55 protein-coding genes (2 of these 55 cut by a window edge) are annotated in these 56,247 nt (G+C 60.9%); 19 read left to right on the top strand and 36 right to left on the bottom strand.

Translation table 11 applies throughout. The features are described 5' to 3' along the window. From menD to ACP3TE_RS12720, 3 genes are all read right to left on the bottom strand, one after another. Positions 1–1,345 carry the 5' portion of a 2-succinyl-5-enolpyruvyl-6-hydroxy-3-cyclohexene-1-carboxylic-acid synthase gene (menD, locus tag ACP3TE_RS12730; RefSeq protein WP_426736231.1) on the bottom strand. 347 nt of this gene lie to the left of the window's left edge, so only the first 1,345 of its 1,692 coding nucleotides appear in the window; it begins with the start codon at positions 1,343–1,345; its stop codon lies beyond the left edge, outside the window. A 155-nt stretch (positions 1,346–1,500) separates the two neighbouring features. Next, positions 1,501–3,624, bottom strand: coding sequence for a PhoX family phosphatase (locus tag ACP3TE_RS12725; RefSeq protein WP_332730742.1), 2,124 nt, complete (start codon positions 3,622–3,624; stop codon positions 1,501–1,503). 125 nt (positions 3,625–3,749) lie between these two features. Beyond that, a complete protein-coding gene (locus ACP3TE_RS12720) occupies positions 3,750–4,745 on the bottom strand; it encodes an o-succinylbenzoate synthase (RefSeq protein WP_332503352.1) in 996 nt (331 codons plus the stop codon). A gap of 80 nt (positions 4,746–4,825) precedes the next feature. Here ACP3TE_RS12720 and ACP3TE_RS12715 point away from each other — a divergent pair, with 80 nt between their 5' ends. Continuing rightward, on the top strand, positions 4,826–5,689 hold the full coding sequence (locus ACP3TE_RS12715) for a phosphatase PAP2 family protein (RefSeq protein WP_105656915.1): 864 nt from the start codon (positions 4,826–4,828) through the stop codon (positions 5,687–5,689). A 25-nt stretch (positions 5,690–5,714) separates the two neighbouring features. On the opposite strand, the gene ACP3TE_RS12710 is transcribed toward ACP3TE_RS12715, so the two are convergent. From ACP3TE_RS12710 to pdhA, 4 genes are all read right to left on the bottom strand, one after another. Beyond that, the gene (locus ACP3TE_RS12710; protein WP_402695874.1) at positions 5,715–6,740 is read right to left on the bottom strand and encodes a hypothetical protein; all 1,026 of its coding nucleotides are present in this window, start codon (positions 6,738–6,740) and stop codon (positions 5,715–5,717) included. A gap of 234 nt (positions 6,741–6,974) precedes the next feature. Next, positions 6,975–8,384, bottom strand: a complete 1,410-nt coding sequence (locus ACP3TE_RS12705) for a dihydrolipoamide acetyltransferase family protein (RefSeq protein ID WP_400342014.1) — start codon at positions 8,382–8,384, stop codon at positions 6,975–6,977. Further along, the gene (locus ACP3TE_RS12700; RefSeq protein WP_105656918.1) at positions 8,385–9,467 is read right to left on the bottom strand and encodes an alpha-ketoacid dehydrogenase subunit beta; all 1,083 of its coding nucleotides are present in this window, start codon (positions 9,465–9,467) and stop codon (positions 8,385–8,387) included. Between the two features lies 1 nt (position 9,468). After that, positions 9,469–10,632, bottom strand: coding sequence for a pyruvate dehydrogenase (acetyl-transferring) E1 component subunit alpha (gene pdhA / locus ACP3TE_RS12695; RefSeq protein ID WP_426733793.1), 1,164 nt, complete (start codon positions 10,630–10,632; stop codon positions 9,469–9,471). 226 nt (positions 10,633–10,858) lie between these two features. On the opposite strand from pdhA, the gene ACP3TE_RS12690 reads away from it, so the two are divergent. Beyond that, complete coding sequence (locus ACP3TE_RS12690; RefSeq protein ID WP_013349765.1) at positions 10,859–11,311, top strand: Lrp/AsnC family transcriptional regulator; 453 nt, start codon at positions 10,859–10,861, stop codon at positions 11,309–11,311. Positions 11,312–11,387: 76 nt separating this feature from the next. Here the strand turns inward: ACP3TE_RS12690 and ACP3TE_RS12685 are convergent, their stop codons facing one another. From ACP3TE_RS12685 to ACP3TE_RS12645, 9 genes are all read right to left on the bottom strand, one after another. Continuing rightward, entirely contained in the window at positions 11,388–12,173 is a 786-nt protein-coding gene (locus tag ACP3TE_RS12685; RefSeq protein ID WP_105656921.1) for an enoyl-CoA hydratase/isomerase family protein, read from the bottom strand. 18 nt (positions 12,174–12,191) lie between these two features. Beyond that, positions 12,192–13,352, bottom strand: coding sequence for a 1,2-phenylacetyl-CoA epoxidase subunit PaaE (gene paaE, locus ACP3TE_RS12680; RefSeq protein WP_426733790.1), 1,161 nt, complete (start codon positions 13,350–13,352; stop codon positions 12,192–12,194). Then, positions 13,349–13,846, bottom strand: coding sequence for a 1,2-phenylacetyl-CoA epoxidase subunit PaaD (gene paaD / locus ACP3TE_RS12675; protein ID WP_332489069.1), 498 nt, complete (start codon positions 13,844–13,846; stop codon positions 13,349–13,351). The genes paaE and paaD overlap by 4 nt, the downstream gene beginning before the upstream one ends. Before the next feature lie 37 nt (positions 13,847–13,883). Beyond that, on the bottom strand, positions 13,884–14,744 hold the full coding sequence (gene paaC / locus ACP3TE_RS12670) for a 1,2-phenylacetyl-CoA epoxidase subunit PaaC (protein ID WP_426733788.1): 861 nt from the start codon (positions 14,742–14,744) through the stop codon (positions 13,884–13,886). Next, a complete protein-coding gene (gene paaB / locus ACP3TE_RS12665) occupies positions 14,741–15,031 on the bottom strand; it encodes a 1,2-phenylacetyl-CoA epoxidase subunit PaaB (protein WP_105656924.1) in 291 nt (96 codons plus the stop codon). The genes paaC and paaB overlap by 4 nt, the downstream gene beginning before the upstream one ends. Position 15,032: 1 nt before the next feature. After that, positions 15,033–16,019, bottom strand: coding sequence for a 1,2-phenylacetyl-CoA epoxidase subunit PaaA (paaA, locus tag ACP3TE_RS12660; protein WP_105656925.1), 987 nt, complete (start codon positions 16,017–16,019; stop codon positions 15,033–15,035). A 141-nt stretch (positions 16,020–16,160) separates the two neighbouring features. Further along, on the bottom strand, positions 16,161–16,610 hold the full coding sequence (locus ACP3TE_RS12655) for a DoxX family protein (RefSeq protein WP_426733785.1): 450 nt from the start codon (positions 16,608–16,610) through the stop codon (positions 16,161–16,163). Between the two features lie 195 nt (positions 16,611–16,805). Then, positions 16,806–17,561, bottom strand: a complete 756-nt coding sequence (locus ACP3TE_RS12650; protein ID WP_105656927.1) for an amino acid ABC transporter ATP-binding protein — start codon at positions 17,559–17,561, stop codon at positions 16,806–16,808. After that, positions 17,558–19,024 (bottom strand): amino acid ABC transporter substrate-binding protein/permease, encoded by a 1,467-nt coding sequence (locus ACP3TE_RS12645; protein ID WP_402734699.1) that lies wholly within the window; start codon positions 19,022–19,024, stop codon positions 17,558–17,560. Before ACP3TE_RS12645 ends, ACP3TE_RS12650 begins: the two co-directional genes overlap by 4 nt. A 202-nt stretch (positions 19,025–19,226) precedes the next feature. On the opposite strand from ACP3TE_RS12645, the gene ACP3TE_RS12640 reads away from it, so the two are divergent. The 6 genes from ACP3TE_RS12640 to ACP3TE_RS12615 all read left to right on the top strand — a co-directional run bounded on the left by ACP3TE_RS12640 (position 19,227) and on the right by ACP3TE_RS12615 (position 25,924). Continuing rightward, entirely contained in the window at positions 19,227–21,380 is a 2,154-nt protein-coding gene (locus ACP3TE_RS12640) for a S9 family peptidase (RefSeq protein WP_133833592.1), read from the top strand. Between the two features lie 20 nt (positions 21,381–21,400). Continuing rightward, on the top strand, positions 21,401–22,414 hold the full coding sequence (locus tag ACP3TE_RS12635) for a GNAT family N-acetyltransferase (protein WP_426733782.1): 1,014 nt from the start codon (positions 21,401–21,403) through the stop codon (positions 22,412–22,414). A 116-nt stretch (positions 22,415–22,530) separates the two neighbouring features. Next, on the top strand, positions 22,531–22,977 hold the full coding sequence (locus tag ACP3TE_RS12630; protein ID WP_426733780.1) for a hotdog fold thioesterase: 447 nt from the start codon (positions 22,531–22,533) through the stop codon (positions 22,975–22,977). Between the two features lie 32 nt (positions 22,978–23,009). Next, positions 23,010–24,329 carry a phenylacetate--CoA ligase family protein gene (locus ACP3TE_RS12625; RefSeq protein WP_426733778.1) on the top strand — a complete coding sequence of 440 codons (1,320 nt, stop codon included), beginning with the start codon at positions 23,010–23,012 and terminating at the stop codon, positions 24,327–24,329. A 32-nt stretch (positions 24,330–24,361) separates the two neighbouring features. Further along, positions 24,362–24,979, top strand: a complete 618-nt coding sequence (locus ACP3TE_RS12620; RefSeq protein WP_426733776.1) for a TetR/AcrR family transcriptional regulator — start codon at positions 24,362–24,364, stop codon at positions 24,977–24,979. 216 nt (positions 24,980–25,195) lie between these two features. After that, on the top strand, positions 25,196–25,924 hold the full coding sequence (locus ACP3TE_RS12615; protein ID WP_426733774.1) for a nicotinamide mononucleotide transporter: 729 nt from the start codon (positions 25,196–25,198) through the stop codon (positions 25,922–25,924). Positions 25,925–26,008: 84 nt separating this feature from the next. Here the strand turns inward: ACP3TE_RS12615 and paaZ are convergent, their stop codons facing one another. Continuing rightward, entirely contained in the window at positions 26,009–28,132 is a 2,124-nt protein-coding gene (paaZ, locus tag ACP3TE_RS12610; RefSeq protein ID WP_426733772.1) for a phenylacetic acid degradation bifunctional protein PaaZ, read from the bottom strand. A 110-nt stretch (positions 28,133–28,242) separates the two neighbouring features. Further along, positions 28,243–28,959 carry a tyrosine-protein phosphatase gene (locus ACP3TE_RS12605; protein WP_426733770.1) on the bottom strand — a complete coding sequence of 239 codons (717 nt, stop codon included), beginning with the start codon at positions 28,957–28,959 and terminating at the stop codon, positions 28,243–28,245. Between the two features lie 140 nt (positions 28,960–29,099). Here ACP3TE_RS12605 and ACP3TE_RS12600 point away from each other — a divergent pair, with 140 nt between their 5' ends. After that, on the top strand, positions 29,100–30,002 hold the full coding sequence (locus ACP3TE_RS12600; RefSeq protein WP_105656937.1) for a serine protein kinase RIO: 903 nt from the start codon (positions 29,100–29,102) through the stop codon (positions 30,000–30,002). Between the two features lie 80 nt (positions 30,003–30,082). Here the strand turns inward: ACP3TE_RS12600 and ACP3TE_RS12595 are convergent, their stop codons facing one another. Continuing rightward, positions 30,083–30,697 carry an acetate uptake transporter gene (locus ACP3TE_RS12595; RefSeq protein WP_426733768.1) on the bottom strand — a complete coding sequence of 205 codons (615 nt, stop codon included), beginning with the start codon at positions 30,695–30,697 and terminating at the stop codon, positions 30,083–30,085. 122 nt (positions 30,698–30,819) lie between these two features. Between ACP3TE_RS12595 and ACP3TE_RS12590 the strand changes: the two genes are divergently transcribed. After that, entirely contained in the window at positions 30,820–31,677 is an 858-nt protein-coding gene (locus ACP3TE_RS12590; RefSeq protein ID WP_402734696.1) for a helix-turn-helix transcriptional regulator, read from the top strand. A gap of 58 nt (positions 31,678–31,735) precedes the next feature. Here ACP3TE_RS12590 and ACP3TE_RS12585 read toward each other — a convergent pair whose 3' ends face one another. The 3 genes from ACP3TE_RS12585 to ACP3TE_RS12575 are packed head-to-tail and all read right to left on the bottom strand — an operon-like array spanning position 31,736 to position 34,631. Then, a complete protein-coding gene (locus ACP3TE_RS12585; RefSeq protein ID WP_133833586.1) occupies positions 31,736–32,608 on the bottom strand; it encodes a 3-hydroxyacyl-CoA dehydrogenase family protein in 873 nt (290 codons plus the stop codon). Between the two features lie 2 nt (positions 32,609–32,610). After that, positions 32,611–33,405, bottom strand: a complete 795-nt coding sequence (locus ACP3TE_RS12580; RefSeq protein WP_388022861.1) for an enoyl-CoA hydratase/isomerase family protein — start codon at positions 33,403–33,405, stop codon at positions 32,611–32,613. 2 nt (positions 33,406–33,407) lie between these two features. Continuing rightward, entirely contained in the window at positions 33,408–34,631 is a 1,224-nt protein-coding gene (locus ACP3TE_RS12575; protein WP_426733766.1) for a thiolase family protein, read from the bottom strand. A 336-nt stretch (positions 34,632–34,967) separates the two neighbouring features. On the opposite strand from ACP3TE_RS12575, the gene ACP3TE_RS12570 reads away from it, so the two are divergent. Further along, positions 34,968–36,395, top strand: a complete 1,428-nt coding sequence (locus tag ACP3TE_RS12570; protein WP_402695859.1) for an MFS transporter — start codon at positions 34,968–34,970, stop codon at positions 36,393–36,395. Between the two features lie 72 nt (positions 36,396–36,467). Here the strand turns inward: ACP3TE_RS12570 and ACP3TE_RS12565 are convergent, their stop codons facing one another. Next, the gene (locus ACP3TE_RS12565; RefSeq protein WP_105656944.1) at positions 36,468–37,907 is read right to left on the bottom strand and encodes an amino acid permease; all 1,440 of its coding nucleotides are present in this window, start codon (positions 37,905–37,907) and stop codon (positions 36,468–36,470) included. A gap of 185 nt (positions 37,908–38,092) precedes the next feature. Here ACP3TE_RS12565 and ACP3TE_RS12560 point away from each other — a divergent pair, with 185 nt between their 5' ends. The 3 genes from ACP3TE_RS12560 to ACP3TE_RS12550 all read left to right on the top strand — a co-directional run bounded on the left by ACP3TE_RS12560 (position 38,093) and on the right by ACP3TE_RS12550 (position 41,170). Continuing rightward, complete coding sequence (locus ACP3TE_RS12560) at positions 38,093–39,055, top strand: 1,4-dihydroxy-2-naphthoyl-CoA synthase (protein WP_181148809.1); 963 nt, start codon at positions 38,093–38,095, stop codon at positions 39,053–39,055. Positions 39,056–39,082: 27 nt separating this feature from the next. Beyond that, on the top strand, positions 39,083–40,210 hold the full coding sequence (locus ACP3TE_RS12555) for an AMP-binding protein (RefSeq protein WP_426733763.1): 1,128 nt from the start codon (positions 39,083–39,085) through the stop codon (positions 40,208–40,210). A 75-nt stretch (positions 40,211–40,285) separates the two neighbouring features. Further along, on the top strand, positions 40,286–41,170 hold the full coding sequence (locus tag ACP3TE_RS12550; RefSeq protein ID WP_332594627.1) for a 1,4-dihydroxy-2-naphthoate polyprenyltransferase: 885 nt from the start codon (positions 40,286–40,288) through the stop codon (positions 41,168–41,170). A 133-nt stretch (positions 41,171–41,303) separates the two neighbouring features. On the opposite strand, the gene ACP3TE_RS12545 is transcribed toward ACP3TE_RS12550, so the two are convergent. Continuing rightward, positions 41,304–41,594 carry a DUF4229 domain-containing protein gene (locus tag ACP3TE_RS12545; RefSeq protein ID WP_105656947.1) on the bottom strand — a complete coding sequence of 97 codons (291 nt, stop codon included), beginning with the start codon at positions 41,592–41,594 and terminating at the stop codon, positions 41,304–41,306. Positions 41,595–41,647: 53 nt separating this feature from the next. Between ACP3TE_RS12545 and ACP3TE_RS12540 the strand changes: the two genes are divergently transcribed. Then, on the top strand, positions 41,648–42,091 hold the full coding sequence (locus ACP3TE_RS12540) for a PLD nuclease N-terminal domain-containing protein (protein ID WP_332502784.1): 444 nt from the start codon (positions 41,648–41,650) through the stop codon (positions 42,089–42,091). A gap of 265 nt (positions 42,092–42,356) precedes the next feature. Here the strand turns inward: ACP3TE_RS12540 and ccsB are convergent, their stop codons facing one another. Genes ccsB through ACP3TE_RS12515 form a run of 5 tightly spaced genes read right to left on the bottom strand, consistent with a single transcriptional unit; the run spans position 42,357 to position 47,098 of the window. Next, positions 42,357–43,421, bottom strand: a complete 1,065-nt coding sequence (gene ccsB / locus ACP3TE_RS12535) for a c-type cytochrome biogenesis protein CcsB (RefSeq protein ID WP_105656949.1) — start codon at positions 43,419–43,421, stop codon at positions 42,357–42,359. Beyond that, positions 43,414–45,042: a cytochrome c biogenesis protein ResB gene (gene resB, locus ACP3TE_RS12530; protein ID WP_426733760.1), complete on the bottom strand. Its 1,629-nt coding sequence runs from the start codon at positions 45,040–45,042 to the stop codon at positions 43,414–43,416. Before resB ends, ccsB begins: the two co-directional genes overlap by 8 nt. Further along, positions 45,042–45,797, bottom strand: coding sequence for a cytochrome c biogenesis CcdA family protein (locus tag ACP3TE_RS12525; protein ID WP_332485938.1), 756 nt, complete (start codon positions 45,795–45,797; stop codon positions 45,042–45,044). Before ACP3TE_RS12525 ends, resB begins: the two co-directional genes overlap by 1 nt. An 8-nt stretch (positions 45,798–45,805) precedes the next feature. Further along, complete coding sequence (locus tag ACP3TE_RS12520) at positions 45,806–46,399, bottom strand: TlpA family protein disulfide reductase (protein WP_426733758.1); 594 nt, start codon at positions 46,397–46,399, stop codon at positions 45,806–45,808. Positions 46,400–46,435: 36 nt separating this feature from the next. Next, positions 46,436–47,098 (bottom strand): histidine phosphatase family protein, encoded by a 663-nt coding sequence (locus tag ACP3TE_RS12515; protein WP_105656953.1) that lies wholly within the window; start codon positions 47,096–47,098, stop codon positions 46,436–46,438. Positions 47,099–47,272: 174 nt separating this feature from the next. On the opposite strand from ACP3TE_RS12515, the gene ACP3TE_RS12510 reads away from it, so the two are divergent. Then, positions 47,273–48,049 carry a DUF3824 domain-containing protein gene (locus ACP3TE_RS12510; RefSeq protein ID WP_105656954.1) on the top strand — a complete coding sequence of 259 codons (777 nt, stop codon included), beginning with the start codon at positions 47,273–47,275 and terminating at the stop codon, positions 48,047–48,049. 106 nt (positions 48,050–48,155) lie between these two features. Here ACP3TE_RS12510 and ACP3TE_RS12505 read toward each other — a convergent pair whose 3' ends face one another. Together ACP3TE_RS12505 and ACP3TE_RS12500 are read right to left on the bottom strand one after the other, a co-directional pair. Next, positions 48,156–48,830, bottom strand: a complete 675-nt coding sequence (locus ACP3TE_RS12505) for a redox-sensing transcriptional repressor Rex (RefSeq protein WP_286134124.1) — start codon at positions 48,828–48,830, stop codon at positions 48,156–48,158. A gap of 27 nt (positions 48,831–48,857) precedes the next feature. Continuing rightward, positions 48,858–49,103, bottom strand: a complete 246-nt coding sequence (locus tag ACP3TE_RS12500) for a glutaredoxin family protein (protein ID WP_332485935.1) — start codon at positions 49,101–49,103, stop codon at positions 48,858–48,860. A 62-nt stretch (positions 49,104–49,165) separates the two neighbouring features. On the opposite strand from ACP3TE_RS12500, the gene ACP3TE_RS12495 reads away from it, so the two are divergent. Continuing rightward, positions 49,166–49,972 carry an HAD family hydrolase gene (locus ACP3TE_RS12495; protein WP_105656956.1) on the top strand — a complete coding sequence of 269 codons (807 nt, stop codon included), beginning with the start codon at positions 49,166–49,168 and terminating at the stop codon, positions 49,970–49,972. A 102-nt stretch (positions 49,973–50,074) separates the two neighbouring features. Here the strand turns inward: ACP3TE_RS12495 and ACP3TE_RS12490 are convergent, their stop codons facing one another. The 5 genes from ACP3TE_RS12490 to ACP3TE_RS12470 form a co-directional block, all read right to left on the bottom strand. After that, entirely contained in the window at positions 50,075–50,173 is a 99-nt protein-coding gene (locus tag ACP3TE_RS12490; protein WP_005504750.1) for a 30S ribosomal protein bS22, read from the bottom strand. A gap of 139 nt (positions 50,174–50,312) precedes the next feature. Beyond that, on the bottom strand, positions 50,313–50,537 hold the full coding sequence (locus tag ACP3TE_RS12485) for a helix-turn-helix domain-containing protein (protein ID WP_013349804.1): 225 nt from the start codon (positions 50,535–50,537) through the stop codon (positions 50,313–50,315). Positions 50,538–50,793: 256 nt separating this feature from the next. Then, positions 50,794–52,137 (bottom strand): NADP-specific glutamate dehydrogenase, encoded by a 1,344-nt coding sequence (gdhA, locus tag ACP3TE_RS12480; protein ID WP_105656957.1) that lies wholly within the window; start codon positions 52,135–52,137, stop codon positions 50,794–50,796. A gap of 190 nt (positions 52,138–52,327) precedes the next feature. Continuing rightward, complete coding sequence (locus tag ACP3TE_RS12475) at positions 52,328–52,771, bottom strand: ArsR/SmtB family transcription factor (protein WP_353615988.1); 444 nt, start codon at positions 52,769–52,771, stop codon at positions 52,328–52,330. A gap of 95 nt (positions 52,772–52,866) precedes the next feature. Continuing rightward, entirely contained in the window at positions 52,867–54,036 is a 1,170-nt protein-coding gene (locus ACP3TE_RS12470; protein WP_181148815.1) for an acetoin utilization protein AcuC, read from the bottom strand. A 205-nt stretch (positions 54,037–54,241) separates the two neighbouring features. Between ACP3TE_RS12470 and ACP3TE_RS12465 the strand changes: the two genes are divergently transcribed. After that, entirely contained in the window at positions 54,242–55,675 is a 1,434-nt protein-coding gene (locus tag ACP3TE_RS12465) for a TrkH family potassium uptake protein (RefSeq protein WP_105656958.1), read from the top strand. A 25-nt stretch (positions 55,676–55,700) separates the two neighbouring features. Beyond that, on the top strand, positions 55,701–56,247 hold the 5' portion of the coding sequence (locus ACP3TE_RS12460) for a potassium channel family protein (RefSeq protein ID WP_105657082.1). The gene runs 92 nt beyond the window's last position; the window shows 547 of its 639 coding nt (coding positions 1–547); its start codon is at positions 55,701–55,703; its stop codon lies off the right edge, out of view.

Genomic DNA, 56,247 nt, shown 5'->3' with positions numbered 1-56,247 from the left:
TCCAGGACAGCGAACTGGCGTCATGGGCGAAGGTGATATCTCCCATTACCGCCAGTGTGCGCCGCTTGCCGCCCTGGGCCAGGCCCAAGGCGGTGGCAATGGTTCCATCAATTCCGGCAAGGCCGCGGTTGGCATGCACGGTCATGGTTCGTCCGGGCGCGGGGCGGGCCGCCAAGTCGAAGTCGCGAACTATATTCGATGAGCCAAGCAGGAGAACTTCTGGTGCGTGTTCCCAAATGGCGTCGGCGACATCTACCCCGTTAATCGCCGATTCGCGGCTGAGGCCCTGGCGCACGGCCAAGGCCTGGGCATCGAGCTGCTGCCATGCTTCCAGCCACCCCTTTGCACCGGTGCCGGCGAACTCCTGCAATTCGCTCCAAGAGCTGACCGGGGTTTCGCGACGCCGGCCCGCTTCATACCAGGCCACCGGCTGAGGCTGCCAAATCACCGATTCGATCGCCGGGTTGGCCAGAAGCTGGCCCACCGGGCGGCTCAACGTCGGACGGCCAAAGAGCACCACGCGTTCAATGCGGTCCATGCCCGCCGTGATCAGGGGACGGTAGTGGCCAATGGCGTTGGCCGAGAACCGTGCGTTGGAAGATGGCTCGGCAAACAATGGCAGCCCCAGGCCATGGGCGAATCGTTGCGCTTCCTGCCCGGCGCCATGCCCGGCGACGACAATGCTCCGGCGTGGCTTCAGCTGCTGGACCGGCAAGCTCGCTCTGTCCAGCTGGTCGTGTGCCTTCCACTGCCCCGGCTCAACTGCCGTCCAGCTTTGGCTCTCGATCCTCTCGTCCTGTGCAGGGGTGAGCGGATCCCGGAACTGCAGATTCAATTGGACCGGACCTGCGGCAGTGTGCTGGTCACCGGCCAAGGCCAGTAATGCGCGTTGGACCTCGTGTTGCGGATCTGCCCCAGCGGGGACATTGGCGGCCAGGCGAACGTGCTCGCCAAAGAGGGTTTTCTGGCGCGTGCTCTGGCTGGCACCGGTGCCGTGCAATTCATCTGGACGGTCGGCAGAAAGGACCAGAAGTGGTGTCGCGGTGTGGTTGGCTTCCATTACTGCAGGCAGCATCTGCCCGATGGCCGAGCCGCTGGTGGCGGCGAGGGCTACCGGCCGCATGGTGCTTTGGGCGAGGCCCAGTGCCATGAAGGCCGCGGAGCGTTCGTCGATGCGCACATGGATATCCAGGATCCCGGCGGCTTCTGCCTCGGCTGCAGCATAGGCCAAGGGCGCGCTGCGCGAACCGGGAGAAATCACCAGATCCCTGATCCCGGCACTGATCAGGGCGGCGAGCACATGGCGAGCTGTAGTGATGGCGCGTTGCTCGCCAGGTTGCTGCATTCCCACGCCGCATGACTCCTTAAATTCCAAAGCTGAAGGCAATGATCCAAGTCTATGCCTTGACGTGCCGGTCAACCGACTTGGAACGGCAAAGGGCGCCGGCCGGATCCCGGAGAGGATCCTGCCGACGCCCTTGCACTGCAGGCTAATCCGACTTATTTGTCGTGACCCTTGCCTTTGTCGTGTCCCTTGCCCTTGCCGTTGCCCTTGCCCGGCTTCGCATCTTGCTTGAAGACCTGGACGACCGATGGGCGCGGGCCGTAGAACTCGCCCTTGCCGGCTCCTCCTGCGTTCTTCACGAAGTCCGGGAACAGCGAGGTAGGGCTGGCGAAACTGCCACCTTCACCCGGGTGCTGCACCGCGACGAAGACCGAGTTGTCCTTGTCATGGATCAGCGGGCCGCAGGTCTCTGCACCGGTTGGCACGGCCAGGAACTGCTCGACACGGCCGCGATCCTTGCCGGTCAGGGTGACCTTGTGCAGTGCATCGGAGTAGCCGATGGTGCCAGGGGCGCCGTCGGTGGAGATCCACAGGTTGCCCTTGGAATCGAATGCCAGGTTATCCGGGCAGGAAATTGGCGAGACCTTGTCCGTTGGGTAGCCGGAGAAGTAGGTCGATCCGTTCACATTTGGATCGCCGGCAACCAGCAAGATGTTCCAGGTGAACTTCGCGGCGGTGGCGTCGTTGCCGGCTTCAGTGATTTCCAGAACGTGGCCGTCGCGGTTGCGTACCCGTGGGCTGACCTCGGTTGCGCCTTCCTTGCCGTCCTTGCCGCGGTCGGTGTTGTTGGTCAGTGCCACGTAGACCTTGCCGGATACCGGGCTTGGCTCTACGTCTTCGGGACGGTCCAGCTTGGTGGCGCCGACCTTGTCAGCTGCTTGGCGGGTGTAGACCAGCACCTCGTCGATGCCCATGCCCTCCACCTTGGATTCGCCGTTCTTCACCAGTGGCAGCCAGGTTCCCATGCCGTCGAAAGCACCATCAGACGGAACTGCGCCGCTGCCGTCGATCTCGCTTGCTGGAGAGTTGCCGGCGAACTTGGCAACGTACAGGTCGCCTTCGGAGAGCAAGCCCATATTGTGCTTGCGATCGTGCTTGGAGAAAGTGTTTTTCGAGACGAACTTGTACAGGTACTCGAAGCGCGAGTCATCGCCGGAGTAGGCAACAACCTTGCCGTTCTTGGCAATGCGAACGTTGGCGCCCTCGTGCTTGAAACGGCCCAGGTTGGTGTGCTTGACCGGGGTGGACGAAGGGTCCTGCGGATCGATTTCGACTACCCAGCCGAAACGGTTGGCTTCGTTTTCGAAGCCTTCGTTGTGCAGGCCGAAGCGCGGGTCGCTTTCTTCCCAGCCACGGCCGGTCGCGGCGGCGCCAATGCCGTAGCGGGATTCCTCGGCGGTGCCCTTGCCGCGGAAGTACTGGTCGAAGTTTTCTTCACCGGAGAGTACGGTGCCCCATGGGGTGGTGCCTCCGGCGCAGTTGTTCAAGGTGCCAAGAACCTTGGTACCGGTTGGATCTGCGGCGGTCTTGAGCAGGTCGCTGCCTGCGGCTGGGCCATCGACCCGGAATTCAGTACTAGCGGTGATGCGGCGGTTGCGTTCGCCGCCCTGCACGTAGCTCCACTTCTTGTCATTCTTCTTGCGCTTGACCTCGACCACTGAGAAGCCATGCGCGTTCATCGCGATCTTGCGGGCTTCTTCCTGGTTCGCTTCGAACCAAGCCGAGTCGAACATCATGTCTTCATTGGTGTATTCGTGGTTGGCAACCAGCACGCCGGTGCGTCCCGAGTACTTGTCGACAATGATGTCCAGGTAGTCGCAGTTGTAGCCGAACTGCTCAGCCTGCTTGCGGGCGGACTGCTTGGAAGCATCGAATTCCGCGGTGTTCTTGAAGAGCGGGTCGCCCCAGCGGATGATGGCATTCCAGTCATAGCCTTCTGGAACGGAAACAGTATCCACCGAACGCGACACCGGCTCAATGGCATCGAATGAAAGGTGCCCGCCCTTGCCTGGCTTCATTGGAACCAGTGGTGCCGCGGTAGCGTCGGCTGCACCGAAAAGCTGCGGGCCGATGACCAGGGCTGAAGCACCGACGGCGCCCAGGCCCAGCATGCTGCGGCGGGAGAGCGATTTGTCGGCAATGTCCTTGAAGTAGCCGTTGGACGAAGTGTTGCAATCTGGCTTGGTGCAGGCGTCGGCGCACTTGAAGTGGCAAGTAGCTGCAGAACGACCGCCGCGGGTGTGGCCCAGCATTGGCAAAAGGGTACGGGTTGGATTCATGATCCGCTCACTTCCTCAGTATGTGGCTCATTGTCAGGGGAATGACTCGAACTGAGGTTTTCACTTGGAAGTGTTTTAAATGCAACGCAAAGGTTAACGCCGGGGAAATAGATTCTTGCCTGAGGTTATCCCCTAGTCAGCTCGGCATAGCAGGACTCCAGGCGTTGCAGCCACCAGCGCACGCGCGCCTCTTGCGGACGCAAGCCATCCAATTTCCGGTGATCCGGCTCAATGCGACGCACCGGCAAGTACCCAGCGGTGGCCAGCAACGGCTCGGCACATACGTCTTCGGCGAACAAGGTGCCCGTCGCAAGGCCGCAGGCATAGGGCAGTTCTGGCAGCGCGCTGGCTAAGGCGGCGGCTTGGGCCAGCCCTACCGAAGTATCCAGGGCGCTGGAGACGACAACATCCAGTTCCGCTTGTTTGGCAATTTGCAGCACCGCGCCGATGCCGCCCAGCGGTTGGGCCTTGATGACCATCAGATCTGCGGCGCCCAACCGCGAGACTTCCAAGGGGTCGGTGTGCTTCCGCACCGCTTCATCAGCGGCGATCTTCAAGGGGTTGCCGGCGTTGCGCAGTTGCTCGCGGACTTCTGCCAGCCCGGTAATGCCAGGCACTGGTTGCTCCGCGTATTGCAGGTCGTACTCGCTCAGGGCCTTCAAGGCCGGGACCGCCTGGGCAATATCCCATCCCATATTCGCGTCCACGCGCAGCGCTGCTTGCGGGTAGAGCCGACGGGCCTCAGCTACACGCGCCAGGTCCTGCTCAATCCCCTGGCCTTTTTCTGCCACTTTGATCTTGATGGTGTGCGGCGCGTCATAGCGTTCGAGAACCGCTCCGACATCTTTGACCGCAACTGCAGGCAAGGTGGCGTTGACCGGAATGCTGGTGCGCAACGGTTCCGGGAACGGCTGGTAAGCGGCCTCGATTCCGGCGGCTAGCCACCGTGAGGCTTCGGCCGGTCCGTATTCGGTAAATGCGGAGAACTCGCCCCAACCTTCCGGCCCGTTGATCAGCAGCGCTTCACGCTGGGTGACACCACGGAATTTCACACGCATCGGCAAGCGGACAACATGGGAATTTGCCAGCAGATCTTCAAGGGGCGGAAGTTCAACACTCATGCTCTAAGCCTATCGAGGGTGGGCATAGTTACATGCCTGAACTGTGCCGTTCCCCGTGCCGGATATGACACCCTAGAGATATGCCTCGCAATCCAGCATCCGCGCGCCCGCACCATATCAGGTGGTGGTGGGCTCTGCTGTTGCTGATTTCGCTGTTCTGCCTCGAATACGTATTTTTCGTCCAGCAGCGTGTGGGGCAATGGGCCGATCAGGCTGGATTCATAGCGTGGTCGCAATGGTGGCCCCGGACGGACCTGATTAATCCGATCCGTGAATTCCTGAATCTCTTGCCGGCAATCTGCGGCATCATTGCGGCAGTTTTCCTGCTGTATCGCGTGATTCGAGACCGGCGCTTCCTGCGGGCCATCGTGGCGGTCATCGCGGCCGCAGCCGCAGCGGGCAGCACGCAATTGCTCAAGCACGAGATCTTGTCGCGCCCGGATTTCAACTTCGGCACCACAGGAAATTCTTTTCCCTCAGGACACACCACCGCCGCTGCCGCCGCAATGGGACTGATGTACCTGGTTTCACCACCGAAACTGCGTCCGGTAGTCCAGCCGATCGCGTGGTTGTTCGCGACGGTGACCGGGGTGGCCACTTTGATCTGCGGTTGGCACCGTCCAAGTGACATTGCAGCTGGTTTCGTGGTGGCCGGATTCTGGATGGTCTTGGCCTCGGTCGTGCTCCAGCGCATCCAGCCGCTGAGCCATGAACTGCCAAAGGGCACCTGGTCGAGGAAAGTTGGGGCCGGCAGCCTGGTTGTCTGGGCTGCGGTAATCGGGCTCTCGTTCCTCCTGCCGCACCCGCATATCCAGAAGATCCCGGAGTTCCTGCAATTGGTCTACGCGGCATTGGGGATCATCCATGTCGTGGCCGCTTCGCTGGTATCCGGCTTGGTGCTGCGCTCGGTGGTTATCGGGCCCATGCGCACCTTCAATAAGTAGGGCGCAGGCCCAGAAACGTTATTCGCTACTGTTTCCCGCAGGCCATACGGGCATTGAGCAAGTCTGCGGCTTGCTGCGATTCCGGGATGGTCACGGCGAAACGCTTCTTGTTCTTGAGTTCGAAAACGAGGCCTTCGTGTTCTTTCATCACGATGGCCGAACCGCCTGGAATGATTCGCCAGCCCCAGCCTCCCCACATCATGGGAACGATCTTTTCGCTGGTCGCAGATTCAATTTCGTCGATTTTGATGGTTCGCATCGGGAACCCCAAGACCGCTGATGATACCCGGAAGCGATCACCGCTGATCGATACCCGAATCCAGATCAAACCCAGAATCGATACGCACGCCACGGCCGACAGGGTCATGGCAACGATGAAGCCCACCCAGTCGCCATCTTGGCTGTCACCGGTCAGCAGCGGCAACGCAACAGCAATGAAAAGCGCCACGAACACCACCAGGCATAGCAGCCACGTCCACCACGGTGCTGCCATCGTTTGATTGAATTCTTGCCGTGCCATGACTGGTGTCCCCGCCGCAACAGGCCGCTGGATGCCCTGCGCTGCATCACTTCGTGCCTGGCGGGCCTCAACGGATTGCCTGGTGTATTGCTGGTAGATGCCGCTGACCCACAGTGGCGCAATGCCCAGCAGCGAGCAGGCAATCAGCACAACCATCATGCCGCCCAGCACTGCGGTTTCAGGTGTCTCGGCGAGCGCTGTAGGCACCGCCGAGCCGACGAATACGCCAGCTGCACTCCAGGAGAGCAACCCGCCGGCGAAGAGCAGCACCATGAGCAGTGCCGGTTTGCGGCGCAGCGCCAAGGAAATCACTCCGGTGATGGCACCAAGAATGCATAGCCCGATGCAGACGGGAACAAACACCGCGGTGCGGGTAAACTCGTCCGGATAGGTCGAACTCCAGTGAGTGGCGGTCATTTCCGGCAGTTTGCCGGCGAGCAGGGCGTAGGCGCCCAGCACAATGGCCGTCGGTAGCAGGAGCAGCAGGTAGATGAATGGCCGGTTCTTGATTCCGGTCCCCGCTGTTGACATCTCAATCCCCTGTTCCTGCTGCCTAGCCCGCGTCATAAGCGGCTGGAAAGCAACCCAACATATTTCCATCATAGAAATAATAATTGGTTCAATTCTAGCAACCTATATTTGACATGCTGATAAATGATCGAACATAGATGAAATATCAGCAAAAAGGGTGATGCCCGTCAATCCTCGTGAGGTTCGACGGGCATCAAGATCACTCTTGAGAGCGAGCACTGCGCACAGTAGGCGCTAGAGCGAAGCCAGCGCAGTCTTTGGATCCGTCATCGCGTCGGCAACATAGCGCATGAAGCCGGCAGCGGTTCCGCCATCGCAGACCCGGTGGTCAAAGCTCAGTGTCATCTCGCAGATGGAACGGACCTTGATCTTGCCATTGACCACCCACGGCTTCTCGATGATGCGCCCCAGCCCCAGAATGGCCGCTTCCGGGTAGTTGATGATGGCCGCGGAGCCATCAACATTGAACACGCCGTAGTTATTGATGGTGAAGGTGCTGCCGGACAGGTCGGCGACACCGGCCTTGCCCTCGCGGGCCACCGTAGCCAGTCGAGCGAACTCGGCTGACAGTTCCTTGGCGTTCAGCTTGTGGGCGTTGCGCACATTTGGCACAACCAGGCCGCGATCGGTCTGGGCTGCGAACCCGAGGTTCACGCCCTCGAAGAGGGTATGGCGCAAGCCCCCATCAGCTTCAGCCTCAATGCGGCTGTTCAGTTCAGGGAAGCGCCGCAAGCCGGCCACCGCGAAACGGGAGATCAGTGCCATGACGCTTGGAGCTTGGCCTTCGGCTTCCTTGATCTTCGATCGCAGCTTCAGCAGCTTGGTGACATCGACATCCACCCACACGGTAGCCTCGGGGATCTCGCGGCGCGAAGTGCTCATCGCGGTGGCGATGGTCTTGCGCACGCCCGAGAGCACCTGGGAAGATGCGACCGGCAGGCCGGTCTTCGAATCCGCCTCGCCAGCCTGGGCTGGTGCAGCGGGCACCGCGGCTGCGGAAGCCGGGGTCGGTGCTGCCGGGGCAGCGGCCGCCGCAGCTGCAGGCAGCCCCGCATCAGCCGACAAGGCGGCTTCCACGTCGGTGCGCAGAATCAGCCCCTCTGGACCAGAGCCTCGAACCGTTGTGATATCCAAGGCGTTATCCCGCGCCAGTTTGCGTACCAGCGGGTTGATCACGCGGGCCGCTTCGGCCGGTGCCTGTGCCGCTGGCGCGGCTACCCCGCCGCGCGGCTTGCGCCGACGGCTGGTCTTGCGCTGGGCAGAGGAAGTGCCGTAGCCAATGAGCACGTTGCCGCTACCCTCATCGGCTTCTGCTGATTCTTCGGCAGGTACCTGGGTGCCAGCACGCTCTTCCTCGCGGTAGGACTGCGCACGTTCGGCTTCAGGCACTTCAGCTTCTTCGCCGCCGGTGTTCACGGAGATGAAAGGCTCATCCACCAGCATCATCTGGCCGGCGTCCCCATGCAGGGTCGAGACTACGCCTTCAAACGGGCAAGGGATCTCCACCAGCGACTTCGCGGTTTCCACCTCCGCTATGGGCTGGTCAACTGCGACAACGTCACCGGCGGCAACCATCCAGCGCACCAGCTCGGCTTCGGTCAGGCCTTCGCCAAGGTCTGGCAAGAGAAAAGTCTTGATGCTCATTTACGCCTCCCACTGAAGCTGGTCAACCGCGTCGAGAATGCGTTCGGCGCTTGGAAGATGGAACTTTTCCAGCGTTGGGGCCGGGTATGGAATGTCGAATCCGGTCACGCGAAGCACTGGAGCGGCCAACGAGTGGAAGCAGCGCTCCTGCACCCGGGCCACGATTTCACTGGCTACCGAGGCGAAGCCCTGGGCTTCGGCAACCACGATAGCGCGTCCGGTCTTGCGCACCGATGCGCAGACGGTCTCGTCATCGAAGGGCACAATGCTCCGGATGTCGAGAACTTCCAGGCTGATGCCTTCCTCGGCTGCCAACTTGGCAGCTTCCAATGCGGTGGAAACGCTTGGACCATAGGTAATCAGCGTGGCATCGCTGCCCGGACGGGCGATGCGCGCCTGGCCCTCGGTCCTAGCGCTCTTCTTGGCCTCGTACTGCTCGGCCAGCTGCGCCAAGTCCACCTGCTCCTTGGACCAGTACAGCTTCTTCGGCTCGAAGAAGACCACCGGATCATCCGAATCGATGGCTTCGCGCAGCATCAGGTAGGCATCCTCTACGCACGAGGGCGTGAAGACCTTCAGCCCTGGAGTGTGGGCATAGTAGGCTTCCGAGGAATCGCAGTGGTGCTCCACGCCGCCCACGCCGCCGGCGTACGGAATGCGGATGACCATCGGCAGGTTCAGCTTGCCCTGGGTTCGGTTGCGCATTTTGGCGACATGCGAAGCGATCTGCTCGAACGCCGGGTAGGCGAATGCATCGAACTGCATCTCGATAACCGGTCGCATGCCGTTGATGGCCATGCCCACGGCCATGCCGACAATGCCGGATTCGGCCAGCGGGGTGTCAAAGCAGCGTTCGGAACCAAAGCGTGCGGTCAGCCCGTCGGTGATGCGGAAAACGCCGCCAAGGGTTCCCACATCCTCGCCGAAGATCACTACCGAGTTGTCGGCAACCAGCGAATCAGCCAGGGCGGTATTCAAGGCCTTGCCGAAGGTCACCGGCTGGTGCTCATTGGCGGCCTTGGCTGCGGCTCGTGCGGTGGCAGCGCTGACGTTCGGGTTCAAGCGCGAAGTAGTAGCAGTCATCCTAGGCCTCCTCACGGTCTAGTTCGTCGACGAGCATGGATTGCTGTTCAGCCAGCTGCGGGGTCTTGGCCGAGTACACGTGCTCGAACAGCTCACGTGGATCGGTGTTGGCTTCCTGGTTCATGCCATCACGCAAGGTCTTGGCGACCGACTCGGCGTCTGCGGTGATCTTGGCGACGGTGCTATCGGTCAAGAGCCCGGCATCGTCCAGGTACGCCTTCATGCGGGTCACCGGATCCTTGGCGATCCATTCCTGGACCTCGGAGTCCTCGCGGTAGCGCTTGTCGTCATCTGCGTTGGTGTGCGCCTGCATGCGGTAGGTGTGGGCCTCGATCAGCAGCGGGCCATTGCCTTCGCGGGCCATGCGCACCGCACGGGTCATGATTGCCATCAAGGCCATCAGGTCGTTGCCATCCACGCGCTCGCCGGCCATGCCGTAGCCAACAGCCTTGTGGGCCAGGGACGGGGCGGCACTTTGCTGCGAGAGCGGAACCGAGATGGCGTACTTGTTGTTCTGCACGAAGAAGATCACCGGAAGGTTGAAGACCGCGGCGAAGTTCAGCGCTTCGTGGAAGTCGCCCTCGCTGGTGGCGCCATCGCCGCACATGGCCACCACTACGGTGTCTTCGCCGCGCAGCTTGGCAGCGTGGGCGACACCCACTGCGTGCAGCAGCTGGGTCGTGAGCGGGGTGGACATCGGTGCGCAGTTATACGCCTTCGGGTCATAGCCGCAGTGCCATTCGCCGCGGAAGCTGGTCATGACTTCCATCGGGGCTACGCCCTTGGTCAGCACCGCTACCGTGTCGCGGTAGGTTGGGAAAAGCCAGTCGTTCTCGCCCAGGCACAGGGCTGCTGCGATTTGGCAGGCTTCCTGCCCGTGGCTGGAGGGGTAGACAGCCATGCGGCCCTGGCGGACCAGTGCGGAGTTCTGGTCGTTGACGCGGCGGCCGGTGACCAGCGCCGCATAGGCTTCCAGCAGCCGCGCCGGGCTTGGCAGCGGGTACTCGTGGCCAGGTTCAGTGCCCTGCTGGTCCTCTGGGCGCAGGGTTCCGTCCGGGTTCAACAGGTTGATCATGTGGCGTGCTGGCAGCATGTAGTCTTCGGGGGTAATCCCGAATTTCTTGCTGACATCAGAGATGCGATCTGCATGCGCTTCAGTGCTCATGTTCTCCCACCTTTCGTGGTTCTGGCTCGGTCCATGAGCACAACTGCTTGTGACTCACTTCACCTAAACATCATTTGCAATCAATTATGGGTATGCGTGGCATTCTGTATCCAGTCCGGCGTGGAATCGTGGAAAGTTGCGATTGGTATCCTTATACTCGTAGACGAAAAGTTTCGATAGATTGTGTTTGGAACAGAGACGTCCGACACGTCAACAAGGAGTACCAATGGCCGCGGAAGCGGAGTTAAAACTCGATGATGTCGACCATGCGATCCTCGCTGAGCTAACCAGCGACGGGCGCCAGTCGGTCACCACCGTGGCACAAAAGGTGCATGTATCGCGTGCCCACGCCTATTCCCGTATCGCAAAGCTCCAAGATGCCGGGGTGATCACTCGTTATACGGCGGTGATTGATCCGGTGAAGGCAGGGCTCAAGGCCAGCGCCTACGTGACTTTGAAACTCCGCCAGCATTCCTGGCGCGAACTGCGCGATCACTTGGCGTCCATTCCCGAGGTGCATCATGTGGGCTTGGTCGGAGGCAATTTCGATGTGATCCTGCTGGTGCGAGCCAAGGACAATCTGGATCTGCGCCGCGTGGTCTTCGAGCAATTGCAGTCTTTGCCAACGGTCCTGGATACGCAGACCCTGCTGATCTTCGAAGACACCGATACCCGATAGGCAGTGATTCACCGGAAGACACGAGAAGAGCACCTGGATACCATTTCCAGGTGCTCTTCTCGTGTCTGCTGGGAAACTACTTCTGGCCGGTGAACACCGGCTTGCGCTTCTCCTGGAAGGACTTGAAACCTTCGGCGTAGTCAGCGGTGTCGCACAGGGCTGCCTGCGCCCGGTTCTCGGTACGCATCGATTCCCACAGTCCCGCACGCTGGTCACGAATTTCCTTGACCAGCTGCTTGGAAGCGACGAATGCCTGAGTTGCACCCTGGGCTACCTTGGCAATGATTTCTTCGCTGCGCTCCACCAGTTCCCCGGGCGCGAACGCACGCGAGAACAATCCCGAACGCACCGCTTCAGCACCGGAGATCAGTTCGGCGGTGTAAATCAGATCCAGCGTGCGGTGTGCCCCGAGACGCTCGGTGAACAGCCAGTGCCCGCCCGAGTCCAAGGTGGCACCGAGGTTCGCGAACGGCGAGCCGATCTTGGCATTCTCTGCCACGTAGACTACGTCGGTAGCGATCGCCAGCCCCAATCCCACGCCCAGGCAGGCACCCTGCACCAGCGCGAAGGTTGGCGCAGGGAAGCTGGACATCTTTTCCAGCAGCGGCTGGACCTTGCCGTCAAGATAGCCGATCACGTCATCGTCCGCGGGATCTACCCCGGAGATGTCGCGACCTGCGCAGAATCCGCGTCCCTCGCCGGTCAGTACCAGCGCGCGCACGGTGCCCGCAGCCACTGCGGCGGCCGCTTTGTCATAGGCTTCCGAGAGCTGCGCCAAGGCAGCTTCATCCAGCGAGTTCATCTTCTGTGGAGCGTTGAGCACCACCCGCGCGATGGAATCTTCAATCGTCAGTTCGATCATGGATCCGTCCTGGCCTTTCTAGGCGTCGAAGTCGACGCTCAGCTTTTCGCTGGTTGGGTGCGACTGGCAGGTCAGTACGTAGCCGGCTTCGACTTCGTCGGGTTCCAGCGCGTAGTTCTCGGCCATGGTGACCGTACCGCAGGTGACCTTGGCACGGCAGGTGCCGCACACGCCGCCAGCGCAAGCGAACGGCACATCCGGACGCACGCGCAAGGCAGCGTTCAGCACGGTTTCGTTGGCCCGCACCGGCGACTTGACCTCGCCCTTCAGGCCGTCGAGGTTGAAGCTGATCTCGTAGCTTTCCTCATTCTCGTCCGCCACCACGGGACGGCCGATATGCCCTTGCGGCTTCGTCGGCTCGCCGGTGGTGAATAGCTCGAAACGGACCTTCTCGGCGGGAACGTCCAAGCTGGCCAGCTGGTCGCGGACCAACTGGACGAGCTCGAATGGGCCGCAAAGGAACCACTCGTCAACATTCGGTGCCTGGACCACGCTGGTCAGCAGCGTGGTGAGCTTCTCGGCGTCGATGCGGCCCGAAAGCAACGGCGAAATGCGCTGTTCGCGGCTGAGCACGTGGTGCAGTGCCAGCCGGGATGTGTAGCGGTCCTTCAGGTCGGCCAGTTCCTCCAGGAACATGACGTCCATGGCGGCCTTGTTCGCGTAGATCAGGTCGAAGCGGGTGTGCTCATTGGCTTCGAGGATCGTGCGGGCAATGGCCAGCACCGGGGTAATGCCCGAGCCGGCGGCGACGGCCACGAAACGGTCCTGCGCTTTGGTGTCGATGGTCGACGGGTTATTGATCTGGGTGAGCTTGTGCTTGGAGATGAAAGCGCCGGCAGGGCTCATCACATCGATCTGGTCCCCTGCGGCCAGGGACTCGTTGGCCCAGGTGGAGAACAGGCCGCCCAGGTCGCGCTTGATCGCCACCTTGATCTCGTCGCCCGTCGGGGCGGCGCAGATCGAGTACGAACGGCGCAGTTCGACCAGCGCGCCTTCGGCGTTGGGGATTTCCTTGCGCAACGCCACGTACTGGCCTGCGACGTAGTCGTATTCCTCGCTCAAGTCGCCAGGGATGGCGAAGCTGACTTCAATTGAGTCCTTGGTCAACCGGCGCACGTTCGAGACGGTGAGCCGATGGAAGGATGCCCGGCGTCGGGTGGGAGTGGTTTTTTCGGTCATGAGAGCACCTTGAAGTAGTCGAAGGGTTCCAAGCAGTCTTTGCAGGTGTAGAGCGCCTTGCAGGAAGTCGAGGCGAAGCGGGCCAACTCCCGGGTGTTCAGCGAGTGGCACCGCGGGCATTTCACGCTCATGCCCAGGGTGACGCGACCTGCGTGGCCCTGGCCGGTCGGTGGGGCAATCCCGTACTCTTCGAGCTTGGCCTTGCCTTCCGCGGTCATCCAGTCCGTTGACCACGCCGGGCTCAGTACCAGCTTGACGTCAACCTTTTCATATCCGGCGTCTGCGAAAGCGGTGTACAGGTCGCCATTGATGGCATCCATCGCCGGGCAACCTGAATAGGTCGGGGTGATGACTACCTGCACGGTTCCGTCCTCGGCCATGTCCACCTCGCGCAGGATTCCCAGGTCCGCGATGGATAGCACCGGAATTTCCGGGTCGGTCACCTGGGAGGCGATAGCGAACAGGTCCTTGGCGCCAGCGATCGTCTTGCTCAAGACTGCTTCCCCCTTTTCGGGCAAAAATGTTGCGTAGTTACCAGCTGGCACCGGGATGCTTGCGGGCGAGAACTTGCATCTCCGCCAGCAGGTAGCCCAGGTGCTCCGAATGCTCGCCGCGGCGTCCGTAGGCCATGGCCTGTCCGGTAGCAGGAATCTCCAGTCCGGCGTCGGCCAGTACCGCAGTGATTTCTTCATCCCATGCAACGCGCAGGGTGGAGGGCAGCACGGCGATGCCCGCAAGGTCCTGGTGGACTTCCTCATCGCGGAACATCTCATCGACGTACGGCCAGAGGATTTCCAGGGCATGGCGCATCCTGGACGCTGATTCCTCGGTCCCCAGGCCCAGGCGGATGGTCCACTGGATGGCGTGGTCGCGGTGGTAGTCAACTTCCTTGACTGCCTTGGCCGAGATGGCGGCCAGGGTTTCGTCCTTGGACTGCGCCAGCTGCTTGTAGAGCAGGTTCTGGAAGATCGAAACGATCAGCTGGCGGATGATCGTCACGCCGAAGTGGCCGTTAGGCTGTTCGACAATCCACAGCGAAGTGAATTCTTCTTCCTCGCGCCAGTAGGCCAATTCGTCTTCGGTCTTGCCCCAGGCCAGTCCGGCGTAGGTCAGGAACGAGCGGGCGTGGCCCAGGATATCCAGGGCGATATTGCCCAGGGCAACATCTTCTTCCAGTTCCGGAGCGCGGGAAATCCAGTGCGACATGCGCTGCGCCAGGATCAGGGCATCGTCGCCCAGGGTCAGCGCGTAGCGCGCGACCTCTTCGCTTGGCTTGACGCCGTCTATGGCGATGTCCTCCGGACGCAGGGCATTGCCCGGGGTGACGCGGGTGGCCGAGGCCAGCGCGTCGCCGAAGCTATCGAGCGCTTCGTCGAGTTCTTCGTGCTTCACAGGTGCTTCACTCCCTCGCTGGCCTTGTAATAGGTCGCGTGGCGGTAGTCCTTGCCCTGCGGGGATTCGAAGAAGGAATCCTTTTCACCGGGGTCGGAGCTGATGATGTCCGAGGACTTTACGACCCATAGCGAGACGCCTTCATTGCGGCGGGTGTACAGATCGCGGGCGTTGCGCAGTGCCATCTGCTGATCCGGTGCATGCAGGGATCCGGCGTGGACGTGCGAGAGTCCTCGGGACGAACGGACGAATACTTCCCACAGGGGCCAATTGCTCTGTTGGCTCATGCTAGGCGACCTCACTTCGTGCTTGTTTTGCTGCGTATGCTGCGGCTGCTTCTCGGACCCAGGCACCTTCGCGGTGCGCTTCACGGCGGCGTTCCAGCCGCTGCGCGTTGGCCGGGCCGTTGCCCTTGATCACTGCCATGAATTCATCCCAGTTCAAATCCTTGTGGATCCACTGCTTCTTTTCTTCATCGAAGTGCAGCTGGGGATCCGGCAGGGTCAGGCCAAGGACCTTGACCTGCTCGGCGATCATGCCAACGAAGCGCTGGCGCAGTTCGTCATTGGAGAAACGCTTGATCTTCCAGGCCATGGACTGCTGGGAGTTCGGCGACTGGTCATCTGGCGGACCGAACATCATCAGCGAGGGTTCGTAGAAGCGGTTGATGGCGTCCTGGGCCATCTTCTTCTGCGCCTCGGTGCCGCGGGAGAGCGAGAGCAGGATTTCGAAGCCCTGGCGCTGGTGGAAGGATTCTTCCTTGCACACGCGCACCATCGCACGGCCGTAAGGGCCGTAGGAGGCGCGGCACAGCGGAACCTGGTTGGCGATGGCCGCACCATCGACCAGCCAGCCGATAGCACCCATATCCGCCCAGGTGCGTGCAGGGTAGTTGAAGATCGAGGAGTACTTGGCCTTGCCGGAGAGCAGCTGCTCGTTGTACTCGTCGCGGGTGGTGCCCAGGGTCTCGGCAGCCGAGTAGAGGTAGAGCCCGTGCCCGGCTTCATCCTGCACCTTGGCCATCAGAATGGACTTGCGCTTCAGCGAGGGAGCACGGGTGATCCAGTTGGCCTCAGGCTGCATGCCGATGATTTCGGAGTGCGCGTGCTGGGAGATCTGGCGGCTGAGGGTCTTGCGGTACTTCTCAGGCATCCAGTCGCGTGGCTCGACGCGGGAGTCCTGATCGATCAAGGCGTCGAAACGCGCTTGGGACTGCTCTTCTTCGTAGCTCGGGACGGCACTCAGTCCCGGCTCCTGCGGTGTGGTCGGGGCCATGGGTTCACCTCATCGAAAACAAATTACATACTGACCGTTCGTTCAGTATGTCAGAGTGCGCTCGATCACGTCAACACCAACCCCCTCCAGGCACAACAAAACCCCGGGAAAGAATTCCCGGGGTTTCCTTGAAGCTGGGGATCAGGCGTTAGCCAGCGCCTTTTCCGAGTTCTTGCCCTTGAATATCAGCGCATCAAGCGAGATGCGGCCTGGGCCAGTCAAGAGCAGTGCCAGCGCGCCGGCAGCCAGTGCCAGGACAAGCTCGAAGCCGCCATTTTCCACGAACACGCCACCTGAGGCATGAACCATGAACAGGGCGGCAATCATCTGCAGGCCCAGCAGGCCAGCGAAGACGCGGGTCAGCAGGCCAAGGATGATCGCGGCGCCGCCGGCGATCTCCAGGGTTGCCGCCACTGGAGCAATCAAACCGGCAGCAGGAACACCCATCTGGCCAAAGGCCGCAGTGGTGCTCTCGATGGTGAACTGGAAGTATTTCTGCCAGCCATGAGCCAGGAAGAGGAAGCCGAAGGCCAAGCGAAGCAGGGTACGCGCAGCGGTCTGCAGGCCCGGGTTGTTTTCCAGAGCGGACATATTTTAACTCCTAGGGATTGGGGCACGGGAAGATCCCGTGTGGCTACTGCTCCAACCCTACAAGGGGATAAGTTGAACCTTCAAGCATATGAAGGTTTTTGTCCCGTAAGCTTCGTCACGAAAAAACCGTGCTGCCCGCAACCAGTTTCATCTGGTCGTGGACAGCACGGTTTTCCGCTGGCTTGGCGGTACGGCTCAGAGAACCTTGGACAAGAAGTCCTGGGTACGCGCCTGCTGCGGGTTGCCGAACAGCTGTTCGGGCGCACCCTGCTCGCAGACAACACCATCAGCCATGAAGACCACGCGGTCAGCGACTTCGCGCGCAAAGCCCATCTCGTGGGTCACCAGAACCATGGTCATGCCGGTGTCGGCCAGCTCCTTGATAACCTGCAGCACTTCGCCGACCATCTCCGGGTCAAGAGCGCTGGTAGCCTCGTCGAAGAGCATGATGCCCGGGGCCATGGCAAGCGCGCGGGCGATGGCCACACGCTGCTTCTGGCCGCCAGAGAGCGAGGCCGGACGGGCGTTGGCCTTCTCGCGCAAGCCCACGCGTTCCAGCAGCTCAAGTGCGCGCTCCCGGCCTTCCGCCTTGCTCATCTTCTTGAGCTCGACCGGCGCCAGCATGATGTTCTCTGCCACGCTCATATGCGGGAACAGGTTGAAGTGCTGGAACACCATGCCTACATGGCGGCGCACCTCATTGATGTCCACCTTGGGGTCGGTGACATCAAAGCCATCGACAACCACCTTGCCCGAGGTAATGTCCTCAAGCTTGTTGAGGCAACGCAGCAAGGTGGACTTGCCGGACCCGGAAGGGCCGATCACGCACACCACCTCGCCTTCGCGGACATCCATGTCGATGCCCTTGAGGACATTGTTGGAGCCAAAGGACTTGTGCAAGTCCTTGACCTGGATCTTCACGTTGGAGCTTTGCTCGGTTACGGTGCTCACTTGTTGAACCTCCGATCGGCATAATTTGCCAATTTGGTCAGCGCCATAATGGCAATGAAGTAGATAATGCCCACGATCAGCAGCGTCTCAGTGACACGGAAGTTCGCCGCGTAGATCTGCTGGCCCTGGTAGAGCAGCTCGGTGAAGCCGATAGCCAGCAGCAACGAGGAGTCCTTCAGGCTGATGATCAACTGGTTGATCAGCGACGGGGTCATCATCTTGAAAGCCTGCGGGATCACGACCTTCTGCATCGACTTGCCATAGCCCAGGCCCAGCGAACGGGATGCTTCAAGTTGCCCTGGATCCACCGACTGGATACCGCCGCGAACGATTTCGGCGACATAGGCACCGGCGTTCAGCGACAGCGTCAGCACGCCTGCGGTCCAGACGCTGATCTCCCAGCCGGTCAGCTGCGGCAGGCCGAAGTAGAACATGAAGGCCCAGAGCAGCAACGGGGTGCCGCGGAAGATGTTCACGAAGGTCGTGGCGATGCCGCGCAGCACGATGTTCCCGGAGATCTTCATGAAGCCGAAGACCAGGCCCAATGCCATGGCAATGGCGAAGGAAATCGCGGTCACCAGCAGGGTGTGCCACAGACCGGTCATCAATGCGGGAATGGACTTGACCAGCAGGTCGAAGAAGTTGCTTGGCGCCGCTGCGGTCGGGTCGGCAAGGTAGGAGTCCAGGATCTGCTGGTACTCGCCGTTGGCCTTCAGCTCGGCCAAGCCGTCGTTGAACGCTGCCAGCAGCGCGGTGTTCTCGCCCTTGTTCACGGCGAAGCCATAGGAACCGCCCGGGACCTTGTCGGTGACGGTCTTCAGGCCATTGCCCTGGGCAATGCCGTAGGCCAGCACCGGGTAGTCGTCGAAGACGGCAACTGCAGAACCGGCCTTGACCGATTCGTACATGGTGGCCGACTGGTCCAAGGACTTGACCTCGAAGCCGTACTCCTCGGCGATGGACTTTGCATAGCTTTCGCCCTCGGCGCCGGTCTTGGCGACAACGGTCTTGCCTTTCAAGTCCTCGTAACCGGTGATCTCGTCATTGCCGGCAGCGACAGCCATCTGCACGCCGGACTCGAAGTACGGCTCGGAGAAGTCGTAGATCTCCTTGCGCTCGTCGGTAATCGACATGCCGGCGATCACGCCATCCACCTGGTTGGAGGAAAGGGCGGCCAAAGCCGCATTGAAGCCCAGGGACCTGATCTCGACTTCAAAACCCTGGTCTTCGGCAATGGCGCGCAGAAGATCCATGTCGATACCGGTCAGTTCGCCGTTCTGGCGGAACTCGAAGGGCGCGAAAGTCGTATCCGTGCCGATGACGTAGGTCTGGCCCTCGACGCTTTCACTGCCTTGGGCCACGGCCGAGGGTGCCCCGACGACCAGGGCCATCAAACCGATGGCAGCCGCGGCTATCCATCGGGCCAGGCGCCCTGTGGGGGCAGCTGTTCTTTTCTTTTCCACTGATGTATCGCTTTCTCGTACTGAAGGGCGAATGGCCCAAGTTGCAGATGATACGTTCTGCCTGCAAGCCTAGGACTTATAAAGCCTAGCCGGTACCCCGCGACTCGCCTGCACTTGCATCGTTATCGGTTTGAAACCGCTGTTCTGTCCGCGCTGAGCATAGCTGCACCCGCATAGCACGGTAGTGGGATTGAATAGGGGTATGACTCCAGAATCGTTGACCGCCAATGCACCGCGTGCCGCAAAGCTGCCCACCACCCGCAGCTTCCACGGCGATGACTTCATCGACAACTACGAGTGGCTGCGGGAGAAAGCCAACCCGGATGTCATCGCGCATCTGACCGCAGAAAACGAGTACACCGACACCATTACCGCTAGCCAGCAGCCGCTGCGCGATGCCTTGTTCAGCGAGATCAAGGCACGCACCGTTGAAACCGACTTGTCGGTTCCAGTGCGCCGCCGCGGCTGGTGGTACTTCACCCGTTCGGCCGAAGGCAAGCCCTACACCATCCAGTGCCGCGTCAAGGCATCGGACACCGGGGACCTTGTTGCCGACTGGACTCCCCCGGTCATCGACGCGGAAACTGCATTGCCTGCCGAAGAGGTGCTGCTTGATGGCAACGCCTTAGCCGAAGGGCAGCCGTTCTTCTCGCTCGGCGGCATGGCGTTGAATGAAGCAGGCAACTTGCTTGCCTACTGTGTCGATAATGCGGGCGATGAGCGATTCACCCTTTTCATCAAGGACCTGGACACCGGCCTGCTGCTGAGCGACACCATTGAAGGAGTGTTCTACGGCCTGGCCTTCTCCCCCGATTCTTCAACTGTCTTCTACACGGTGGTTGACGAAACCTGGCGGCCACACCAGATTCGCGCTCACCTGCTGGGGACCCTCCCAACGCAGGACAAGATCATTTTCGAGGAAAATGATCCTGGCATGTGGCTCGGCTTCGATCTGAGCCCGGACCGCAACACCCTGATGATCTCCAGCGGCAACTCCGAATACGCTGAAACCAGCATGCTGGATCTGGCCGAGCCTTCGGCTGCCGTGACCTTGCTGGTGCCGCGCTCCTTGCGCCTGCTGCACGGAATCGACCTGATGCCGGGCGCCGGCCAGGCCTTGATCACCCACGACCACCAGGCACCGAACAACATGGTGTCGCTGGCATCCCTGGACCAGCTGGGCGAAAACGCCGACCCGGCGCACTGGCAGACCGTGGTGGCCCACGAGGACACGGTCAAGATCGAAGGCACCGCGCTGACCGGTTCGCACGTGGTGCTCTCGGTGCGCCGAGATACCTGCGAGCGCGTGCAGCTGATCGCCTTGGACGGATTGGGCACCAAAGCCCAGCAGCCGGCCATTGAACCGGATTTCGATGATGAGCTGTTCACTGCCTCGGCGACCTTTGCCGAGCTGGATGCTCCGTTGATCCGCATCGGCTACACCGCAGACTTCACCCCGGCCCGCGTATACGACCTGTGGCTCCAGAACCAGTCGCTGGTGCTGCGCAAGCAGACCCCGGTGAACAACTTCGATCCTGCCAAGTACCTGTCCACCCGCGAGTGGGCCACCGCGGCCGATGGCGCCAAGATCCCCTTGACCATCATGCGCCGTGCCGACCTGGATACCTCGGTTCCCCAGCCGGTGCTGATCTACGGCTACGGTTCCTACGAGGCCTCCATGGATCCTGGTTTCGGCATCCCCCGCTTGAGCGTGCTGGATCGCGGAGTGGTCTTTGTCATTGCCCACGTGCGCGGCGGCGGCGAGCTGGGCCGCAACTGGTACCTGCAGGGCAAGAAGCTGCACAAGAAGAACACCTTCACCGACTTCATTGATTCCACACAGTACCTGCTCGATTCCGGGTGGGCCGATCCGCAGCGCATCGCCGCCCTGGGCGGTTCGGCCGGCGGACTGCTGATGGGCGCTGTCGCGAATATGGCTCCGCAGCTGTATACCGCGATCATCGCCCAGGTGCCGTTCGTCGATGCCTTGACCTCCATCCTGGATCCAGAGCTTCCGCTCTCGGCACTGGAATGGGAAGAATGGGGCAACCCGATCGAGAGCAAGGAGGTCTACGACTACATGAAGTCCTACACTCCCTACGAAAACGTCACAGCACAGGATTACCCGAAGATCGCTGCGGTCACCTCGCTCAATGACACCCGTGTACTGTATGTGGAGCCAGCCAAATGGGTGGCCAAGCTGCGGGAAGTCGGTACCGGACAGGCCCCGATTGTGCTGAAGACCGAAATGGATGGCGGTCACGGCGGCGCTTCGGGACGTTACGAGTCCTGGAAGGCCCGCGCGTGGGACTACGCCTTCGCCTTGGACGCCCTGGGATGCACCGACGAAATCTAAGTAGCAAAGGAACGGCGGCCATGCACCACATCAAGATCAGCGACTACCGCAACGACCCTGCGATTCGCCGCTTGCTGGTGCTGGCCGCCGAACCTGCCAACGAGCAGGCGCTTGAAGTGCTGCTCGATGAATGCGAAGGCCTTGAGGTGCTTGCCATCGCCATTGCCGCGGGCGATATTGCGGCACTGGCCGCCTACCGGCACAGCGGCAAATACGCGGTGTGCGTTGAATACCTGGCCGTGGAAACATCCCACCAGGGCCGGGGGCTGGGCTCGAGGCTGCTCGCTGAGCTGCGCGACTGCCATGAGAAGAACGTTTGGGCCACCACTGCAGAGGATGCGGTGGGTTTTTACCGCTCGCTGGGTTGCGTTGTTTCGCAGTCTTCTGCCGACCCGCGCTGGCCGGATGCCCGGCGGTACCTGTGCACCTTGCCCTTCTACCCGCTGCTCACCAGCCAGCCAGATGAAGATCCGGAATACGAGGCCGTGGGTGGAGAGCTGATGCGCGGCCTCATAGAGATTGCCGAGCCATCGAAGCAATGGGCCAGGGACTTCCACCGCCTGCACCATCGAATCGCCAGCGCCCTGGGGGCCACCGCGTTGGCCATTGAACACACCGGCTCGACATCCGTTCCGGACCTGCCCGCCAAGCCGATCATCGACATCGTCTTGCTGGTCCCCGACGCGGATCAGGAAGCGTCCTACGTTCCGGCGCTGGAATCCAGCGGCATGCTTCTTTGGCATCGTGAACCTGGCTGGTATGACCACCGCATGCTCAAGCCCGCTGCCGGTTCGCGGCTCCCCGAGGCCAATATCCATGTCTTCAGCGCAGGAAGCCCCGAGTATCTGCGGCTCGTGATTTTCCGCGAGCATCTGAAACACCATGAAGCCGACCGTTTGGCATACGCCGCGGTAAAGCGGGAAGCCGCCCGCGCAATGGCTGCAAGCGACGGCGAGAACGGCCTGGTCATGGACTACAACCGGATCAAGGAACCTTTCATCCTTGACGTCCATCAACGAATTTTCACTGCCTGAATCCGCTGCGCTTCATCGCTGAAACAGTACCGCCGATACGGCCGCATAACTTGACTTAGCTCACATAATGTTATTACCTAATGATCGTTCGGTAAATAATTCGGCGAAGGAAGACGATGAGCGAAACACAGCTAGAGAATTCGGTCCCGCACGCCATTCTCCGCAATGACTACGCCACCCAGTGGATGGGAATCGAAGTCGTCGAGGTCTCCGACGGCCACGCAGTCATCACCATGGCGCTCCGGCAGGAAATGCTCAACGGCTTCGGCATTGGCCACGGCGGAATGATCTTCGCTCTGGCAGACACCGCGTTCGCACTGAGCTGCAATCCGCAGGAAGGCTCCGACGAGACCATCACGGTAGCTTCCGGCGCCGACGTCAACTTCCTCAAGCCAGCCATTCCCGGACGAGTGCTGACTGCCACCGGCAACCGGGTCTCGCAGCAAGGCCGCAGCGGGATCTACGACATCAAGGTGACCCAGCCAGCGGCCGACGGCTCAATTGAAACCGTCGCAGAGTTCCGCGGACGATCCCGCACCGTCCCGAAACCGAAGAACCGCTAAGCACCCTGCCCACTCGACACGAAAGTTTCAGCATGTCCCAGAACACCGACCGCGACAGCCTTCCGAATCCGCTTGATCCGGAAGAAACCATGAGCCGTGAGCAGATCGAAGCGATCCAGCTGACCCGCTTGAAGGAAACTCTGCACCATGCCTACAACAACGTTCCGTACTACAAGACGAAGTACGATGCCGCTGGCGTGCACCCGGATGACCTGAAGGAACTGAGCGACCTCGCCAAGTTCCCCTTCACCGACAAGGAAGATCTGCGCAAGAACTACCCTTTCGGCATGTTCGCCGTTCCGCAGCATGAGGTCGCCCGCATCCATGCCTCCTCGGGTACCACTGGCCAGCCCACCGTGGTGGGCTACACCAAGAAGGACCTGGAGGACTGGGCCAAGCTCGGCGCCCGCTGCCTGCGCCTGGCCGGAGTCAAGCCAGGCTGGAAGGTCCACAACGCCTACGGCTACGGGCTGTTCACCGGCGGACTGGGCGCGCATGCCGCTGCCGAGTACCTCGGGGCCACTGTGATCCCCATGTCCGGAGGCCAGACCGACAAGCAGATTTCGCTGATCCAGGATTTCGAGCCTGATGCGATCCTGTGCACGCCGACCTACCTGTTGACCATTGGCGATGCCATGCAGCGCAAGGGCCTTGATCCGCGGTCCACCTCGCTGAAGGTGGCCGTCCTCGGTGCCGAGCCATGGACCGAAGAGATGCGCCACGAACTTGAAGAGATGTTCAACATCAACGCGTGCGACATCTACGGCCTGTCCGAGGTCATGGGCCCCGGGGTGGCCGGCGAATCCGGCGACCGCAAGGATGGAAGCCATATCTGGGAAGACCACTTCCGCCCGGAAATCATTGATGCCTTCGACGAAACCAAGGTGCTGCCCGATGGCGAGCATGGAGAATTGGTCTTCACCTCGCTGACCAAGCAGGCCCTGCCGATCATCCGCTACCGCACCCATGATTTGACCCGCCTGATGCCTGGCACCAGCCGCCCGGGACACCGTCGCATGGGCCGCATCACTGGCCGCAGCGATGACATGATCATCTTGCGTGGCGTGAACTTGTTCCCAAGCCAGATCGAAGAATTGATCCTTAAAGTGCCGAGCCTGTCGCCGCACTTCCAGCTGATCCTGACCCGTCCGGATCGCATGGACCAGCTGGCGGTGAAGGTGGAGCGCCGCGGTGAAGCGTCCATGGCGGACGCAACCACCGGCGCCAAGGAACTGGCCAAGCTGATCAAGATCCACGTCGGCTCCTCCTGCGCCATTGACGTCGTCGAACCAGAATCGCTGGAACGCTCCATGGGCAAGCTCAAGCGCATCTACGACATGCGCAATAACTAGCCTCCGCCGGGACATGGGATAATCAACTAATCATGGAAACTACCGATATTGCCAACCGTCCGGCCAAGCGCGGCCGCCCTGGTTATGATCAAGAAACCGTTTTGCGCATTGCTGTCGAGGCATTCAACGAATACGGCTACGATGCAACCTCCATGGGCAAGCTCGCTGACCGTCTGGGTATCAGCAAATCCGCGATTTACCACCATGTCCCGTCGAAAGAGGACCTGCTGCGCCTGGCGTTGGATGAGGCGCTGATTCCCCTGGAGGCGGTGATCGCCGAGGTCCGCTCGCATGAGGGCACCGCGGATGAGCGTCTGGAATTCTTCCTGCGCGCAACCTTCAGGATCCTGCTGGCCAAGCGTTCCTACGTGACCTTGTTGTTGCGCCTGCGTGGCAACACTGATCTGGAACGCCAGGCGCTGGAACGCCGCCGCGCAATGGACCGCCAGCTGGCAGAATTGGTGACTGCCGCGCAGTCGGATGGCAAGTTGCGTGCTGATTTGGAACCTCGGGCTACCGCCAGGCTGCTTTTCGGCTTGATCAACTCAGTGGTGGACTGGTACCGCGCTGACGGGCCGATCGACGGACCCGAGTTGGAGGACCAGGCTGTTTCGCTGCTCTTCAACGGCCTGCATACCGGCGGCGCCTGATTCCAAGTCCGGGCTCCCCATATCGGCTCCCGCCTTCCAGTCGGGAGCCGACGTCGCTAACCGGGCTGGGCGTCCGCTGCAATGTGGCGCAGCCAACCTTGTAATCTTGCCGTCCTCACAGAAATCACCGTTAGCATCGAAGGGGTGCTTTAGCACCTGTCATTCTCGATCAACCAAGTGAAGAGCGCTGTGGATTCCATCTTAGAAACCCTTTTCATGGCTACCGCCGACAGCAGTAGTTCCTTTGTCCAGATTTTGCTCTCGGCTGCGAGCATGCTGCTCGTCTTCGTCTCCGCCGCACTGCTGGCGCACCGCAACGACCTGGGTTGGTGGACCCTGATCCTGGGTGTCTTCGTAGGCCCGGTCATTTCTTCGATGCAGTTCGACCTGCTGGGCCTGATCTACGCCGTTCCGCTGCTGCTGATTGCAATCTTCGGCCTCTGGCGCTTCTCCCGCTACGAGCTCAAGGGAAAGTTCACCCGCATGGTCACGAGCACCGCGGTGACAGTGTGGTCCGCGCTCGGCCTGCTCGTGGGCCTGATCCTGCTGGTCGCCTTGCGCTTCGGCCCGTTCCTCTTCAATGGCGGCTTCATGAGCGCGACCCCGGAAATCTGGGTGCTGTACTTCGCCGATTCGGCCATCTTCGCATCGTTCGTCATGGTTGCCCGCGGTGTGCGAGCTGGCTGGCTGGTGCTGGCCGTGGCCGCCGTTGCCGATCTGGTCGTCTACTTCCTGATCTCCCCAATGCTGGGCATGCTGGGCCTGTTCGTCTTCATCGCCTTGGCGGCACTGTACGGCTTCTTCCTCTGGCGCAACCTGCCAGCCGCCGGCCAGGCCGGTCAAGGCATTGCAGAGCTCTCCGAGGCCGAGCTGGCACTGGATGCCGCCAAGGAAGCTACCTTGGCGAAGCTGAACAAGCAGCACGGAATCAACGGCGCTTCCTAGGCTTCGCGAAAATGGCGTTGGACCACGATTTCCTCATCGTGGCCCAACGCCATTTCTTGTTTCCCGCGAAGGGGTCAGCCGGACTTAGCCGTTCCAGTTGGCATAGGTCGAGTCGGTCTTTTCAACCAAGGTCAGCACGTCGTAGGTGGCGACCAGTTCATCGTTCTGGTTGTGCAGCACCGCATCCCAAGCAACCTCGCCGTATTCGTCGGTGACGCGCGGGGTGATTTTCTTGGCCGTCAGGGTGACGCGAATCGAGTCGCCGGCAGCTACAGGGGTGATGAATCGCAGTGATTCAAGGCCGTAGTTAGCCAAGACGGGTCCCGGAGCGGGCTCCACGAACAGTCCCGCGGCCCAGGAAACCAGCAAGTAGCCGTGGGCCACGATTCCCGGGAAGAACGGGTTGGCTTCGGCGGCGGCCTGATCGGTGTGCGCATAGAAGGTATCGCCGGTTTCGTGAGCGAATTCGGTGATCTTCTCCAAGCTGACTTCACGCAGATCCGAGACGAAACCGTCACCGATCTTCAGCTCAGCCAGCGACTTGCGGAACGGGTGGACGTTCTGCGGCTTACCGCCAAACTGCTGGCTGCCAGCGAGGGACTGCTGGGCACCGGTGTGCCAGACGCCGCTCAGCGCGGTGATCATGTTGGGTGAGCCCTGCACCGCGGTGCGCTGCATGTGGTGCTTGACCGAACGGATGCCGCCCAGTTCTTCGCCGCCTCCGGCCCGGCCTGGACCGCCATGGACCAGATGCGGAACCGGAGAGCCGTGGCCGGTGGTGGATCGTGCGGTTTCGCGGTTCAGGATGTGCACGCGCCCGTGGTGCGCGGCGATGCCCAAGGACAGGGCGCGCATGGCTTCGGCGTCATTGGTGCACACGGTTGCGACCAGCGAGCCGGCGCCCATGGCAGCCAGTTCCACGGCTTCGTCAACGCTGCTGTAGCCGATGACGGAACTTACTGGGCCGAAGGCTTCGCGCGAGTGCACCATCGGGTTGCGCGCGTCGTTCCAGCGAAGGACCACTGGGGACATGAAGGCTCCGCCTTCTGCCACGGCGTCCTTTTCGGGAGCGACACGTACCGCAGGGGCATCCAGGCGGCCGTAGGCCAGTTCGCCGCCGGCAGCGATCATGTCCTCGACGGCCCCGCGCACATCGGCCAGCTGTTCCAGCGAAGCCAGGGCACCCATGGTGACGCCCTCAACTCGAGGATCGCCGATGACCACCCATTCATCGATGCGCTTGCCAACGGCCGAAATGACCGCATCCACCTGTGCTGCAGGCACGATGTTGCGACGGATGGCGGTGCATTTCTGGCCGGCCTTCGACGTCATTTCATTGACGACAACCTTGACGAAAGCGTCGAATTCCGGGGTGCCTTCCACAGCGTCGGGGCCGAGGATGGCTGCATTCAGGGAATCGGTTTCAGCCGCGAAGCGCACGCCTCCGTCGATAACGTTGCGGTGCGACTTGAGCTTGCTTGCGGTGGATGCCGATCCGGTGAAGGCGAACATATCGCGGTAGTCCAGGTGGTCCATGATGTCGCGAGCAGAACCGGAAAGCAGCTGCAGGGAACCCTCTGGAAGGATGCCCGAGTCCAGCATCATGCGCACAGCCGCTTCGGTGAGGTACCCGGTGGGGGTTGCCGGCTTGACGATTGTCGGCACACCGGCGATGAAGGCCGGTGCGAACTTCTCAAGCATCCCCCAGACAGGGAAGTTGAAGGCATTGACCTGGACGACTACGCCGGCCATCGCGGTGTAGATGTGGGTGCCAATGAAGGAACCGTCCTTGCTCAGCGGCTCGGTGGGGCCATCGAGGATCACGTTGGAATTAGGCAGTTCGCGCCGGCCCTTGGAAGAGAAGGTGAACAGCACGCCAATGCCACCGTCGATGTCCACCATCGAGTCGATTTTGGTGGCACCGGTCTTGAAGGAAACCTCGTACAGGTCCTTGCGCCGCTCATTGAGGTACAGCGCTAGTTCCTTGAGCTTGAGCGCCCGCTCATGCAAGGAGAGCTTGGCTAGTTCGCGCTGGCCGGTCTGTCGGCCGTATGCCACGGCGCCAGCAACATCCAAGTTGTCCTTGGTGACGGTGACCAGCACTTCGCCGGTATTGGCGTCGCGGACCTCGGTTCCGCCTTGTGCCGCTGGGCTATGCCAGTTCCCCGCGATGTAGCTGGGTACTACGGTGATCTGTTCTGTCGTCATTGACGCAATTCCTTCCTGAACGGTCGGTCAGTATTACCGTTAACCATAGCAGGAAGGGGTGATCGAGGACACTTGTGCGCCTCGCTGCTTCGCCAGCGCTCTCCTGGCTCCTAGCGTGCCAGCTGGCGCAGGCGCTCCACGGCGTTCTCGCTCATTCCCTGGTCCAGCAAATACCTCCGCGTGGACCCGAGCCACCTGAGGAAATTCTCCAGTTCGCCAGCTCGGCCATGAATAATTTCCCGCACTTGCCCTTCACTGCGGTAGCTCTCGTACGGGTGCTTGCGAGGGGAAATGCGATGCCACTCATTGATCCCCCTGACCGCGAGTTCATCATGGAGCAGGATCTGGCCATCCAAGCCAGCCAGCTGAAGCAGCATTGTGGCTATCAATCCCGATCGGTCGCGTCCAGCCGAGCAGTGGACCACCGTGCCCTGTTCCGCGGTCGCGAGTCTCTCGAACACCGCCCGCAGGTGGTCGCCGAATTCCTCGCAGACCAGCTGGTACATCCCGGTGTGATTCATGTACGGCACCGCCACCGACTCGAAACGTTCATTGCCTGGCGATTCCAGCGGCAGGTTCACCAGCTCGATCCCTGCGAGGCTTGCCGCGGGCACCGCTGGGTCATGCTCGCGACGGCGGATTTCATCCGGGTTGCGCAGGTCGATGACTCTATTGACGCCAGCAGCGTGCATTTGCCGCCAACCCTCAGCCGTCAGCCACTCATGCCTGCCCATACGGTAGAAGGCTCCGCAGATGTGGCGCGCATTAACGGCTCCGCTCCAGTCCAGGTCCCCGGCTTGCTTGCGGTAGGTAAGGCTGTGGCTCATAAGCCTATTGCAACACATTGCCCGGCTGTTGTATTGTTCTAGTCATTGGCAAATGTCAATCAGTCTATTGAAGGAGGGGTAACAATGATTGCTTACCGCCTGAACAAGCCATTTCCCCCTTCTCCCAAGGACTACTTCCGATGCATTTTCCCGCTGGCCTCGAGGCCGCAAATTCGCCACTGATCGCCGCTGCCTCCACGGATGCCGATCAACAACTGAAATTCAGCAAGCACAAGCCGGTCTGGAACGACTCCGAGACCGGTGATCCGGCAAACGGCCAACGTTATTCGACATGGCCATTTATCGAGAAGGGCTTGCGCGGACCCAAACCGTATCCGCACTGGCTCATCGAAGAGGCCGCAGCCATCGACACCGAGCTGGGCATCTTGAAAACGGGCAAGGAAGGCGATGTCTTCCTGCTGGAACGTGCCACCGAAGATCGCAGCAGCCTTCTGGCAGCAAAGCGCTATCGTTCGCGCGAGCAAATGCAGTTCAGCCGCTCGCAGTCCTATAGCGACGGGCGCTCCGCACGGCGTTCGCGTGATAACCGCGCTATCCGCAACAACTCCACGTACGGCAAGCAGATCGCCGCTCTGCAGTGGGCCAATGCCGAATGGAGCTATTTGCTCCGTTGCTACGAGGCGGGCATACCTGTTCCCTACCCTGTGCAAATAGATGGCACCGAAATCCTCATGGAGTTCATTGCCGATCCAGACGATCAGCATGCGGCAGCGCCTCGCCTGCAGCAGCTCTCGCGCTTTGACCCGCGCCTTCCATCGCTATGGGACCAGCTCACCGGAGCATTGGAGAAATTTGCCGGGCTCGGCATCGCCCACGGAGACCTCTCCGCGTACAACATTCTTGTCTCCGGCGAAAGGCTGGTAGTAATCGATGTTCCGCAGTGCGTAGATCTGGCCGGCAACCCGAACGGCTTGGACTTCCTGCACCGTGATTGCGTGAATCTTTGCGATTGGTTCACTTCCAAGGGCTTGCCCAATGACCCAGATGAATTGTTCTCCTCGCTGATGAGCTACCTCTTCTGAGGACAGCCAGAACTGGGCGCGCCCGCGACGAATCCCGATGATTCGCCGCGGGCGCGCGCCTGCGACCAGCTTTCCGCCGCCTACTTCGCCCAGGTAGGCAGGACCTGGCGTCCCCAGGTGGCGTTCGCGACAATGGCAAAGGAGCCGCACCAGGCCAGGAATGCGGTAACCAGGCCCAACCAGCCTCCGAGTTCGTGTATCAGCGTGCTGCCGGTGAAGGCGCCGATAGTCAGGCAGATGAAGGCCGCGGTCAGCATGGTGAACACGGCAACCAGCACGCCATTGGTACGCAGGGCGGCGACCGCCATGTAGGCGGTGAAAATGGTCCACCCCAGAAGGAATGCACCGAGGCCCGCCGGGCCCGCCGCCTGCGCTACCTCCGGGTTGGTTTCCAGCCACCAGAAGGCCATCCAGAATGCGCCATAGGAAGTGAACGCGGTGGCGCCGAAGACATTGCCTTTCGCGAATTCGATGACGCCAGCAATCAGCTGGACCAAGCCACCGTAGAATAGGGCAATCGCCAGGACGGCGGCGCCAGCTTCTGGAATGATCCCGGCGTTGGACAGGCTCAGCGCAAAGGTTGTCAGCGCCAAGGCGCCCAATCCCAGTGCCGCGGGGTCAGCCAGGCCCGGCTTGGCCGGTGCGGCTGGTGAGGCGATTCCAACGGGGTCTTCTCGGGTCAGCAGTGCGGTCATGGCGGATACTCCATCGTGTCAGCGGTCAGTTCAATCCAGGTAAGTGATGCCGATCACTTGCCTTTAGCAGGTATCCTAAATTGATGGTGAGTCGGATCACTACCATCTAAAGGAGGTAGCCGGTGACCACTGATTCTTCGCACGAAATAGCCCTTTTGGACCGCACGCTCAATACTTTGGCGGCACGCACCGGCCTGCCAGTTGCCTTTGGCGGTTTCGCCCGGTCCACGGGTACGAAGCTGACTTGTTTCGCAGGAACCCGTACCGGTTCGCTGCGTGGCCTGGTGGTCAAGCCCGGTGAGGGCCTAGGCGGCTTGGCGCTATCGCGGCGTCAATTGGCTGCCACGGATTCGTACCATGAGACCCCAGAAATCATTCACAGCTATGACCGGGAAATTGGCGGCGAGGGAATACTGGTCTTGCTGGCAGTACCGGTCGTGGTTGACGACCAGGTGCGCGCGCTGATCTATGCCGGACTGCGAAACCGCCGGCAGCTGACCGATGGAATGCTGTCCGCCGCCGCAGCAGAGGCCCGCCGGCTCGCTTGGGAACTATCGGTCCATGAAGAGACCCAGAGGCGCATGGCGGTGCTCAGTGCCTACGAACCGCAGGCCGCGCACCCCTCGGAGATGGCATTGAGCCAAGAAGATTTCAATGCGCTCTACACCGAGCTGCGCGATATTGCGCGGATGGTGCAGGATCCGGAGCTCGCCGCACGGCTCAGCACGGCCGGCACGATGCTGCGCCCAGGGCAGGGGCCAGCGCCGCAGGCAATCGACGGCCCCTCGAACCTTTCGCCGCGTGAGCTGGATGTGCTTTCCCATCTGGCGCTGGGCAAGCGCAACGCCTTGATTGCGACGCATCTGGGATTAGCCGAAAGCACCGTCAAAAGCTATCTGGCCTCGGCCGTGCGAAAGCTGGGTGCCACGAATCGCTTTGATGTGGTGTTGCGCGCTCGCAGCCGGGGCCCGATCCCCTAGGCGGCCATTCCGGGGACCCCGGGCCCGGGCTACGGGCGTCGCAACTGGCTTCAGCCGTTTACCAGCTGTAGAAGCCCTGGCCGGTCTTGCGTCCGAGCTTGCCCTGGGCCACCAGGTCCTTGAGGATCTGCGGCGGAGCGAAACGCTCCCCCAGAGTCTCGTGCAGGTACTGGGCAATGCCCAGGCGCACATCCAAACCGACAATGTCGGTGGTCTTCAGCGGGCCGGTAGGGTGCTTGTATCCCAGGACCATCGCGTTATCGATGTCTTCGGCACTGGCTACGCCGTCCTCGACCATGCGCATGGCTTCCAGAGCGATAGCCACGCCCAAGCGGGAAGAAGCGAACCCGGGAGCGTCATTGACCACCACTGCGGTCTTGCCCAGTGCTTGAACCCATCCGCGCGATGCGTCCACCAGGGTCTTATCGGTCTGCTTGCCGATCACGACCTCGATCAGAGTGGAGGCGGGAACCGGGTTGAAGAAGTGCAAGCCCAGGAAGTTCGCGGGACGCTGCAATTCCTTGGCCAAGCCGCTGACCGACAGCGACGAGGTGTTCGAAGCGAGCACCGCCTCGGCGTTCAGTGCCTGCTCCACGGCCTGCAGGGAAGAAACCTTCAGGTCCCAGATTTCCGGAACGGCTTCAACCACCAGCTGCGCGCTGGCGAACTGCTCGTAGTCGGTACTGGTGGAGAAGCGGGACAAAAGCTCTTCGCGGCTTTCGCTGATCTGGCCACGGGCAATGGACTTGTCCACGGATCCGGCTACGCGCTCATAGGCCGCCTGCGCCGCCTCGTCGTCGCGTTCAACAACGAGAACGGTGCTGCCGCTGGTCAAGAAGGCGTGGGCGATGCCGGCACCCATGCGTCCGCCGCCGAGCACGCCCATCTGCTGCGGCAACGCTCCGGTGGTGAAGCTGGTTTGTGCACTCATGGTTACTTCTTCTTTCGATCTAGGAATGCTTGCATGCGGTCGAATTTGGCTTGGGACTCGAAAAGCATGCCCTGGGCCAAGGTATCGATCAACGGATGGACTTCGCGCGGAGCATGGAAGACGGACTTGGTGATGCGCACCGCCAGCGGATCCTGGGCTGCTATGCGATCTGCCAGGGCATCGGCGGCGGCATCCAGCTCGGCAGCCGGATGCAGTTCGGTCACCAGGTTGGCGGCCAGGCATTGCTCGCCGGTGAGCACCTTGCCAGCCAGCAGGATTTCCTTGGCCAGCGGCTCGCCGACCAGTTCCTTCAGCCGCCAGGTGGCGCCTGCGGCGGCCATGATGCCCAGATTCGTTTCCGGGTTGCCCATGCGCAGCTCGGGGGTGCCGATGCGGAAGTCCGCGGCGTAGGCCAGTTCAGCGCCCCCGCCCAGGGCGAAGCCGTCCAATGCCGCAACCACCGGCATCGGCAACTTGGCGATCCTGTCGAAGATGCCCGAGTTGATCCCGGCGAGCGCGTCATCCCGGCGGCGTTCGCGCAACTGGGAAATATCGGCTCCGGAAGCGAAGATGCCCTTGCGCCCCTTGGGATTCGCTTCGCTCGCTGCCTCTGCGGGGGTGCCAGCCATAATCAGGATCTTGGGATTCTTCTCCAGATAATCGCAGATGGTGTGCAGCTCGTCGACCATGGCCTGGTCAATGGCATTGCGGACCGCTGGGCGGTGCAGGCGCACCCAGAGGCGGTCATCGGTTTCCGCCAGCTTGAGGGTGGTGAACCCGCTGTTCAAATCGCCCACTTCTAGACGCCTTCCAGCAAGATCGCGGTGCCTTGGCCCACGCCAACGCACATGGTGGCAATGCCCAGCTTGCGCTGCTCGGAAGCCAGCTCCCGTTCCATGCGGCCCAGCAGGGTGATGACAATGCGGGAACCGCTGGAACCCAGCGGGTGGCCCAGCGAGATGGCGCCGCCGTCGCGGTTGACGATTCCTGCATCGACCCCCAGCTCGCGCATGCTGGCCAGGGACTGGCTGGCGAAGGCTTCATTGATTTCCATGACACCGATCTGGTCAATGCCCAGTCCCGCGCGTTCAAGTACCTTGCGGGTCGCCGGGACCGGTCCCATGCCCATGATTTCTGGTTCCAGGCCCGCGGCCTGCCCGTCGACGATTCGGGCGCGCGGCGCCAGTCCGTACTTCTTGATGGCCCGTTCGGAGACCACGAGGATTGCCGACGCTCCGTCGTTCAGCGTCGACGCATTGCCAGCAGTGACGACGCTTCCTCCCTTGACTACTGGGCGCAGGGCGGAAAGCACATCCATGGTGGTCCCTGGCCGTGGCCCCTCGTCGGTGTCCACGATGCTCTCTGCCTTGCGTCCCTTGACAGTGACCGGAACGATTTCATCGCGGAAATGCCCGGCCTCGATGGCGGCAATGGCCTTGGCGTGGGATTCGACGGCGAACTGGTCGCAATCCTCACGCGAGATGTTGTAGACGCGGGCGACTTCCTCGGCGGTTTCCGGCATCGAGAAGGTGGCTTTGCCATCGCGCGAGTACTGGCCGGAGAGGAATTGCGGGTTGGTGAAGCGCCAGCCGATGGAGGTGTCGAAGGTTGCTCCCGGCTTGGCGAAGGCCTTGGAAGGCTTTTCCATGACCCAAGGTGCCCGCGACATGGATTCGGTGCCGCCGGCGATCACGATGTCCGCGGCGCCGGCCTTGATCATGTGGCTGGCCATAGTGATGGCGCTCATGCCCGAGGCGCAGAGGCGGTTGACCGTGATGCCCGGGACGGTCACGGGCAGGCCGGCCAGCAGCGCAGCCATGCGGGCAACATTGCGGTTCTCTTCGCCCGCGCCGTTGGCGTTTCCGTAGATGACTTCATCAACGTCGGCCGGATCGATGCCCGCGTCTTCAATGACTCGGCGAATAGTCAGCGCGGCCAGGTCATCGGGGCGCACAGCACTGAGCGCACCTCCATAACGGCCTACCGGCGTGCGTGCTCCACCTACGAGAAATGCCTCGGTCATCTGTGCTCCTTATGCCAAAATGATTAGTGACCCTCAACACCTAAACTTACCGACCATTCGTTCAATAATAAAGTCGCGGGTCGCCGGATTTTCACAATTGAGCATTTCTAGGCCGCCGGGACCACATGGCCGGGCCACGGGCCAACCCCCGTTCTGTCCGCAATTGCGGGCAATCAATTCCATGTCAGTGGTTGATTTTAGAAATTGATTCGAATAGCCTCTGGTATTTAACCGACTCCGGGGAACTCCCGGATCGTGGACCGCGGCCAAGGCGATGAATTCCTATCTGGCCTTAGGGCGATCGGTCGACGGAAAGCTGAAAACAACGGAGCAGCAATGCAACCGGAACATAGCCAGCCAAACGACAACTCGAATGCACATAATTTCGCTCCCGACCTGGACCATGACATCGGGCCGGACATGAACACGCAAGAAGGCCGGCAAGAAGTTCGCAAGGCCACTGCGGCATCTGCCATGGGCAACATGACCGAGTGGTTCGACTACGGTGTCTATGCCGTGGCCGTCACCTACATCACCGCCCACTTCTTCCCCACCGAGGGCGGCACCTTCATGGCCTTGGCCACCTTCGCCCTCTCCTTCCTGGTCCGCCCGATTGGCGGCCTGGTCTGGGGCCCGCTGGGCGACAAGCTGGGGCGCAAGAAGATCCTGGCCTTGACCATCATCATGATGTCGCTGGCCACCTTCCTCATCGGCATCCTGCCAACCTTCGAAGCCATTGGCGTCGCCGCGCCAATCCTGCTGGTTCTGCTGCGCATGATCCAGGGCTTCTCCACCGGTGGCGAGTACGGCGGCGCGGCAACCTTCATGGCCGAGTATGCGCCGGATCGCAAACGCGGCTTCTTCGGTTCCTTCTTGGAATTCGGCACCTTGGGCGGTTTCGCCCTCGGCACCGCCGTGATGCTGGGCCTGCAGGTGGTGCTCAGCGAGGAGGCCATGATGGCTTACGGCTGGCGCATCCCATTCTTCCTCGCTTTGCCCATGGGCCTGATCGGCCTGTACCTGCGTAGCAGATTGGAGGACACGCCGGTCTTCCAGGAGATGGAAGAATCCGGCGAAGCCCAGCAGGGCGGGTCGCTCAAGGAACTGGTGTTCACCTACTGGCGCCCCATGCTGACCATGACCGGACTGGTCATTGCGCTGAACGTCGTGAACTACACGTTGCTCAGCTACATGCCGACGTACCTGGAAACCCAGTTGGGGCTGGACCCCAACGCTTCGCTGGCCACCATCCTGATCGGCGAGGTGGCCATGATGGCCGTAATTCCATTTGCGGGCTCGCTTTCGGACAAGGTCGGACGCAAGCCAATGTGGTACGCCTCAGTCATTGGCCTGTTCGTCTTGGCAGTACCGATGTTCTGGCTGATGGGCAAGTCCTTCGCCTGGGCCATTGTCGGCTTCGCCGTGCTGGGTCTGCTCTACATTCCGCAGTTGGCCACGATTACCGCGACGTTCCCGGCGATGTTCCCTTCGCAGGTGCGCTTCGCAGGATTCGCGATTACCTACAACATCGCTACGGCGGTCTTCGGCGGCACCGCCGCGATGGTCAACGAAGCGGCCATCAATGCCACCGGTTTCCTGCTCTTCCCGGCCATCTACATGATGGCAGCGTGCGTGATTGGTGCGATCGCCATCAAGTTCATGCCGGAGACCGCCGGCGCTTCGCTGCGCGGCACCGGGATTCCCGATGCCTTGGACACCGGCATCCTCGCTGCGGTGCAGCGGGATGAAAACCGAACGTCCTGAGCCATCCAGCCGCCAAGGGGGCGCATCAGTTGAACTGCTCCCTTTAGCGGCTGGCGCATAATCGCTGGCGGCCTAGAAATCAATGCCCGGCCGGGCATGCTTGCGAGCAAAATGCCATCCGCCCCACAACAGCAAGGCGAACACCGGAATTGTGGCGATCGTGTACAGCCCCACCGGGAAGACCTCGCCGTTTTCCCCGGTCAAGGTATCGAAAGAAATCAGGACGGTGATAACCAGCAAGGAAATCAATCCGACCCAACCGGTAATGGGCGACCCGGGCATGGGCAGCGAGGAAACAGAGCCCTTTTTCTTGCGCAGCATGAGCTGGCATCCGAAAATCGAGGCCCAGGTGAACAGCACGCCGATGGATGCGGTATTCAAGGCAAGGTCGAAGGCGAAGGAATCTCCGAGCCAGATGTTCAGGATGACGCCGGCAAGATAGACCACGCCCACGGTGATAATGCCGGTGGAGGGAACAAAGTGCTTGTTCATCTTCGCGAGCCACTGCGGAGCATGCCCATTGCCGCTCATGGTGCGCAGGATGCGGCCGATGGAATACAGGCCCGAGTTGCACGAGGACAGCGCAGCGGTAATCACCACCAGGTTCATCGCGCTGCCAACCCAGCCCAGGCCCATCTTCTCGAAGACCGTGACAAACGGGCTGACCCCGGATTCGTATTCGTTCCATGGCAGCACCATGGCCAGCAGGGAGACGCTGCCTACGTAGAAGACCAGGATGCGAACAACCACCGCACGGATTGCCGATGGAACTTCCTTTTCCGGGTTCTCCATCTCGCCGGCGGCAATGCCCACCAGTTCAATGGCGTTATAGGCGAAGATCACCGAGTTCAGGACCAGGATGCTGACGAAGAAACCACGGGGGAACATTCCGCCCTCGCCGTTCTCATCGCCGATGAAGAGGTTGGCCACCGACGCGGTGTGGTCTCCCACCTGTGCGTTGGTCACCACCATGTATGTCCCCACGGCCAGGAACAGGACGATCGCGGTCACCTTGATGCAAGCTGCCCAGAACTCGAATTCTGCGAAAGCCTTGGCGCTGAAGAGGTTGATGGCCACCAGCAGCAGCAACGCGCAGAACGCGGAAACGGTTACCGGAACATTCGGGAAGAAATACTGGAAGTACAGGCCGATGGCGATCAGCTCGGCAATGCCGGTCATGATCCAATTCAGCACGTACATCCATCCGGAGATGAAGGCGCCCTTGGGGCCGAAGAGCTCAGCCGCATACGAGACGAAGGAACCGGAAGTCTGGCGGTACATGATCAGTTCGCCCAGTGCCCGCATCAGCAGGTAGGCCAATGCGCCAGCTACCAGATAGGACAGCACCAGCGCCGGACCGGTCGAGGCCAGGCGCCCGCCGGAGCCCATGAACAGGCCCACACCGATGGCTCCGCCGATCGCGATCATCTGGACGTGGCGGCGGCTCAGGGATTTCTTGTAGCCCTCGGCACTGATTTCCGGGGTTGCCGGGCGATGCTGACCAGATGGCATAGATGAACTCCTGACCTACGGACGCGTTCAATGAATCCGTGCAAAAATCGTGAAATGAATCCGGTGATTCACTGGATGGTCCAAGCCGTACGGGCGGGGATTCCACGCGCAACCGCGAGTCGGGCCGTGAAAAGTCTACTCCTCCTTTCTTAGAGTTCCGGACGAAACCGACTAGCATTCATAGGGTGAGTAGCCTGAATAATTCCGCATTGCCCGAGAAGGTCTCCGATGTCTTCGATCCAACGCGCTGGCGCGTGGTCGAGGGATTCGACTTCACCGACATCACTTACCATCGCCAGGTCCAGCGAGCGGCGGATGGAAGCATCGTGCGCGACCTTCCGACCGTGCGCATCGCTTTCGACCGCCCCGAGGTGCGCAACGCCTTCCGCCCGCACACCGTGGACGAGCTGTTCCGCGCCATGGATCATGCCCGCATGACCAGCGACGTGGCCACTGTCCTGCTGACCGGCAATGGCCCCTCGGAAAAGGACGGCGGACACGCATTCTGCTCCGGCGGCGACCAGCGCATCCGTGGCCGTGACGGCTACCGCTATGCCGAAGGCGAGACCCGCGAATCCATCGACCCGGCGCGTGCCGGGCGCCTGCACATCCTGGAAGTCCAGCGCCTGATGCGCACCATGCCCAAGGTTGTCCTCTGCGTCGTCAACGGCTGGGCTGCCGGTGGCGGCCATTCGCTGCACGTGGTCTCGGATCTGACCATTGCCTCGAAGCAGAACGGCAAGTTCAAGCAGACCGACGCTACCGTCGGTTCCTTCGATGCCGGATACGGTTCGGCATTGCTCGCCCGCCAGGTCGGGCAGAAGACCGCCCGCGAAATCTTCTTCCTTGCCCGCGAGTACTCGGCCGATGACATGGTCCGCATGGGCGCCGTCAACGAGTCGGTAGAGCACGAACGCCTCGAAGAGGTGGCCCTGGAGTACGCAGCCGACATCGCCCGCCAGTCCCCGCAGGCCATCCGCATGCTGAAGTTCGCTTTCAACTTGGCCGATGACGGCTTGGCCGGCCAGCAGGTCTTCGCTGGCGAAGCCACCCGCATGGCGTACATGACTGATGAGGCAGTAGAAGGACGCGACGCGTTCCTGGGCAAGCGCGACCCGGATTGGTCCAACTACCCTTACTACTTCTAATCTTCCGCGACGGAACGAGGACCGGATATGGACGAACAACTCTCTGAACTGCTCGCAGCGTTGGCCACGGCGGCCAACGACGGGGGGCCGGCCGTTGAGGTATTGCTCGATGAGGCCAACCCCAACGGCTGGCGCATCGAGTACTTGGCGCCACAGGACCTGCCAGGTTTCGAGCAGCCCATGGCAGTGGTGCGGACTTCCGGTTCCACCGGCCGGGCCAAGCGCACGGTGCTCAGCGTTTCGGCATTGGCATCCAGTGCGCAGGCCACGGCCGAGTTCCTCGGCTTCGAAGGCCAATGGCTGCTGGCCTTGCCGGTGCACTATGTCGCGGGACTGAGCGTGCTGACGCGTTCATTGTTCGCCGGCACCAAGCCCGTGGTGACGGACACCGAGGGCAGTTTCTCGGCCACGGCATTCACCGAAGCCGCCAATCAAATGATCGACTCCCGCCGGATCACCTCGCTGGTTCCAACCCAGCTTGCCCGGCTGCTGGATAACCCGGCGCCGGAAACCTTGCAGGCGCTGAAGCGTTTCGACGCCATCCTCTTGGGCGGCGCGCGAGCCAGCAAGGACCTGCTGGTCAGCGCCCGACACCATGGGCTGAAGATTTTCCAGACCTATGGGTCCTCGGAAACTTCCGGCGGCCTGGTCTACAACGGCACGGCCCTTCCCGGCGTGCAGCTGGCAGCACATGAGGGGCGCATCTGGGTCGCCGGCCCCATGCTCGCCGACGGATACGCCAACGCCCCCGAAGCCACCGCCGAGCACTTCATTGAACGCGATGGTGTCCGCTGGTACGTCACCGATGACCTGGGCACCGTTGAAAAACAGCGCTTGAAGATCATTGGACGCATCGATGATGTGATCAATACCGGGGGCATCAAGCTTTCGGCATCGAAGATTGAAGGGCTGCTGGAAGAATTCTTCACGCAGGCAATCGTGGTCCCGGTGCCCGATCCGCAATGGGGCCACAGCGTTGGCCTGGCCTATGCGGGCCCGACCAATACCGCCGATGCCTTCGAAGCGGTGCGCCGGACCTTGGGCAAGGAAGCGGTGCCCAAGCACGTGCGCCACTACCCTCTTGGCTTGCCGCAGCTGCCTAATGGCAAGTTCAATCGACAACTGGTCATCGAAGAACTAGGCGTTCGCGACTAGTCTCGATTCGCCTTGCACGCCTAATCGCGGGAAACTAGAGGGTACGAGTTTCCGCTTGCCCTGAAAGGACAGAAAGTGGCCACACTTTCCCAGTGGGTTTCTGGGGCGCGTTTGCGCACCTTGCCTATCGTCATTGCCCCGGTTGTCATCGGTACCGCAGCCGCGCTGGGCGAAACTGGAACCGTTCATTGGTTCCGTTTCGTCTTGGCTCTGCTGGTGGGCCTGCTGCTCCAGGTCGGAGTGAACTACTCCAACGACTACTCGGACGGCATCCGAGGCACCGATGACGAACGCGTCGGCCCGCTGCGCCTGACCGGTTCCAAGCTCACCGAGCCGAAGAATGTGCGCAATGCCGCTTTCGGCTGCTTCGGGCTAGCCGCCATCTTCGGTCTGGTCCTGGTCATCATTTCTTCCTCGTGGCCGCTGCTGCTGGTAGGCGTCGCCGCGATCTTCGCCGCTTGGGGCTACACCGGCGGCAAGAACCCCTACGGCTACCGTGGCTTGGGCGATATTTACGTTTTCATCTTCTTCGGCTTGGTCGCCACCTTGGGTACCACCTTCACCCAGATCAACCAGCTGACCATGGCTTCGCTGTGGGGTGCCATCGGCACCGGCCTGATTGGCTGCGCCCTGCTGATGGCCAATAACGTGCGAGACATTCCTACCGATAAAGAGGTGGGAAAGATTACCTTGGCTGTGCGCCTTGGCGAACACAATGCCCGCTTGAGCTACGTGCTGATGCTGGCGGTAGCCATCCTGCTCCCCTTGCTGGCCACCAGCGCCTTCCCGTGGATGTGGCTGATCCTGCTCACCTTCGTTCCTGCAGTGGCTCCATCGCTGCTGATGCTTCGCGAGCAGCAGCTGCCAAAGCTGGTGCTGGTGCTCAAGCAGACCGGCATGGTCAATGTCGTATATGCGGTGCTCTTCTCCTTGGCTATCGCCATCGAGGTTTTGGCCTAGCCACCGCTGCAGAAGGAAAAACGAGATGGGCTGGCCGGATCAATTGATCCGGCCAGCCCATCTCGTTAATTGTTCTGCCGGCCATGCGTGAATGGCTGGCTATGCAGTTCGAGGTGAACCTGCATGGGGAAATTTACTCGGCGCCAGGGGTCTGCTTGCGCTGTGATTCGTCGAATTCATCCTCAACGGCTTCATCAGCTAGCTGCATCCTGGTCTTGTTTGCCGAGGTCTTGCTGAAAGCGTTGCGGATATCTTCGTTCGCCTTTAGCCGAAGTTTATTGAAGAAAAGGTAGGCCACCGCGAAGGCCACGACCAGGCCAATGATTCCGGAAACGAAGATTGGCCACTTCATACCTAACCAGAGGCCCAAGAAAACGGCTAGGAATATGCCTAGGCGGATAACGGTATATTTCACAAACTGCATAGTCTCAAGTCTACCGGTGAACCTGTGAACAGGATTATCACTAGAATGGAAGCATGGTCCGCTTATTGATTTTCGCCGCAGTGGTTTCGGTTGCTTTGACGATTTATACCCTGATCGAATGCGCTCGTGCAGAGCGCCGCAGCATTCGTTCATTGCCTAAGCCTGCGTGGATTGCGGTCGTCATCCTCCTTCCGCTAATCGGAGCCGGTTTGTGGTTCCTCCTAGGTCGCCCTGTTGCGTCAAATGGAGCCCCTGCGCAGAAGTCCATGGCTCCGGACGACGATGAGGATTTCCTGCGCCAGCTGGAGGTCTGGCGCCGCCAGCAACAGCGTGAAGCCGACTCGAAAGCGCGTGAGCAAGACCTCACTAAACGTGAAGACGTGCAGAAGGCCGATGGCGAGAAACCAGCCAAGCCTGAGGCCAAGGAACCGAAGCCAGGTGCAGAACGCAAGAACAAGCCAGAAGGCACCGACAGCTCTTCGTCTGAAACCGAATAACCCCCTAGTACTGCCGGGATCCCGGCAACCAGCCCAGCACGCGTGCCAGCGCCGCTGGGCTTTTTCATGCCTCGTAGGAACTTCGGGCATTCTTGCAGGCGGCCAGGGACGCGGGGCTTCCTCTACGGGCGCTGGAGGGGCGGACGGGGGCAGGCGCCGGTCAGTGCCCCGCACTTGAGTACCAGGGCCCGCAACGAACGCTTAAAGTACTGCGAGCGGCCTCCCCGCTCAAGGGAAACCGCTCGCAGTGCTGGATTCTTAGGAACTAGACTCCGGCGTAGGAGTGCAGACCGTCGAAGAAGATATTCACGATGGTGAAGTTGAAGACCACGCACAGGAAGCCGATGATCGACAACCAGGCCGAGCGTGGGCCCGTCCAGCCACCGGTGGCACGGGCGTGCAGGTAGCCTGCGTAGACAACCCAGATCACGAAGGACCAGACTTCCTTTGGATCCCAGCCCCAGTAGCGGCTCCAAGCGGCCTCAGCCCAGATCGCACCAGCGATGACAGTGAAGGTCCACATCACGAAGCCGATGGTGTTGATGCGGTAGGCGAAGTTCTCCAATGCGCCGGCACCTGGCACCACGCGCATGAAGGGCAGCTTGTCGTCCTGTCCAGCGGCCAGCCGGTTCATGCGAGCATGCTGTACCAGCTGCAGCACATTCATGGCGAAGCTGATGGCGAACAGTGCCGACGCCAGGACGGCGATGGAGACGTGAATGACGATCCATGGCGACTGCAGGGCAGGAACGAGGTGGCCAACCGGTGTCGGGAAGCCGATGGTGGCACCGCACAGCATCAAGGTGACCAGGCCGGAGATGAAGGATCCCATGAAGCGCAGGTCCTTGAAGATCAGCACCAGCAAGAAGACCAGAGCCACCAGGAATGCACCGGTGGACAGGAACTCGTACATGTTGCCCCAGGGCACTCGGTGCGCGGCTATCGCACGGGAAACCACGGCACCGCCGTGCAGGGCAGCGGCCAGCCACATCAGCACCACGGCAATGCGAGCCGTGGGGCGCTTGGCCGACAACTGCGTGTACTCCATCTTGTCGGTCACGATATGCTCGCCGACGTTGTCGGCACGCACAGCGGCACCCCGGCGCGAACGGGGCTTGGTGCCCACGGCGCCGCCGGCGCTAACCAGCAGTTCCTCGTCGCGCTTGAGCGCTTCGGAATCCATTTCGCTGATGGACTTGTTGGTCTTTGCCAGGTCCAAGGCGAAAATGATGAAGACCACTCCGTAGACCATGGCGGCCAGCAGCATGAACAACTGGCTGTATTCACCCAGCGTTTCATTGATTGGCGCTAATGCCCCAGCGTTATCCATTTACTGCTCCTTGGTTCTGCTCCTGGCTTGCCAATGGCCAAGCCTTGTCAAAGATCTTCTGTAGTTCTGCAGCTTCGCGTTCCAGACGCGGATCCTCGCCACGTGCCAGCAGTGCGTACTCGATACTACGCTTGCCGTTTTCTTGTTTCAGCTTCACCCAGACGCGGCGACGCGGGGTGAACAGCGAGACCGCAAGGCCGATCAGCGCCAGACCTGAGAAAATGCCGATTGGCAGCTTGCCCGGGTCATGATTGATGTCCAATGCAACGAAGCGCTTGAGGTCGTCAAAGGTAATCGAGCCCTTGCCGTCGGGCAGCTCGTAGGTCTGCCCCGCTTCGAGGATGATGCCGCCGGCATCCAAATCACGGCTGTTCAGCGGTTCCATCTTCTCCGTGTCCAGCACGAACACGTTTTGCGGGTTGCCGTCGTCAAGGCCCAGATCCCCGAAGTACGAGTTCAGGTGCAGCTGGGGGTTGATGGCGTTGGGATCGCCCGAGATGCCGAAGCCGTTCTCATCCACCAGTGCGGTTGGCAGCAAGAAGCCCTGGAAGCCCAGCTGCGATGGCTCGGCGTCCGGAACCTTCAGCACGAACATCGAGGTGTAGACCGAATCCTGCGGAATGGAAACCGCCGGGCCGGAATAGGAGACATTGCCGTTGCCATCCTTGACGGTGATCACCGGGGCGTAGCCATTGCCGACCAGGTACACGTCACCGCCGCTGATCCGCAGCGGATGGTTGACCTTCAGCTCCTGCTTCACTGGCTCGGCATCGGGCGATTCGCGCACCTTGACGTGGGCGGTGAAGTCCAGCGGCTGTCCGAAATGCGATTCGGATTCGCGGTCGAAGATGATGTCGAATTTGTCCAGCGTCACAGCAAAGGGCGGCAAATTATCGGCATTGAAGCCGGTGCCCGGGGTGAAGGAGTCGTAGGCCACCAGCGAATTCACGAAGGTCTCCCCCTCGACAACCACGCGCTGCCCGGTGTAGCCCAGGGCTCCGCCGATCGCGGCCGAAGCCAGTACGCCCATCAGCGAGATGTGGAAGAGCAGGTTGCCGATTTCGCGGGTATACCCGCGCTCTGCGGCAACCGAGGCCCCGGTGGCATCCTCGCGGCGCTCGACACGATAGCCGCGCTTCTTCAGGATCCTGAACGAATCCTCGATGACCTGCTGGTCATCGGGCGTATCCGTCTCGCCTTCCAGAATTTCATGCGAGCTGTACTGGGGAAGTCGTTCCAGGCGCACCGGGGTCCTCGGCGGCTGGGTGCGCAAGGCTTTGGCGTGCTTCTTCACACGCGGGATGATGCAGCCAATCAGCGAGACGAACAGCAAGATGTAGATCGCGGAGAACCACACCGATGAATACACTTCGAACATCTGGAAGCGATCCAGCCATGGACCAGCGGTGGTGTGCTGTTCCAGGTACTGGGCTACAGATTCGGGGTTGGCGTCGCGTTGCGGGAAGATCGATCCCGGTACCGCAGCGACGGCGAGCAGCAACAGCAAGAACAAGGCTGTTGGCATCGATGTCAGCTGGGTCCAGATCCAACGCATGGAACCCATGAATCCCAGAGCAGGCGCGTCGCCAGTTCCCTTGGAATTCCGTTGTTGTTTCGCCATTAAATTGGCAACCTCACTTCATTGGCAAACCAGTTTTGCAGTTCTGCTACCCATGTTCCCCACAGGCCGGTCACCATGACCAGTCCCAAGGCAATGAGTAGTCCCCCGCCCAAACGCATGATGAAAACCTGGTGCTTGCGGAAGAACGCCAGCGCCTGCATGCCGCGCTGCAACCCCATTGCAATCAGGATGAAGGGCAAACCCAATCCGAGGCAATAGAACACAGTCAGGAGCGTTCCACGCCCTACGTTCGCGTCCACACCGGTGGACATGATCAGTACCGCACTCAAGGTGGGGCCGATGCACGGTGCCCACCCCAGGCCGAAGGTCAGCCCCAGAACCGGGGCACCCCACAGGCCTGCAGGCGGTTTCCTGTGGATCTTGCGGTCACGCTGCATCCAGGAGAAGCCGCCCATGAACACGATGCCCATGAAGACCACGACCAGGCCCAATGCCTGGGTGACCCAGGAGCCGTTGAACCTGAGCCACGCGGAGGCCTGGCTGAAAAGCACGCCCGCTGCGATGAAGACCACGGAGAATCCCAGGACAAAGAGCAGTACGCCGGAGACCACGCGGCCGCGTCGGTGCTCCTTCAGATCCGCACCAGTCAACCCGGTGACGTAACCGAGATAGCCCGGCACCAGCGGCAGGACGCAAGGCGAAAGGAAGGAGACCAGCCCGGCCAGCAGTGCTACTGGGGCAGCCAGCAGCAACGACCCGTCCAGGACGATGTCGGCAAAGGGATTAGTGGTCACTGATCAGCTCACAACTCTTCGGTCAGAGCGGAGTCGATCAATGACTTCAGGGTGCCAGGCTCTACGGCACCGATCACGCGGGCACGGACACGGCCCTGGCGGTCCAGCACCAAGGTGGATGGAACCGCTTGCAACGGGACGTACTTGGTCATCGCCAGCTGGATGTCCCCGGAGGTATCCTGTACCGACTCATAGGGAATCTCGAAAGTGCGCTCGAAGGCCTTCGCCGCTTCGGCTTCATCGCGTACGTTGACGCCAATGAATTCGACTTTCTCGCCGAAGCCTTCAGCGATTCCCTTCAGATCCGGTGCCTCGATGCGGCACGGAGCGCAGGCGGCATACCAGAAGTTCATGACTACGGGCTTGCCCTGCCACTGCGTGAAGTCGATATCGGTGCCATGGTAGGTGGTGGCCTTGAGGGCAACCGGTTCGCTGCGCTTGGAAACTTCGTACTCTTCCACGGCGCCGTCGCCAGCGATGTAGTTCTTGCCGTCGCCGCTGTTTGCTTGCGCGGTCAGCGCATCTTCCTTGCCGCTGCAGGCAGCCAAGGGCACCACGGCGGCGGCAACCATGAGCGAACGCAACATGGTGCGGCGGCTCAAGTGGCGAGGATTAGGCACAGGATCTGTCATTTTGCTTTAGGCTCCAGGGATATTCGCCGCGCCGGCAAGCAGCTCGGGGCACGGCTCGGTGTAACGCACGGAGACCAATTCGTCTCCCTCAAAATCAAAGCTGGTGATGGAAGCCAGGGTGCACTCGCGCTGGCGCGGATCGTGCCAAAGCGGCTTCTTCTCGGCGGCGCGGCGCGTAACCCAGATCGGCAACTGGTGGCTGACGATAATGACTTCCGCTCCTTCACCGTGCTCGGCGAGGGCGGCCTTGCGGTGCTCATCCATGGCCAGGCGCATGCGAGCAACCTGCTGGGCATATGGTTCGCCCCATGAAGGCTTCAGCGGGTTGACCAGCAGCGGCCAGTACTTCGGCTGACGCAGGTGCTCCGCAACCTTGGACAGCCCTTCCAGCTTGTTGCCGGCTTCGATAACCCGCTCGTCGGTGTGGACCTGCAGATCCAGAGCATTGGAGGTCGGCGCGGCTGTCTGCTGGGCTCGCAGGAGCGGTGAGGCCACCAGGCGCACTACGTTGCCGCCTTCTGCTTGGCGCTTGGCAAAATATTCTCCTGCCCCATCGGCCATCTGGAATCCGAGTTCCGAGAGCCCGAAGCCGGGGATCCTGCCGTAGAGCATACGGTCAGGGTTGAAAACTTCCCCGTGGCGCAACAAATGGACGGTCGATAAAGGCATGCCTCCAGTGTCTCAAATATTCGGTGCAAATTAGCCATATTGTGGCCACCGTCAACTATTCACAGGACACGCATTGGAATCCCATATGGAAAAACCATCCTTTCGGAGGGGTTGCTCACAATCGACTGCCACTACGCTTAGTTAATAAGACAGTTCGACCCAGAAGGACGCATCATGAGCGACAACGATCCTAACCAGCCGGGCCAGCCCTACAACCCGGGCCCTTCCGGCCAGGGTTCATCGCAGAACCCGTACGGCGAAAACCCCTACGGCCAGCAGCCCTCGCCGTATGGCCAGAACCCGTACGGCCAGAATCCGAATCCTTACGGGCAACCGCAGGCACCGGGCTACGACCAGTATGCCCAGCAGGGCGGTTACGCCGGCGTGCAGCCGCCGACCGAGCGGCCACGGACCTTGGCTATCGCCTTTGGCTTGATCATGCTCGCGGGCATCTTCAGTGCCCTCGCCAGCTGGCTGATGACCAACTCCAACATGATGGCCAACATGATTGGCCAGCAGTGGTCGCTGGTGCAAGAAGAGTTCCAGAACCAGATGCAGAGCACCCCGGGCATGGAGCAGGATCCACTGGTTGAACAGATGATGGCAAGCCCTGAGGCCTTCATGGCCCAGGTCAATTCCATGATGTCGACCTTCGTGATTATCTCCATGATCATCACCTTGGCCCTGTATTTCCTGGTGGGCTTCTTCGTTGGCCGCGGCGTGGGCGCCATGCGAATTATCGCCACGATCCTCGGTGCGCTTTCACTGCTGAATCTGGTGACTATCGTTCCAATGATCAGCATGTTCGCTGACACTCAAGCCGGAATTATCAACGCTGTCTACGTTGTGGGCATCTTGTTGGGCATTGCAGGCGTGGTCTTCGCCTGGTTGCGCCCTTCTTCGCAATACATTGCGCAGCGCCGCCAGGCTCGCCTGGCCGGCTTCCGCTAAACGCATGGCCGAGCCTCTTCGCGAGGCCCTGCAGGGACAATAAAGGCGTAGCCGCTCCATCCACCCAAGGGATGACGCGGCTACGCCTTTTCTCGTCTGCGCGGCTTCAGCCTTGAACGGCGAGGTATGCCAGGATCTGCAATTCAGTGGAAAGATCAACGCGCCGCAGGTTCATGCCCGCGGGTACGCGAAGCGGCATCGGTGCGAACGAGAGCACCGAGCGGACCGAAAGCGCGGCCAGTTCGTAGACCAGGTCCTGCGCAGCATCGCCCGGAATTGCCAGAACAGCGATGTTGATTTCTTCGCGTTCAACCACTGCGGCCAAGTCCGCGATCGCTTCCACGTGCAGCTCGCCGACCGGGCTGCCGACCAGTGCGGGGTCGATATCCAGGATCGCCTTGACGTTGAAGCCACGAGTCCTGAAGCCTGCATATCCGCTGAGCGCGCGCCCCAGGTTACCGGCGCCGAGGATGGCCACACGCCAGTCCTGGTTCAGGCCGAGGGTGCGGCTGATATGTTCTGCCAGTTCGCGGACCACGTAGCCCACCCCGCGGGTTCCGTAGGAACCCAACCAGGAAAGGTCTTTGCGCAGGATGGAGGGGTTCACTCCAGCTTCCTTGGCCAGCACCCCGGAACTGGTGCGTTCCAGGCCCTGGGCTTCCAAGGCGTTCAGCGCGCGCAAGTACTGGGTCAGTCGAGCCAGCGTGGCCTCAGGCAGGACCCGGGCTTCAAGCTCTGACATCTTCGTTCTCCCGCACTTTTCGGTGCTCTTGAAGAGCACAACGCATTTTCATTTATTCGGCAGCGGCTAGCTGCTCAGTAGTCGTTCCAGACGCTGTGCGTCGATGTGCCAGAAGTCGCGGACTTCTCCGTTGATCAGCAGAACCGGCACTTCCTCGTGGTGCTTGGCCAGCAATTCAGGGTGCTGGTCAATATCCAGTTCGGAAAACTCCATATTCAACCGGCCAGTCACCTCGGCCACGGTTGCGCGTGCGGCCTGGCACAGGTGGCAGCCTTCTCGAACCAACAGCTGGATCTGATTCAAAGTACTCACCTGCCTATAATCTCACGAGCCGTAACCGCCCTTAAACTTGGCAATGAAATAAACTGGATCAAATGTCTTCCATCGATCATCACCCCAGCCCGAATTCCGCCCTGGCTCCGGACACGGTCGCCGCTTTCTTCGATGTAGATAACACCCTTGTGCGCGGTGCATCGCTGTATCTGCTGGCCCGGAAACTGCATGAGCGCCGCTTCTTCCAATTCCGCGAAATCCTCTGGTTCGCGCTCAAGCAGTTGCGCTTCGCCGCGCGCGGTGAGCACCTAGGGGACATTCACCAGATTCGCGACCGTGCGTTGATGATGGTCCGAGGGATCCCGGTGTCCGAGATCGAGAAGATCGGCAACGAGATCTATGACGAATACATCGAACCCAAGCTATGGACCGGTACGGTAGCCATTGCTCGCCAGCATCGGACGGTGGGCCGTGAAGTCTGGCTAGTCACTGCCACTCCCCTGGAAGTGGCGAATGTCATCTCGCAACGTCTCGAACTTACCGGTGCATTGGGCACTGTAGTGGCCAGCGAAGACGGTTTCTACACCGGAGCGCTGGCCAGCCCGATCCTGCACGCTGCGGAAAAAGCGCAAGCGGTGCGCACCCTGGCGAAGGCTCGCGGCATCTCGCTGTCGAAATCATGGGCATACTCGGATTCCTACAATGATGTTCCCTTGCTTGAAGCTGTGGGACACCCCGTATGCATCAATCCCGATGCGCGGCTTCGCGCCTACGCCAAGCGCCGCGGCTGGCAGGTCTACGATTTCCGCACCGGCCAGCGAGCTGCCAAACTAGGCCTGAAGGCCGCTGGAGTGCTTGGTGCGCTCTGGGCGGCGCGACGGTCCATTCTGCGCCGTTCCGGCTCTTAGGCCGGCGCTGGGCGGCTTTGGATAAAGCAATCGCCACCGTTCAACAGTTTCACTGTGAAGCGGTGGCGATGATTGCCAAGCGGCAAATGCTCAGAAGTAGATTTACTTCTTATTACGACGCTGGTGGCGGGTCTTACGAAGCAATTTGCGGTGCTTCTTCTTCGACATACGCTTGCGGCGCTTCTTGATAACAGAGCCCATAGTGGTTCCTCACAAACTAAATAAATGCGTCAACCCCAAATGCCTGCTTGCGCGCGAGCCCAAGGACAAGGTTGACCGGACGTTAAACGTTCCTTAACAGATTACCCGCTTTTCGGTCATGCTCTGACCATCGCGCGGACTATCGACCGTAAGAACCGGTACCGTGCTGCGGATCAATGGCCGCGGCATTCAGATATGATTCCACGGCGTTTTCCGGAACGCGATAGGAGCGACCGAACTGAACAGCAGGCAAATCACCGGCGTGGATCAGCCGATAAACGGTCATTTTGGAAACGCGCATCATGTCGGCCACTTCGGCCACAGTCATGAAACGGGCTCCGGCAAAATTCTGTTTATCCGTCATGCGGGATATTCTCCTGACGCTGATCTCTTATTCGTCGCGTTAATTTAGCGAAGATGAACTTACACGACTTTGGATCAACATCGGCGGTTCAGGTTCACGTTCGCTTTGTACTAGTCTAATCGCACTTTTGTAACTTTTGCATCACGAAACACACACGTGACCATCTGAATCACATTTTTTGATGCCTGAACGAGACAATCCGCGTGATTTCACCGGGTCCCCAATGAATTCACGCGGATTGCAGCGCTGCAGATTATTAGATGACGCCCTGTGCGAGCATTGCGTCTGCGACCTTCACGAAGCCCGCGATGTTGGCGCCGGCGACGTAGTTCCCCGGCATGCCGTACTCGTCTGCAGTAGCAGCACAGCTGGTGTGGATGCCGACCATGATCTCAGTCAGGCGACGCTCGGTGTGCTCGAAGCTCCATGCATCGCGGCTGGCGTTCTGCTGCATCTCCAGAGCGGAGGTAGCAACACCACCAGCGTTGGCTGCCTTGCCCGGGCCGAAGAGCACCCCTGCATCCTGGAAGATCGAGGTCGCTTCAGCGGTAGTAGGCATGTTGGCGCCTTCGGCCACTGCGATGGTGCCAGCAGCAACCATCTTCTTTGCGGCCTCAGCGCCCAATTCGTTCTGGGTTGCGCAGGGCAGCGCCACGGTGCCTGCAACGTCCCAGACGCTGCCACCGGCAACGTACTTCACCTTCTTGGTGCCACGGCGTTCGGCATACTCGGAGATGCGGCCGCGCTCAACTTCCTTGATCTGACGCAGCAGATCCAGGTCGATGCCGCCCTCGTCAACGATGAAGCCGGCCGAGTCGGAAGCCGTAACGACCTTCGCTCCCAGTGCCTGCGCCTTCTCGATGGCGTGGATTGCCACGTTGCCCGAACCGGAAACGACCACGCGCTGGCCATCGAAAGTCTGGCCGCGGGTCTTGAGCATTTCTTCAGTGAAGATCACTGCGCCGTAGCCGGTGGCTTCCGGGCGAACCAGGGAACCGCCCCAGCTCAAGCCCTTGCCCGTCAGCACACCGGACTCGTAGCGGTTGGTGATGCGCTTGTACTGGCCGAAGAGGTAACCGATTTCGCGGCCGCCAACGCCGATATCGCCGGCTGGCACGTCGGTGTATTCGCCAATGTGGCGGTAGAGCTCAGTCATGAAGGACTGGCAGAAGCGCATGACTTCGCCATCGGACTTGCCGCGCGGGTCGAAGTCCGAGCCGCCCTTGCCGCCGCCGATGGGCATGCCGGTCAGGGAGTTCTTGAAGATCTGTTCGAAGCCCAGGAACTTGACGATGCCAAGGTAAACCGATGGGTGGAAACGCAGACCGCCCTTGTATGGGCCCAGAGCCGAGTTGAATTCAACGCGGAAGCCGCGGTTGATCTGCACGCGGCCTTCGTCGTCAACCCATGGCACTCGGAAGATGATCTGGCGTTCAGGTTCGCACAAACGCTGCAGGATTGCGGCTTCGGCGTATTCAGGATGCTTGACCGATACAGCTTCAAGGCTGTCGAATACTTCCGTGACGGCCTGGTGGAATTCTGCTTCGCCGGGATTGCGGCGGAAGACTTCGTCGCGAATCGTCGCTAAGTGCTTATCCAAGTTTTTCTCCTCATCACTTGGGGCAGGCACAGGCGCACAAGGGGCCTCATTGCCGGCGTCACTGCCCCGCACACGAGAATGCCATGCTGGGCATTCTGAACAAAATTTTCATGTTATAAAACAGGATTGCGCGCGTAACTTAAAAGATTGACCATATTGCACGGTTGCAGCGCCGAAGACTGGACAAGAGCTAGCGCCGACGCCCGAACCGCGGAAGTTTCTCGAAAAACTCTTGCGCACGTCCAGTAACTTGTTCCAGGCCTTGGCCAACGCGCCGCCCGATCTGCTGAGCCGTTGGATTCGATACCGCTGCCAGCTGCCCCTCGGCTTCGGCCTGCGTGGTTGCCAGCTCCTGGCCCTCCGGTTGGGCAGGTACCAAATCGGCGCACCAGCGCACGAGATCTTCCAGCGCTGAGGTATCAATGCTGTAGATGCGCCGCTGCCCGGCAGCGGCCATGCTCACGAGTTCAGCTTCGCGCAGCACCTTCAAGTGCTTGGAAACAGTCGGCTGCGAGATCTCCAGTTCAGTGACCAGAGTGCCCACTGCTTTCGGCTCGTTCTTGAGCGCTTCTATTATCTTTCGTCGGGTTGGTTCAGCCAACGCCGAAAACACTTCATCAATTGCCACACACATAACCCTAACGGCATATGAACGGTTGGCAATCGATTTCCATGCCTAAAATGCTGTGAGGTCTCGCCTCTGTCTCCGTTGGCCGCAGCCATGCGAGGCTAGTCGAACCATGGATCGAGCCCGAAAAGCGGGAATATCTCCTTGCGTGTAGCAATGATGGTTCGGTCTACCGGATCGGCCGGATCATAGCCGACTTCCCAATTGCGCCACCACAGCTGGGCGTCATCGCCCATGAGGTAAGGCATGGCACGGCCGTACCTTTCCAGAACGTAGCGGCGGAAGGTCTCGGGAACATAGGTACGCAACGGCACCGGCTTGCCGGCAACAATCGCCGTCAGATGGGTCCAGGTACGCGGCACGACGGCGGTGACGTTGTATCCCCCGCCTCCGGTAGCCAGCCACCGGCCTTCGCACAGCTCATCTGCCAACTGGGATATGTCCAGGGCCGCCTGGCGTTGCGCATCAACAGACAGCTTCAAGTTGGTCATGTCATCATCACGGTGCGCATCGCAACCGTGCTGGGAGACGATGATTTCGGGCTTGAAGGCGCGTACCAGCTGCGGAACGATCGCATGGAAGGCACGCATCCACCCGGAGTCCCCGGTCATTGCCGGCAGAGCAACATTTACTGCGCTGCCTTCGGCGTTCTTGCCGCCAATTTCATTGGCGAATCCCGTACCGGGGAACAGTGACAGCCCGGATTCATGGATGGAAATGGTCAGCACGCGTTCGTCATCCCAGAAGATCGACTCGGTGCCATCCCCGTGATGCGCGTCCACATCGATGTAGACCACGCGTTGGGCACCCTGTTCCAGCATGCGATGGATCGCGGCAGCAGCGTCATTGTAGATGCAGAAACCGCTGGCCTTGCTTTTCGCGGCGTGGTGCATGCCGCCGGCGAAGTTCACCGCACGGACCACCTCTTGGTCCATGATGGCTTGGGCCGCTGCTACCGAACCGCCAACAATGCGCCCGGCGGCTTCATGCATCCCGGCGAATACCGGGTCGTCTTCGGTGCCCAAGCCGAATTCTTCGGCAACGAGTGTTGGATCCTGGCTCACCCGCCGCACCTGATCGATATAGCTCTGGTCATGGACGGAGCCGATGACCGCATCGTCGGCAATATCCGGAGCCTGTATCGTGACGTTCGGCGCATCGAAGATATCCAGCTCATCGCTGAGTCGATAGGTCAGTTCTAGCCGTGAAGGGTGCATGGGATGCCAGTCGCTGAATTTGTACTTCAGATACTCTTCATCCCACATCACCATGGTGGGCCGTGGGGCATGCTGCGGATCTAACACGATTTCAGGCTACCCGATAGTGACCCAACTCATGAATTCATGGCAGTTTGCGCGGCTTGTCGGGTCTTTAGCCGGGCAACACAAGCGTTTAGCGGTGGAAACGCGTAAATTACTAGAAGGACTTCAAATCCTCATGGCAAAGAACTGTTCCCCAGGAAACGGCGAGTAATAAATGAGCACAGCCAGTGCATCGGGCCCCAGCGCCCGGGCAGCTGAAATGCGCGAACAGCGACGCAAGAAATGGCTGACCGTTCGCATCGCAGTTGCGGACTTCACCGTGCGCTCCCCCGCGCGCTTGACTCTTGGCGCCTTCTTGCTGGCTATCACGTTGTTCACCTCCCTGCTCGCGGCGCCGTTTTCCTCGGCCACAGGGGAAGCCACCGCGCTGCATGACGCATTATTCACCGCTGTGTCGGCAGTTTGCGTTACTGGCCTAACGACCGTCTCCACCGCTGTGCACTGGTCATTCGCCGGTCAGCTGATCATGCTGGTCGCAACGTTCATGGGCGGCCTGGGCATTTTGACCCTGGCCTCCATCATGTCCCTGGCGGTATCCCGCAAGCTGGGCGTGCGAGCCAAGCTGATGGCGCAGAATTCGATGAACAGTTCTGGAGCCTCAGCGCTGGGTGAAGTAAGCTCATTGCTGCGCATCGTGATCCTCACAGCGATCAGCCTGCAGGCGGTCATCGCGCTCTTTCTGATCCCGCGCTTCTACATTCTGGGTGAAAGCGTCCTGTCCGCCATCTGGCATGGAATCTTCTATGCCGTCTCGGCTTTCAACAATGCAGGCTTCACCCCGCACTCCGACGGATTGGTTCCCTACGAAACCGACCTGTGGATCCTGGGCCCATTGATGGCCGGCGTGTTCACCGGTTCCTTGGGTTTCCCGGTGATCATGGTGCTGCTGGCGCACAAGTTCAATATGAAGAAGTGGAACCTGCACACCAAGCTGACCATGCTCACCACCACCATCCTGCTCTTTGCCGGATCCTTCCTGTGGCTGATTTTCGAATGGGCCAATCCCAAGACCATCGGTGGCTTATCCATCAGCGACAAGCTCATTCATGGCTTCTTCGCCTCCACCATGACCCGTTCTGGCGGCTTCAACCTGGTGGATCAGAACGACATCCACCAGGTGACCATCTTGTTGACCGACGCATTGATGTTCGCCGGTGGCGGTTCAGCTTCTACTGCTGGCGGCATCAAGGTCACCACCATTGCCGTGATGTTCTTGGCGATCTTGGCCGAGGTCCGTGGCGATACTGACGCGAAGGCCTTTGGCCGGCAGATTCCGCAAGGCACCATGCGCGTGGCCATCTCCGTGGTCGCCATGGGTGCTTCGCTGGTGATGGTCGCTACCGGCGCACTCGTGACCATCGACGAATCGGTGGGCTTCTCGCGAGCCCTGTTCGAGTCGATCTCGGCCTTTGCTACCGTGGGCCTGAGTAGCGGGGTTTCGCAAGAAGTGCCTCCGGCCGGCAAGTATGTGCTCAGCGCGTTGATGTTTGCCGGACGCATCGGCAGTATTACGCTCGCCAGCGCGTTGACCATGCGCCACCGCAATACGCTGTTCAGACTCCCAGAAGAAAGGCCGCTCATTGGCTGACAAGAACATAGACCACAATGCCCCGGTGCTGGTTATCGGCCTGGGCCGCTTCGGTGCATCTGTCGCTGAAACGCTGGTCAAGCAGGGGCGCGAAGTGCTGGCCATTGAGCGCAGCCCGGAGCTCGTTCAGCAGTGGGCCAGCACCTTGACCCACGTGGTCGCGGCCGACGCGACCAATATTGACGCCCTGCGCCAGCTCGGCGCCCAGGAATTCTCCTCGGCCGTCGTGGGCGTGGGTACCTCCATCGAATCATCCGTGCTGATCACCGTGAACCTGGTGGATCTGGGCATTGAGCATCTGTGGGTCAAGGCCATTACGCCCTCCCATGGCAAGATTCTTACCCGCATTGGTGCCAACCACGTCATCTACCCGGAAGCCGATGCCGGTGTGCGTGCCGCGCACCTGGTCGGTGGCCGCATGCTCGACTTCATTGAATTCGATGACGGCTTCGCCATCGTGAAGATGTACCCTCCGAAGGAGACCCAGGGCTTCACCTTGGCCCAGTCCCAAGTCCGCTCCAAGTACGGGGTGACGATCGTTGGTGTGAAGTCCCCGGGCGAGGATTTCACCT

Origin of the sequence: Glutamicibacter sp. 2E12 (assembly GCF_050030965.1) — a bacterium.
Taxonomy (GTDB): Bacteria; Actinomycetota; Actinomycetes; order Actinomycetales; family Micrococcaceae; genus Glutamicibacter.
The sequence above is the reverse complement of the archived record's forward strand: the minus strand, read 5'-3'. Positions and strand labels throughout refer to the sequence as shown.

Bases quoted from the DNA above. Each gene is read 5' to 3' on its own strand.
- ACP3TE_RS12725 (WP_332730742.1), bottom strand. From the start codon at position 3,624: ATGAATCCAACCCGTACCCTTTTGCCAATGCTGGGCCACACCCGCGGC.
- ACP3TE_RS12720 (WP_332503352.1), bottom strand. From the start codon at position 4,745: ATGAGTGTTGAACTTCCGCCCCTTGAAGATCTGCTGGCAAATTCCCAT.
- ACP3TE_RS12715 (WP_105656915.1), top strand. From the start codon at position 4,826: ATGCCTCGCAATCCAGCATCCGCGCGCCCGCACCATATCAGGTGGTGG.
- ACP3TE_RS12710 (WP_402695874.1), bottom strand. From the start codon at position 6,740: ATGTCAACAGCGGGGACCGGAATCAAGAACCGGCCATTCATCTACCTG.
- ACP3TE_RS12705 (WP_400342014.1), bottom strand. From the start codon at position 8,384: ATGAGCATCAAGACTTTTCTCTTGCCAGACCTTGGCGAAGGCCTGACC.
- ACP3TE_RS12700 (WP_105656918.1), bottom strand. From the start codon at position 9,467: ATGACTGCTACTACTTCGCGCTTGAACCCGAACGTCAGCGCTGCCACC.
- pdhA (WP_426733793.1), bottom strand. From the start codon at position 10,632: ATGAGCACTGAAGCGCATGCAGATCGCATCTCTGATGTCAGCAAGAAA.
- ACP3TE_RS12690 (WP_013349765.1), top strand. From the start codon at position 10,859: ATGGCCGCGGAAGCGGAGTTAAAACTCGATGATGTCGACCATGCGATC.
- ACP3TE_RS12685 (WP_105656921.1), bottom strand. From the start codon at position 12,173: ATGATCGAACTGACGATTGAAGATTCCATCGCGCGGGTGGTGCTCAAC.
- paaE (WP_426733790.1), bottom strand. From the start codon at position 13,352: ATGACCGAAAAAACCACTCCCACCCGACGCCGGGCATCCTTCCATCGG.
- paaB (WP_105656924.1), bottom strand. From the start codon at position 15,031: ATGAGCCAACAGAGCAATTGGCCCCTGTGGGAAGTATTCGTCCGTTCG.
- paaA (WP_105656925.1), bottom strand. From the start codon at position 16,019: ATGGCCCCGACCACACCGCAGGAGCCGGGACTGAGTGCCGTCCCGAGC.
- ACP3TE_RS12655 (WP_426733785.1), bottom strand. From the start codon at position 16,610: ATGTCCGCTCTGGAAAACAACCCGGGCCTGCAGACCGCTGCGCGTACC.
- ACP3TE_RS12640 (WP_133833592.1), top strand. From the start codon at position 19,227: ATGACTCCAGAATCGTTGACCGCCAATGCACCGCGTGCCGCAAAGCTG.
- ACP3TE_RS12635 (WP_426733782.1), top strand. From the start codon at position 21,401: ATGCACCACATCAAGATCAGCGACTACCGCAACGACCCTGCGATTCGC.
- ACP3TE_RS12630 (WP_426733780.1), top strand. From the start codon at position 22,531: ATGAGCGAAACACAGCTAGAGAATTCGGTCCCGCACGCCATTCTCCGC.
- ACP3TE_RS12625 (WP_426733778.1), top strand. From the start codon at position 23,010: ATGTCCCAGAACACCGACCGCGACAGCCTTCCGAATCCGCTTGATCCG.
- ACP3TE_RS12620 (WP_426733776.1), top strand. From the start codon at position 24,362: ATGGAAACTACCGATATTGCCAACCGTCCGGCCAAGCGCGGCCGCCCT.
- ACP3TE_RS12615 (WP_426733774.1), top strand. From the start codon at position 25,196: ATGGCTACCGCCGACAGCAGTAGTTCCTTTGTCCAGATTTTGCTCTCG.
- paaZ (WP_426733772.1), bottom strand. From the start codon at position 28,132: ATGACGACAGAACAGATCACCGTAGTACCCAGCTACATCGCGGGGAAC.
- ACP3TE_RS12605 (WP_426733770.1), bottom strand. From the start codon at position 28,959: ATGAGCCACAGCCTTACCTACCGCAAGCAAGCCGGGGACCTGGACTGG.
- ACP3TE_RS12600 (WP_105656937.1), top strand. From the start codon at position 29,100: ATGCATTTTCCCGCTGGCCTCGAGGCCGCAAATTCGCCACTGATCGCC.
- ACP3TE_RS12595 (WP_426733768.1), bottom strand. From the start codon at position 30,697: ATGACCGCACTGCTGACCCGAGAAGACCCCGTTGGAATCGCCTCACCA.
- ACP3TE_RS12585 (WP_133833586.1), bottom strand. From the start codon at position 32,608: ATGAGTGCACAAACCAGCTTCACCACCGGAGCGTTGCCGCAGCAGATG.
- ACP3TE_RS12575 (WP_426733766.1), bottom strand. From the start codon at position 34,631: ATGACCGAGGCATTTCTCGTAGGTGGAGCACGCACGCCGGTAGGCCGT.
- ACP3TE_RS12570 (WP_402695859.1), top strand. From the start codon at position 34,968: ATGCAACCGGAACATAGCCAGCCAAACGACAACTCGAATGCACATAAT.
- ACP3TE_RS12565 (WP_105656944.1), bottom strand. From the start codon at position 37,907: ATGCCATCTGGTCAGCATCGCCCGGCAACCCCGGAAATCAGTGCCGAG.
- ACP3TE_RS12555 (WP_426733763.1), top strand. From the start codon at position 39,083: ATGGACGAACAACTCTCTGAACTGCTCGCAGCGTTGGCCACGGCGGCC.
- ACP3TE_RS12545 (WP_105656947.1), bottom strand. From the start codon at position 41,594: ATGCAGTTTGTGAAATATACCGTTATCCGCCTAGGCATATTCCTAGCC.
- ACP3TE_RS12540 (WP_332502784.1), top strand. From the start codon at position 41,648: ATGGTCCGCTTATTGATTTTCGCCGCAGTGGTTTCGGTTGCTTTGACG.
- ccsB (WP_105656949.1), bottom strand. From the start codon at position 43,421: ATGGATAACGCTGGGGCATTAGCGCCAATCAATGAAACGCTGGGTGAA.
- resB (WP_426733760.1), bottom strand. From the start codon at position 45,042: ATGGCGAAACAACAACGGAATTCCAAGGGAACTGGCGACGCGCCTGCT.
- ACP3TE_RS12515 (WP_105656953.1), bottom strand. From the start codon at position 47,098: ATGCCTTTATCGACCGTCCATTTGTTGCGCCACGGGGAAGTTTTCAAC.
- ACP3TE_RS12510 (WP_105656954.1), top strand. From the start codon at position 47,273: ATGAGCGACAACGATCCTAACCAGCCGGGCCAGCCCTACAACCCGGGC.
- ACP3TE_RS12495 (WP_105656956.1), top strand. From the start codon at position 49,166: ATGTCTTCCATCGATCATCACCCCAGCCCGAATTCCGCCCTGGCTCCG.
- ACP3TE_RS12490 (WP_005504750.1), bottom strand. From the start codon at position 50,173: ATGGGCTCTGTTATCAAGAAGCGCCGCAAGCGTATGTCGAAGAAGAAG.
- ACP3TE_RS12485 (WP_013349804.1), bottom strand. From the start codon at position 50,537: ATGACGGATAAACAGAATTTTGCCGGAGCCCGTTTCATGACTGTGGCC.
- ACP3TE_RS12475 (WP_353615988.1), bottom strand. From the start codon at position 52,771: ATGTGTGTGGCAATTGATGAAGTGTTTTCGGCGTTGGCTGAACCAACC.
- ACP3TE_RS12470 (WP_181148815.1), bottom strand. From the start codon at position 54,036: ATGGTGATGTGGGATGAAGAGTATCTGAAGTACAAATTCAGCGACTGG.
- ACP3TE_RS12465 (WP_105656958.1), top strand. From the start codon at position 54,242: ATGAGCACAGCCAGTGCATCGGGCCCCAGCGCCCGGGCAGCTGAAATG.